Origin of the sequence: Mangrovibacillus cuniculi (genome assembly GCF_015482585.1) — a bacterium.
Lineage (GTDB): Bacteria > Bacillota > Bacilli > Bacillales > R1DC41 > Mangrovibacillus > Mangrovibacillus cuniculi.
The window spans coordinates 242,148-299,818 of sequence record NZ_CP049742.1 but is presented as its reverse complement, the minus strand read 5'-3'; the positions used below and the strand labels follow the sequence as shown (position 1 = coordinate 299,818).

General features: G+C 38.3%; 54 protein-coding genes and 1 riboswitch (2 of these 55 cut by a window edge). Of the genes, 13 read left to right on the top strand and 41 right to left on the bottom strand.

Annotated elements, in window-relative coordinates; genetic code table 11:
- The 6 genes from G8O30_RS01430 to G8O30_RS01405 all read right to left on the bottom strand — a co-directional run.
- Nucleotides 1-344: the 5' end (the start) of a manganese-dependent inorganic pyrophosphatase gene (locus G8O30_RS01430; protein ID WP_239673240.1), read on the bottom strand. It extends 583 nt beyond the left edge of the window; 344 of the gene's 927 nt are visible here — the first part of the coding sequence; the start codon lies at nucleotides 342-344; its stop codon lies off the left edge, out of view.
- A gap of 517 nt (nucleotides 345-861) precedes the next feature.
- Complete coding sequence (locus tag G8O30_RS01425; protein WP_239673239.1) at nucleotides 862-2,640, bottom strand: ABC transporter ATP-binding protein; 1,779 nt, start codon at nucleotides 2,638-2,640, stop codon at nucleotides 862-864.
- A complete protein-coding gene (locus G8O30_RS01420; RefSeq protein WP_239673238.1) occupies nucleotides 2,595-4,361 on the bottom strand; it encodes an ABC transporter ATP-binding protein in 1,767 nt (588 codons plus the stop codon). Before G8O30_RS01420 ends, G8O30_RS01425 begins: the two co-directional genes overlap by 46 nt.
- Nucleotides 4,362-4,634: 273 nt before the next feature.
- Entirely contained in the window at nucleotides 4,635-5,072 is a 438-nt protein-coding gene (locus G8O30_RS01415) for a threonine/serine exporter family protein (RefSeq protein ID WP_275576507.1), read from the bottom strand.
- A gap of 15 nt (nucleotides 5,073-5,087) precedes the next feature.
- Nucleotides 5,088-5,861 (bottom strand): threonine/serine exporter family protein, encoded by a 774-nt coding sequence (locus tag G8O30_RS01410; protein WP_239673237.1) that lies wholly within the window; start codon nucleotides 5,859-5,861, stop codon nucleotides 5,088-5,090.
- 78 nt (nucleotides 5,862-5,939) lie between these two features.
- The gene (locus tag G8O30_RS01405) at nucleotides 5,940-6,434 is read right to left on the bottom strand and encodes a DinB family protein (protein WP_239673236.1); all 495 of its coding nucleotides are present in this window, start codon (nucleotides 6,432-6,434) and stop codon (nucleotides 5,940-5,942) included.
- Nucleotides 6,435-6,587: 153 nt separating this feature from the next.
- Here G8O30_RS01405 and G8O30_RS01400 point away from each other — a divergent pair, with 153 nt between their 5' ends.
- From G8O30_RS01400 to ade, 4 genes are all read left to right on the top strand, one after another.
- Nucleotides 6,588-7,022 (top strand): MarR family winged helix-turn-helix transcriptional regulator, encoded by a 435-nt coding sequence (locus G8O30_RS01400; protein ID WP_239673235.1) that lies wholly within the window; start codon nucleotides 6,588-6,590, stop codon nucleotides 7,020-7,022.
- Nucleotides 7,023-7,025: 3 nt separating this feature from the next.
- Entirely contained in the window at nucleotides 7,026-8,003 is a 978-nt protein-coding gene (locus tag G8O30_RS01395) for a ring-cleaving dioxygenase (RefSeq protein WP_239673234.1), read from the top strand.
- A gap of 17 nt (nucleotides 8,004-8,020) precedes the next feature.
- The gene (locus G8O30_RS01390) at nucleotides 8,021-8,644 is read left to right on the top strand and encodes an alpha/beta hydrolase (protein WP_239673233.1); all 624 of its coding nucleotides are present in this window, start codon (nucleotides 8,021-8,023) and stop codon (nucleotides 8,642-8,644) included.
- A gap of 493 nt (nucleotides 8,645-9,137) precedes the next feature.
- Nucleotides 9,138-9,239, top strand: a riboswitch (purine riboswitch).
- Nucleotides 9,240-9,392: 153 nt separating this feature from the next.
- On the top strand, nucleotides 9,393-11,135 hold the full coding sequence (gene ade, locus G8O30_RS01385; RefSeq protein ID WP_239673232.1) for an adenine deaminase: 1,743 nt from the start codon (nucleotides 9,393-9,395) through the stop codon (nucleotides 11,133-11,135).
- Nucleotides 11,136-11,195: 60 nt separating this feature from the next.
- Here the strand turns inward: ade and G8O30_RS01380 are convergent, their stop codons facing one another.
- The 4 genes from G8O30_RS01380 to G8O30_RS01365 all read right to left on the bottom strand — a co-directional run bounded on the left by G8O30_RS01380 (nucleotide 11,196) and on the right by G8O30_RS01365 (nucleotide 15,103).
- Entirely contained in the window at nucleotides 11,196-12,959 is a 1,764-nt protein-coding gene (locus G8O30_RS01380; protein ID WP_239673231.1) for a sensor histidine kinase, read from the bottom strand.
- 21 nt (nucleotides 12,960-12,980) lie between these two features.
- Nucleotides 12,981-13,967: a BMP family ABC transporter substrate-binding protein gene (locus G8O30_RS01375; RefSeq protein ID WP_239673230.1), complete on the bottom strand. Its 987-nt coding sequence runs from the start codon at nucleotides 13,965-13,967 to the stop codon at nucleotides 12,981-12,983.
- Between the two features lie 256 nt (nucleotides 13,968-14,223).
- A complete protein-coding gene (locus tag G8O30_RS01370; protein WP_239673229.1) occupies nucleotides 14,224-14,454 on the bottom strand; it encodes an excisionase family DNA-binding protein in 231 nt (76 codons plus the stop codon).
- Nucleotide 14,455: 1 nt separating this feature from the next.
- Complete coding sequence (locus tag G8O30_RS01365; protein ID WP_239673228.1) at nucleotides 14,456-15,103, bottom strand: DsbA family oxidoreductase; 648 nt, start codon at nucleotides 15,101-15,103, stop codon at nucleotides 14,456-14,458.
- Between the two features lie 118 nt (nucleotides 15,104-15,221).
- Here G8O30_RS01365 and G8O30_RS01360 point away from each other — a divergent pair, with 118 nt between their 5' ends.
- Entirely contained in the window at nucleotides 15,222-15,701 is a 480-nt protein-coding gene (locus tag G8O30_RS01360; protein ID WP_239673227.1) for a YusW family protein, read from the top strand.
- A gap of 89 nt (nucleotides 15,702-15,790) precedes the next feature.
- Here the strand turns inward: G8O30_RS01360 and G8O30_RS01355 are convergent, their stop codons facing one another.
- From G8O30_RS01355 to G8O30_RS01345, 3 genes are all read right to left on the bottom strand, one after another.
- Nucleotides 15,791-16,111 (bottom strand): CHY zinc finger protein, encoded by a 321-nt coding sequence (locus G8O30_RS01355; RefSeq protein ID WP_239673226.1) that lies wholly within the window; start codon nucleotides 16,109-16,111, stop codon nucleotides 15,791-15,793.
- 90 nt (nucleotides 16,112-16,201) lie between these two features.
- Complete coding sequence (locus tag G8O30_RS01350) at nucleotides 16,202-17,182, bottom strand: zinc-binding dehydrogenase (RefSeq protein WP_239674459.1); 981 nt, start codon at nucleotides 17,180-17,182, stop codon at nucleotides 16,202-16,204.
- A 2-nt stretch (nucleotides 17,183-17,184) separates the two neighbouring features.
- Entirely contained in the window at nucleotides 17,185-17,682 is a 498-nt protein-coding gene (locus G8O30_RS01345) for a lactoylglutathione lyase family protein (RefSeq protein WP_239673225.1), read from the bottom strand.
- A gap of 148 nt (nucleotides 17,683-17,830) precedes the next feature.
- On the opposite strand from G8O30_RS01345, the gene G8O30_RS01340 reads away from it, so the two are divergent.
- Nucleotides 17,831-18,160 carry a winged helix-turn-helix transcriptional regulator gene (locus G8O30_RS01340; RefSeq protein WP_239673224.1) on the top strand — a complete coding sequence of 110 codons (330 nt, stop codon included), beginning with the start codon at nucleotides 17,831-17,833 and terminating at the stop codon, nucleotides 18,158-18,160.
- Between the two features lie 12 nt (nucleotides 18,161-18,172).
- Here G8O30_RS01340 and G8O30_RS01335 read toward each other — a convergent pair whose 3' ends face one another.
- The gene (locus G8O30_RS01335; RefSeq protein ID WP_239673223.1) at nucleotides 18,173-19,291 is read right to left on the bottom strand and encodes an NAD(P)/FAD-dependent oxidoreductase; all 1,119 of its coding nucleotides are present in this window, start codon (nucleotides 19,289-19,291) and stop codon (nucleotides 18,173-18,175) included.
- A 145-nt stretch (nucleotides 19,292-19,436) separates the two neighbouring features.
- Here G8O30_RS01335 and G8O30_RS01330 point away from each other — a divergent pair, with 145 nt between their 5' ends.
- Both G8O30_RS01330 and G8O30_RS01325 read left to right on the top strand, forming a co-directional pair.
- Entirely contained in the window at nucleotides 19,437-19,937 is a 501-nt protein-coding gene (locus tag G8O30_RS01330) for a GNAT family N-acetyltransferase (protein WP_239673222.1), read from the top strand.
- A gap of 73 nt (nucleotides 19,938-20,010) precedes the next feature.
- Nucleotides 20,011-20,529 (top strand): hypothetical protein, encoded by a 519-nt coding sequence (locus tag G8O30_RS01325; protein ID WP_239673221.1) that lies wholly within the window; start codon nucleotides 20,011-20,013, stop codon nucleotides 20,527-20,529.
- Between the two features lie 370 nt (nucleotides 20,530-20,899).
- Here the strand turns inward: G8O30_RS01325 and G8O30_RS01320 are convergent, their stop codons facing one another.
- The 20 genes from G8O30_RS01320 to G8O30_RS01225 form a co-directional block, all read right to left on the bottom strand.
- Nucleotides 20,900-21,367, bottom strand: coding sequence for a GNAT family N-acetyltransferase (locus tag G8O30_RS01320; RefSeq protein WP_239673220.1), 468 nt, complete (start codon nucleotides 21,365-21,367; stop codon nucleotides 20,900-20,902).
- Nucleotides 21,368-21,385: 18 nt separating this feature from the next.
- Entirely contained in the window at nucleotides 21,386-21,991 is a 606-nt protein-coding gene (locus G8O30_RS01315) for a class I SAM-dependent methyltransferase (protein WP_239673219.1), read from the bottom strand.
- A 132-nt stretch (nucleotides 21,992-22,123) separates the two neighbouring features.
- Nucleotides 22,124-23,602, bottom strand: coding sequence for a methyl-accepting chemotaxis protein (locus tag G8O30_RS01310; RefSeq protein ID WP_239673218.1), 1,479 nt, complete (start codon nucleotides 23,600-23,602; stop codon nucleotides 22,124-22,126).
- Nucleotides 23,603-23,631: 29 nt separating this feature from the next.
- Nucleotides 23,632-24,399, bottom strand: a complete 768-nt coding sequence (locus G8O30_RS01305) for an SDR family NAD(P)-dependent oxidoreductase (RefSeq protein WP_239673217.1) — start codon at nucleotides 24,397-24,399, stop codon at nucleotides 23,632-23,634.
- 271 nt (nucleotides 24,400-24,670) lie between these two features.
- A complete protein-coding gene (locus G8O30_RS01300) occupies nucleotides 24,671-25,621 on the bottom strand; it encodes an alpha/beta hydrolase (RefSeq protein ID WP_239673216.1) in 951 nt (316 codons plus the stop codon).
- 84 nt (nucleotides 25,622-25,705) lie between these two features.
- On the bottom strand, nucleotides 25,706-26,482 hold the full coding sequence (locus tag G8O30_RS01295) for a sulfite exporter TauE/SafE family protein (RefSeq protein WP_239673215.1): 777 nt from the start codon (nucleotides 26,480-26,482) through the stop codon (nucleotides 25,706-25,708).
- A 170-nt stretch (nucleotides 26,483-26,652) separates the two neighbouring features.
- Nucleotides 26,653-26,877 carry a sulfurtransferase TusA family protein gene (locus tag G8O30_RS01290; protein WP_239673214.1) on the bottom strand — a complete coding sequence of 75 codons (225 nt, stop codon included), beginning with the start codon at nucleotides 26,875-26,877 and terminating at the stop codon, nucleotides 26,653-26,655.
- Between the two features lie 23 nt (nucleotides 26,878-26,900).
- On the bottom strand, nucleotides 26,901-28,028 hold the full coding sequence (locus G8O30_RS01285) for an MBL fold metallo-hydrolase (protein ID WP_239673213.1): 1,128 nt from the start codon (nucleotides 28,026-28,028) through the stop codon (nucleotides 26,901-26,903).
- A gap of 38 nt (nucleotides 28,029-28,066) precedes the next feature.
- On the bottom strand, nucleotides 28,067-28,639 hold the full coding sequence (locus G8O30_RS01280; protein WP_239673212.1) for a sulfurtransferase TusA family protein: 573 nt from the start codon (nucleotides 28,637-28,639) through the stop codon (nucleotides 28,067-28,069).
- Nucleotides 28,640-28,679: 40 nt separating this feature from the next.
- On the bottom strand, nucleotides 28,680-29,159 hold the full coding sequence (locus G8O30_RS01275; protein WP_239673211.1) for a DsrE/DsrF/DrsH-like family protein: 480 nt from the start codon (nucleotides 29,157-29,159) through the stop codon (nucleotides 28,680-28,682).
- 120 nt (nucleotides 29,160-29,279) lie between these two features.
- Nucleotides 29,280-29,540, bottom strand: a complete 261-nt coding sequence (locus G8O30_RS01270) for a metal-sensitive transcriptional regulator (protein ID WP_239673210.1) — start codon at nucleotides 29,538-29,540, stop codon at nucleotides 29,280-29,282.
- A 567-nt stretch (nucleotides 29,541-30,107) separates the two neighbouring features.
- Entirely contained in the window at nucleotides 30,108-30,290 is a 183-nt protein-coding gene (locus tag G8O30_RS01265) for a hypothetical protein (protein ID WP_239673209.1), read from the bottom strand.
- Nucleotides 30,291-30,341: 51 nt separating this feature from the next.
- Entirely contained in the window at nucleotides 30,342-32,438 is a 2,097-nt protein-coding gene (locus tag G8O30_RS01260) for a YhgE/Pip domain-containing protein (protein ID WP_239673208.1), read from the bottom strand.
- A gap of 72 nt (nucleotides 32,439-32,510) precedes the next feature.
- Nucleotides 32,511-33,125 carry a TetR/AcrR family transcriptional regulator gene (locus G8O30_RS01255; protein WP_239673207.1) on the bottom strand — a complete coding sequence of 205 codons (615 nt, stop codon included), beginning with the start codon at nucleotides 33,123-33,125 and terminating at the stop codon, nucleotides 32,511-32,513.
- A gap of 42 nt (nucleotides 33,126-33,167) precedes the next feature.
- Nucleotides 33,168-34,334, bottom strand: a complete 1,167-nt coding sequence (locus G8O30_RS01250; RefSeq protein WP_239673206.1) for an NAD(P)-binding domain-containing protein — start codon at nucleotides 34,332-34,334, stop codon at nucleotides 33,168-33,170.
- Nucleotides 34,335-35,725: 1,391 nt separating this feature from the next.
- Nucleotides 35,726-36,994, bottom strand: a complete 1,269-nt coding sequence (locus tag G8O30_RS01245) for a dicarboxylate/amino acid:cation symporter (RefSeq protein WP_239673205.1) — start codon at nucleotides 36,992-36,994, stop codon at nucleotides 35,726-35,728.
- 94 nt (nucleotides 36,995-37,088) lie between these two features.
- Nucleotides 37,089-38,312: an MDR family MFS transporter gene (locus G8O30_RS01240; RefSeq protein WP_239673204.1), complete on the bottom strand. Its 1,224-nt coding sequence runs from the start codon at nucleotides 38,310-38,312 to the stop codon at nucleotides 37,089-37,091.
- A gap of 141 nt (nucleotides 38,313-38,453) precedes the next feature.
- Nucleotides 38,454-38,900, bottom strand: coding sequence for a DUF6194 family protein (locus G8O30_RS01235; protein WP_239673203.1), 447 nt, complete (start codon nucleotides 38,898-38,900; stop codon nucleotides 38,454-38,456).
- A 209-nt stretch (nucleotides 38,901-39,109) separates the two neighbouring features.
- Complete coding sequence (locus G8O30_RS01230) at nucleotides 39,110-40,276, bottom strand: ABC transporter permease (RefSeq protein ID WP_239673202.1); 1,167 nt, start codon at nucleotides 40,274-40,276, stop codon at nucleotides 39,110-39,112.
- A complete protein-coding gene (locus G8O30_RS01225; RefSeq protein ID WP_239673201.1) occupies nucleotides 40,266-41,018 on the bottom strand; it encodes an ABC transporter ATP-binding protein in 753 nt (250 codons plus the stop codon). Before G8O30_RS01225 ends, G8O30_RS01230 begins: the two co-directional genes overlap by 11 nt.
- Nucleotides 41,019-41,175: 157 nt before the next feature.
- On the opposite strand from G8O30_RS01225, the gene G8O30_RS01220 reads away from it, so the two are divergent.
- From G8O30_RS01220 to G8O30_RS01205, 4 genes are all read left to right on the top strand, one after another.
- Nucleotides 41,176-41,874: a LytR/AlgR family response regulator transcription factor gene (locus G8O30_RS01220; RefSeq protein WP_239673200.1), complete on the top strand. Its 699-nt coding sequence runs from the start codon at nucleotides 41,176-41,178 to the stop codon at nucleotides 41,872-41,874.
- A 21-nt stretch (nucleotides 41,875-41,895) separates the two neighbouring features.
- Nucleotides 41,896-42,642 carry a sensor histidine kinase gene (locus G8O30_RS01215; RefSeq protein WP_239673199.1) on the top strand — a complete coding sequence of 249 codons (747 nt, stop codon included), beginning with the start codon at nucleotides 41,896-41,898 and terminating at the stop codon, nucleotides 42,640-42,642.
- Between the two features lie 748 nt (nucleotides 42,643-43,390).
- The gene (locus G8O30_RS01210; RefSeq protein ID WP_239673198.1) at nucleotides 43,391-45,928 is read left to right on the top strand and encodes a glycoside hydrolase family 31 protein; all 2,538 of its coding nucleotides are present in this window, start codon (nucleotides 43,391-43,393) and stop codon (nucleotides 45,926-45,928) included.
- A gap of 49 nt (nucleotides 45,929-45,977) precedes the next feature.
- Nucleotides 45,978-47,717, top strand: coding sequence for a glycoside hydrolase family 66 protein (locus G8O30_RS01205; RefSeq protein ID WP_239673197.1), 1,740 nt, complete (start codon nucleotides 45,978-45,980; stop codon nucleotides 47,715-47,717).
- A gap of 222 nt (nucleotides 47,718-47,939) precedes the next feature.
- Here G8O30_RS01205 and G8O30_RS01200 read toward each other — a convergent pair whose 3' ends face one another.
- A complete protein-coding gene (locus tag G8O30_RS01200; protein ID WP_239673196.1) occupies nucleotides 47,940-49,484 on the bottom strand; it encodes a histidine kinase N-terminal 7TM domain-containing diguanylate cyclase in 1,545 nt (514 codons plus the stop codon).
- A 110-nt stretch (nucleotides 49,485-49,594) separates the two neighbouring features.
- Nucleotides 49,595-50,248, bottom strand: coding sequence for an HAD family hydrolase (locus tag G8O30_RS01195; protein ID WP_239673195.1), 654 nt, complete (start codon nucleotides 50,246-50,248; stop codon nucleotides 49,595-49,597).
- Between the two features lie 89 nt (nucleotides 50,249-50,337).
- Here G8O30_RS01195 and G8O30_RS01190 point away from each other — a divergent pair, with 89 nt between their 5' ends.
- Nucleotides 50,338-51,177 (top strand): GNAT family N-acetyltransferase, encoded by an 840-nt coding sequence (locus tag G8O30_RS01190; protein ID WP_239673194.1) that lies wholly within the window; start codon nucleotides 50,338-50,340, stop codon nucleotides 51,175-51,177.
- Between the two features lie 212 nt (nucleotides 51,178-51,389).
- Here G8O30_RS01190 and amyS read toward each other — a convergent pair whose 3' ends face one another.
- The 5 genes from amyS to G8O30_RS01165 all read right to left on the bottom strand — a co-directional run.
- Nucleotides 51,390-52,925 carry an alpha-amylase gene (gene amyS, locus G8O30_RS01185; protein WP_239673193.1) on the bottom strand — a complete coding sequence of 512 codons (1,536 nt, stop codon included), beginning with the start codon at nucleotides 52,923-52,925 and terminating at the stop codon, nucleotides 51,390-51,392.
- 982 nt (nucleotides 52,926-53,907) lie between these two features.
- Nucleotides 53,908-54,927 carry a LacI family DNA-binding transcriptional regulator gene (locus tag G8O30_RS01180; RefSeq protein ID WP_239673192.1) on the bottom strand — a complete coding sequence of 340 codons (1,020 nt, stop codon included), beginning with the start codon at nucleotides 54,925-54,927 and terminating at the stop codon, nucleotides 53,908-53,910.
- Nucleotides 54,928-54,955: 28 nt separating this feature from the next.
- The gene (locus tag G8O30_RS01175; protein WP_420844608.1) at nucleotides 54,956-55,753 is read right to left on the bottom strand and encodes a carbohydrate ABC transporter permease; all 798 of its coding nucleotides are present in this window, start codon (nucleotides 55,751-55,753) and stop codon (nucleotides 54,956-54,958) included.
- A 47-nt stretch (nucleotides 55,754-55,800) separates the two neighbouring features.
- Nucleotides 55,801-56,751 (bottom strand): carbohydrate ABC transporter permease, encoded by a 951-nt coding sequence (locus G8O30_RS01170; protein ID WP_239673190.1) that lies wholly within the window; start codon nucleotides 56,749-56,751, stop codon nucleotides 55,801-55,803.
- A 61-nt stretch (nucleotides 56,752-56,812) separates the two neighbouring features.
- Nucleotides 56,813-57,671, bottom strand: the 3' portion of a protein-coding gene (locus G8O30_RS01165; RefSeq protein ID WP_239673189.1) for an ABC transporter substrate-binding protein. 416 nt of this gene lie beyond the right edge of the window; 859 of the gene's 1,275 nt are visible here — the last part of the coding sequence; its start codon lies beyond the right edge, outside the window; the stop codon is at nucleotides 56,813-56,815.

Genomic DNA, 57,671 nt, shown 5'->3' with positions numbered 1-57,671 from the left:
GGTTCAGCACGATAGTAAACTGGGTCAGCAGTTTCAAAGTTTGCTATTCGGTGATGGTCGATTACTTCTGTCACACGTACGTCAGCAATGTCTTCTGCACTTTGTTGACGCTCGTTGTGGTCTACTAAAATAACTGTCTCTACTTCGTTCGCAACTGTTTTCACTTCACGAGGCGCTTCTACTCCGAAAGTATCCAAAGCAAATTGTGTCTCAGGTCCAACTGCACCTAGACGAACAGCTTCTACATCTTCTCCGATTTTTTGCTTTAATGTTGCATATGCAATTGCTGAACAGATCGTATCTGTATCAGGATTTTTATGTCCAAAAACTAATGATTTCGCCATTATAATCTCTCCTTTTTGTATGTATACCAATACTCCATCAAACATTATACAAGTTCCTATTCCTGAAGGCCAGTTTTGGATAATAATAACTCGATATTTGCAACGGTACTTACTATGCATACTAAATAAGTTTGACTCTAGAATACATACATGTTATGATAGTATTCTTGCTTAAGAAAAGCTTATGATTGGTCATACTGGCGTCCTAACGCTGAACAATCATCTATTAAAGATCGAAACGATTCATAAAATGAAAATTAACTGGATCAGCCTAGGAGCTGTCAAGATGTGAGAGAGGTAGGGCTCATATCATTCACAGCGTAGAGGATGAACCGCGGCATAAAAGTGAAATTTATCTACGATTATATAGGTCAATCATGACTGTTAAAAGCAAGCATATATATCCGGTCTCTGTCTAATGACGTTGACTGCCGATCAGAAGCTTTCCATGTTCGGTACAGGAAAGCACAAAATTCGAACCCCGAGATGATGATCATCTCGGGGTTCGTCCAATTTACTAACTAATAGCGGTTTGTTTCTCCACTAAATCTGCGTAAAAACCTCTTCTTCTTACTAATTCAGTGTGCGTTCCGGACTCAATCATTTCACCATCTTTTAACACAATGATCTGATCGGCTTGTCTAATGGTGTTTAAGCGGTGAGCAATAACAAACGATGTTCTTCCCACCATCAGGCGCTTTAACGCTTCTTGAATATAAATTTCCGTAATTGTATCAATACTACTTGTTGCCTCATCTAAAATTAAAATTGTCGGCTTAGCAATAAAAGCTCTAGCTATAGATAATAATTGTCTTTGACCTTGACTTATTCCAGAGTCATCTTGCGATAGAACGGTGTCATATCCTCTTGGTAGTTTCTTAATAAATCGATGTGCATTAGCTAACTTTGCAGCTTCTATCACTTCTTCATCCGAAGCTTGCAAACGACCATATCGAATATTCTCCCTGATAGTTCCCTCAAATAAAAACGGATCTTGTAAAACAAATGCCATGGCCTGTCTAGTAGAATGAAGCGTCATTTTATCCAAAGGAATATCATCAATGAATATTTGTCCTTCTTGTGGTTCATAAAATCGGCCCAATAAATTTGTCACAGTCGTCTTACCAGCCCCCGTTGGTCCAACAAATGCAACAGTATCCCCAGGGTTTGCCGTAAAAGAAATATCCTTAATTGTACGTTCTCCTTCTTCATATCCAAAAGAAATATCCTTAAACTCCACTTTACCTCGTGTTAAGTCAACATCCTTTGCACCGTCTTTAGAAGCTTCTTTCGGCTCATCCATAATGGCAAAAACACGCTCCGCTCCCGCAATGGCAGATAACAACGTATTAAATTGGTTTGCCAAATCATTTAAAGGTCGTGTAAATTGTCTTGCATACTCGACAAATATTACAATAACTCCAACCGTTACTTGAGTCCCTGTCAAAGCGAGATATCCCCCAACACCAGCAATTAAAGCAAAACTACCATTGTTCAATAAGTTCATCACTTTAGGAATAGCACCAGAGAATAGTTGCGCACGGTAAGCTGCTTTTTTTAGTCTCGAGCTTTTTTCTTCAAATTCAGCTAACACTCTTTCTTCTTGAGAAAACGCCTTTACGAGCTTTTGCCCACTTACCGTTTCTTCAATATAGCCGTTTAAATCCCCTACTGCTTTTTGTGTTTCTTTAAAAGATGGACCAGTTCGCTTCGTAATCCATTTTATTGATAGAAACATTAATGGAATAATCATCAACGTAATGACAGTCAACGTAGGACTTAACCAAATCATAAGTGCCGTAATCGTCCCTAATGTTAAGACACTTGATACGATTTGGATAACAGCAGAGTTTAAGGTGTTACTGATTTGATCGACGTCATTCGTCACACGGCTCATGAGCTCTCCATGTCGTCTTTTATCATAAAACGGAATTGGTAGCTGCTGCAGAGCATGAAACAGCTCCGTTCGTAAACGAAAAATGGCATTTTGTGCTACATCAATCATCAAAAACTGCTGAATCCATAAAGTCACACTCTGACCAATAAACAAAGATACTAATCCAACTAACAATGGCCAAATAGTACCTGTTTGTTGATTGACAATCCAGTCATCGATCGCAAACCCGATTAATAAAGGACCTCCAACCGATCCAATGGTACTCCCCAAAATCAACAGCCCGATCCCAATCATCTTCTTTCGTTCATGTAAGAGGTATCGAGAAAGACGTTTAATCGTCCCCCATTGATCCGTTAATTCAGCTCGATCGGTTGCTCTGCCGTGGTTAACAATGGCCATGTTTCTCCCTCCTCTAGTTGAGATTGAACAATCGCTTGATAAATAGTAGAAGTCGCTAACAATTCTTGATGTGTACCATGTGCTACGACTTCACCATGATCTAGTAGAAGAATAGAATCACATTTAGAAGCAGTTTTCACCTTTTGTGTAATTAATAACATTGTACTGTCCATTTGTTCTAAAGACTCCCACACTTTTGATTCCGTAGCAGCATCTAATGCACTAGTTGTATCATCTAATAATAATATTTTTGGATTCATCACTAACGCTCGAGCTAGTGACAGACGCTGCCTTTGTCCTCCAGACAGTGACATCCCTTTTTGTCCAATGACTGTATCGTATCCGTTAGGAAGCTTTTCAATCGTTTCATGAATCTGTGCAGCTTTAGCCGCTTCTAGCATTGTTTGATTGTCTACTTCTCTAGCTCCCCACAGCAAATTTTCACGGATAGTACCGGAGAACAAGAATGATTCTTGTGGGACGTACCCAATCATTTTTCTAAGTTCTGAGATAGAGAGGTCCGCAATAGATGTTTCATTGATTTGGATTTCCCCATTTGTCGGTACCAGTAACCCTGGAATAAGCTGAAGTAGTGTACTCTTTCCCGCACCAGTTCCCCCCATGATGGCAAGCTTATCTCCTTGTCTCACCTGTAAAGAAACTTGTGTTAGTGCATACTCGGATGATTCAGGATAATCGTAAGATACTTTATCAAATTGGATAGAAGGCGGAGCAGTAAGACGTAAATTTACTCTTCCTTCTTTTAATTCTGGTAACTTCTCGTCTGCATCTAGCACTTCTGCCACACGCCCTGCTGATGCTCTAGCACGTGAGAATGCCATAATGAGAAACGAGAATATAGAGAAGACCGAAGACACACGAAGAGCGTAGTTCATTAACGCAACCATATCTCCGACGTTCGTCTGTCCCGCTAATACTTTTTCACGTCCAATGATTAATAGAAGTAGAATCGCAGTGTTCATGACTAACAGAAGAATTGGCATCATTGTTTCCATCAGTTTTAACACGCGAATAGTATCATCTTTTAGTTCGCTGTTTACGTGTCCAAATCGACTTTCTTCTTTTGGCGCACGGATAAATGCACGAACAATTCGGACGCCCATTAAGTTTTCACGGATGACGCGGTTTACTTCATCTAATCGTTGTTGAACTTGTTTGAATTGTTTGCTTCCTATTCTTAGTACAAAAATTAAAAAAGTGATAATGATTGGAACAGTTGCCAGTAAGATAATTGTTAAACCTGGATCAATAATAAAACTCATGATGACGCTACCGATGATGAGAAGCGGCGCACGAAGCATTACACGCAAACTCATAAATAATGTGTTTCCGATTTGTGTGACATCGTTGGTCATACGGGTAATGTAACTGGAGGTGGAAAACATATGTAAATCACTGTAAGAGAATTTCTGTACCTTCTCCATTAGTGCTTTTCTCAAGTCATACGATACTCCTTGACTGACTCTTCCGGAGAAAAAGGTGTTCGTCACACCTGAAAAGAAGGCTAAGATTGACAACACAACCATCCATACTCCCCAGTAAACTACCGCATCCATATTACTTACTTGAATTCCATCGTCTACGATTTTCTTTAATATAAATGGCAGCGCAAGCTCCACTGCAAGTTCTACTAACATCAGGAACACGGCGACAAATATTGATAATCGATAACCCCAAACCGTGTCTCGAAGTTTATTCATTCACAACATCCTTTCCGTCCATTCAATCGCTCTGTTTATTTCGACTCTCTAAATATATGTTAGTATCATATCGTATTTTCTATATTTTTTGAATACTTCGATGGGTGTAGATATAATGTGACTGCAAAGGGGTTCCGCTCCAACAATATTAGGTGGAGTGGAAATTGAGGGAAGTACATCTTTGAATTCTTGGTAGCAAAAAGGTGAATTCAAATTCGAATTCACCTTTTTGCGTTATATTAATATGTCCATTTTAATTAATAGATAAATTTTTCAACCTCTTCTAACACGGGGTATTTTCTTTAAGATTTGATTAAATACTTCCGAGAATACTAGTCCGATAGCGATGGAGCCAGAAATCATAAATGCTTTTGTCGCTAACTGCAATGCTTGGTTGTAATCTGTTTCTACTAGATTTCTCATCGCATCGTATGCCATTCCACCTGGAACAAGAGGGATAATCCCCGCTACAGAGAAGATAATCATTGGCGTTCTGTATCTCTTCGCAAACCACTGACTTAAGATCGACACTACAAAAGCTGCAGCTAATGTTGCAGGAACAGAGTCAAACGACATTTCCACCATAGCGAAGTAAATCATCCATCCTAACATTCCGACTAAACCACACTTCACTAGTGATTCTCTTGGGATGTTAAAAATTACGCCAAAAGCCATGGCTGCGATAAAACTGGTTACTAATTGTGCAAACACATTGGCGTCTCCTTTCTAGACGAAAAATGATAACACTACGGCGATACCTGCTCCAATGGCAAATGCGGTCAGAAATGCCTCTGCTCCTTTTGATATTCCAGAAACCAAATGCCCAGCCATCAAATCTCGAACAGCGTTTGTTAAGAGTAAACCAGGTACGAGTGGCATGACTGATCCAATAATAATTTTATCAATTTGATCTCCTAAACCAATAGATACGAGACCAAAAGAAGCTAATCCAATCACAAAGGAACCTAAAAACTCAGAGAAAAATTTCACTTCTAAAATTCGCTGAAAATAAATGTAGGCAATGAATCCTAATCCACCAACAAACACAGCAGGAATGAAATCAATCCAACTTCCTCGGAACATAATCATAAAGCATCCACTTGAAATAGCTGCAGCAACCACTTGAGCACCAAGTGAGTACGTTTCATTTTGCCCTTGTAACGTTTTAAAGGCACGATAAGCTTGTTCTAACGATAACTCACCAGCAGTAATCTGACGCGAAATACTATTGGCTCGCGTTACTTTCCGGAGATCAATAGTTCTTTCAGAAATCCTTATTAACTTAGTCTTCGTTGGCTCAGAGCTTTCAATAGAAAAGATAATGCCGGTTGGCGTGACATAGCAGTGCGATTCTCGTGCTCCGTAAGCATAAGCAATTCGAGTCATAGTGTCTTCCACTCGATACGTTTCCGCTCCGCTTTGAATCATAATTCTCCCTGCCAATAAGCAAACTTCCATTATGTCATATGTTTCTTGTTGGATTGCTTCTTGCTCATTCATTCCTATTCACCACCTATCCGCTCAAATCATACTAACAAACAGTGTAATAGATGACGTGTCTGTTCGCAATGAAGGATTTCATTCTACGCCTAATTCATCTAAAACTTCATCTAATTGATTCAAATGACGTTCTTCATGATAACTAATAAATTCAACCCATTGTCGTAAAGACATTAAACCAAACACAGGATGAGGGAATCCTCTCTTACTTAATAAGTTTTGGTCAACTGTTTCTAAAAATTGTTGAAGTGCTCCTCTTGATGCAAAGAAGTGAGAAGCAATGTCATCATACGATTCCCATTCTCCTTTTGGAGCCATTTGATCAGGTGCTTCTATTTTATAAGATCTATCTACAGTACGCCCAATTTGTGCATTCGTATCTTCTATCTCTTCTCCACTTTGCATCACATGCATCATGATACCGACAATATTAATTTCCATTAAGTACATATGCTCTGTGATTTCTATGATGGACCAACCGCCATGTTTCGGCTTGTAATGCAGTTGTTCTTTCGTTAATCCTTTTACTGCGTCCAACACACTTTCTCTAATTAGTTCATGATGACCTAACATACTCTCCACTCCCTTTTATGTATTTCTTCTATAGTAGCATGAATTTGTGGAGATAGAGAAAAATGAGCAAGAGCATTGACAAAACATCAGTTTAATACTAAACTGAAAATGTAATCAGTTTAGTATTAAACTTATAAGCAAGGGAGGACACTTATGGTGCGTAAATCATCAGAAGATCGATTAGGTATATTACTGTGGTATCGCCTTTCCCGTTTTTATCAACAAAGTGTCAAGCATTCCAATCACTATTTAAAGGAATATGGTTTATCAATATCTCAATTTGACGTGTTAGTACAAGTAGGAACTTTTGACCGACTATCCCAACAAGAGTTAGCTGATAAATTACTTGTCACGAAAGGAAATATGACTCATCTCCTATCAAAAATGGAGCAGTTAGGACTTATCCAACGTACACAAGAATGGAAAACAAAGTTCATCTCCTTAACAGAAAAAGGTAGAGAGCTTTTTGAAAAAGTAGTACCAAAGCAAGAAGAGTTTCAGATAGGACAGTTCGATGCTTTAACGAAAGAAGAACGGAAGCAGCTTCACACCTTATTAAAAAAATTACAAATGGATATGGAGGAATAAAATATGGCAACAATGAAAGGAATTCATCACTTATCTGCTTTAACAGCTGATGCACAAAAGAATTTATCCTTTTACACAGACGTGATGGGACTTCGTTTAGTAAAGAAAACCGTGAACCAAGATGACGTAGGCGTTTACCATCTATACTATGGAGATGAGCGTGGAAATCCTGGTACCGGCTTAACTTTTTTTGAAATACCAATGGCAGGACGCAACCATGAAGGGAACAACAGTATTTCTGCTACTTCTTTACGAGTTCCATCTGATGCTGCATTGGCATATTGGAAAAAACGTTTTGAAAAGCTAGAAGTACTACATGAAGAAATTGATCATCGTACTGGAAGAGCAAGCTTACGTTTCCGTGATCCAGAAGGACAACGTTTAATCTTAGTCTCTGATGAAAAAGATACTGGAGTAGCAGGCGGGACTCCATGGGAAAAGAGCCCTGTACCGCAAGAGTTTGGAATCGTTGGTTTAGGCCCCATTCATTTAACTGTACCAGTTGCAGATAATACGCTTCTTTTAATGAAAGAGGTGATGGGATTCCGTGAAAACCGTCGCTACCCTAGTGATGTTGCCGGTCAACCAGATGTCATAGTTTTAGAAACTGGTGAAGGTGGATCTGGCGCAGAAATTCACATTGAAGAGCGTAATGATCTCCCTGCAGAGCGTCTAGGACGAGGTGGGGTACATCATGTTGCTTTCCGTGTAGAAAATAAGGAAGAGTTGGAAAAGTGGATTGAAATAATTAAAGAAGTACGTATTCCAAACTCAGGCTTCGTAGATCGATTCTATTTCCGTTCCCTTTATTATCGTGAACCAAATGGAATTCTGTTCGAATTAGCAACAGACGATCCAGGATTCGATACAGACGAAGAGTTCGAACATTTAGGTGAAACACTTGCCCTACCTCCATTTTTAGAGGGGCGTCGAAAAGAAATCGAAGCACGTTTAAAGCCTTTAAATACAAAACCTGAATAAGTAGGAGGACTTAACTTATGAAACATATTTTTCAACAAGGTAAAGATGCTAGCGCACCCGTTTTATTACTTCTTCACGGAACAGGCGGTAACGAGCATGACCTACTTCCGATTGCTGAAATGATTTCACCTGATTCTTCGGTGTTGAGTGTTAGAGGAAATGTGTCGGAAAACGGAATGCCTCGCTTCTTTCGCCGCTTGGCAGAAGGGGTCTTTGACGAAGAGGATTTAATCTTCCGCACAAAAGAGCTGTATGATTTTCTTGATGAAGCAGCCGAGAAATATGGTTTTAACAGGGAGAACATGGTAGCAGTTGGGTATTCTAATGGAGCAAATATCGCAGGGAGCTTGTTGTTCCACTATGAGCGAGCGTTAGCTGGAGCGATTCTGTTCCATCCAATGGTTCCACGAAGAGGCGTTGAGCTGCCGAACTTGGAGAGCACTCCGGTGTTTATTGGAGCAGGAAAGCATGATCCAATTTGTGCTCCTGCTGAAACGGAGGAACTAAATGAATTATTAAAGTCTGCTGGCGCTGACGTAACATTGAAGTGGCAACCTGGCGGACATCAGTTAACACGTGAGGAAGTGGATCAAGCGAAAGAGTGGCTTGATTGGGATTCTGAGCGTTGTAGTTTATTGTAAGTTTGATTCGTACACACAAGCTAGGCTTGTGTGTACTTTTTTTGATTTGTTAGAGCTTCTTGCGGTATACCTGAATTCCTATATACCTCTTCTGCTATACCGCTGGCGCTTCCTCCGGTATACCTAAAACCGTTTTCCCCTCCTCTGCTATACCGCTGGCGCTTCCTCCAGTATACCTAAACCCGGTTTCCTCTCTTCTGCTATACCGCGGCAGCTTTCTCCGGTATACCTAAACCCGGTTTCCTCTCTTCTGCTATACCGCGGCAGCTTCCTCCGGTATACCTAAACCCGTTTTCCCCTCCTCTGCTATACCGCTGGCGCTTCCTCCGATATACCTAAACCCGTTTTCCTCTCTTCTGCTATACCGCTGGCGCTTCCTTCTGTGTACCTAATCCCTCTCCTATACCACTCATGCTTCCAAAGAGCTAGAAACACCCTTTTCATCAGCATAAAAAATCATTGACATACCAAACAGAAGCACGTAATATGTATCATTAAATAGCAAATATCGACTCGTATAATATTGGAGATATGGTCCAAAAGTTTCTACCAAACTACCGTAAATGGTTTGACTACGAGAATTGTTGCTCCACTCTTTTATGAGAGAGTTTGTTTTGTTCACTACAACTCAAGACAAACTAGCAACTTTTTCGCTGTCAAACTCTAGTTTCTTGTAAACTAGGGTTTTTTTGTATCCTTTTTATCACCAATAGAGTCATTTCATTGAAAATACAAGGAGTGACTTTACATGACAACTATGAAAAATCTACAAAAAAGAATTGCAGTTGCTACAAAAAGAGAATTAGCAGATCTAGTGATTACAAACGCCAAAGTCGTCAATGTTTGGAACGGAAAAATACAAAAAGGTTCCGTTGCAATAGTGGATGGATTCATTGCTGGAATTGGAGACTTCCAAGGGAAAAACACCTATGACGCCAAAGGACAATACCTTGTACCTGGATTTATTGATGGACATGTCCACATAGAATCGAGCTTTGTGACACCCTCTTCTTTTTCCAAAGCAGTATTACCACACGGCGTTACGACTGTTATAACAGATCCCCACGAAATAGCAAATGTAGCTGGGAAAGCTGGAATTGATTTTATGATGGAAGATGCAAAAAATGCTAAGCTAGACATTCGTTTTGGCCTACCCTCTTCGGTTCCAGCAACACCTTTTGAAGACAATGGTGCAAAACTAACTGCTACTGATTTATACAATTATTACGAGAATTCGTCTGTACAAGGTTTGGCAGAAGTCATGGATTATCCTGCTGTTCATCATGCAGAAGAAGACATGATTCAAAAGATTGTCGACGCTCACAACGCGCAAAGAACAATAGATGGCCATGGTGCGGGTCTCTCTTCAACTGCGTTAAGTGTCTATCGAGCAGTCGGAATCAATACAGACCATGAAGCTACAACTATGCAAGAAGCAATGGCACGAATTGAACTAGGTTTTCATGTCATGATTAGAGAAGGAACCGGTGCCAAAGATTTGGCATCTCTACTTCCAGCCATTACACCGGAAACATCTCATCAGTTTTTATTTTGCACAGATGACAAGCACATAGATGAATTAGTGAAAGAAGGAAGTATTGATTTTCATATTCGAAAATCCATTGAGCTAGGCATTGACCCTATTACTGCCATTCAAATGGCTACGCGCAATGCTGCTACTTGTTTTGGATTAAAAGATAGAGGAGCTATTACACCCGGGTATCGTGCGGATCTAGTACTTGTAGATGGACTTCACTCCTGGATGTCTGTGAAAGCAGTCTGGAAAGATGGGCAACTAGTTGCTGAAGATGGAGAATATATGTTGTTGGAAGAAAGTCCAGTAAACCATTTATCTACCCCTCTCCCTTCTATTAATATAGGAAACTTTAGGAAAGAAATGCTCACCCTCCCTATGAAAGGGTGTAAGAACGCAAATGTTATTGGAATGAAACATCATTCTCTCCTTACGGAAAAGCTTCATTTACCAGTCAACGTTGGAGATGATGTCTTTATTCCTACCAAAGACGATGGTCTTGCAAAAATCGCTGTAGTGGAAAGACATCATGGAACGAATCAAGTTGGCGTTGGGATTGTAAAAGGCTTTGAATTAAAGTCTGGAGCTTTGGCAACATCTGTATCCCATGATTCTCATAACATTGTTTCTGTCGGTATGAATGATGACGATATGAAGATTGCGATTGAACAAGTTGTTCAACAGAATGGTGGATTGGTTTTAGTGGATAATGGAAAAGTAATAGCATCTGTCGTACTTGATATTGCTGGTTTGATGAGCAGTAAACCAATTGAAACCGTAATAGGAGAGTTAAACAGGCTTCATGAAGCGCTTCTACATTTCCCAATAACACAAGCGATAAATCCGTTTCATCAATTATCGTTCCTTTGTCTTCCTGTTATCCCAAGGATAAAACTGACTAATAGAGGGTTATTTGACGCAGAACTGATGCAACATATCGACGTACCAACCAATTAAGCAGTTAATTTTTCCTGATATAAATAAAAGTGCCGATGACGAAATGGTCATCGGCACTTTTTAAACCGGAAAGACTAACACAAAAGTAGTACCTTGATGGTTAGACTCTTGTAATTCAATTCTTCCATCATGGTTCTCCATAATTCTCTGAATAATTGTAAGACCTAACCCAGTACCACTTTCCTTCGAACTATAAAATGGTTCAAACATTTTTTGGATGGTTTCTTCTGACATTCCCGGACCATTGTCTTTTATTAATACTTTATAAGTACCATCTAAATGTTCTGACCAAATACTTATTGTCCCTTTGGTATTCATAGCTTCTAATGAATTTCGGAAAAGGTTGTGAAAAACTTGTTTCATTTGCTTTGGATCGATGTACAATTCCATATCACATATATCTATTTGAAATTGTACATTTTGTTCCATATCGTATAACGGAATCAGTTCATTCAGGACATCAATAATTTTACTTTTCCTCATTATTGGAGCCCCTGGTTTAGCCAGTAACAACATCTCTTCAATAATTAAATTAATTCGTTTAATCTCTTTTTGAATTAAAGGTAAATAATATTCGTTTCGCATTTCAGCTGAAAAAGATTGCTCCATTATGGTTAAAAAGCCATGAATAACCGCTAACGGATTTCTGATTTCATGAGCAGCACCTGCAGCCATCTCTCCAACAGATGCCAGTTTCTCTGACTGCCTCATTCTTTCTTCTAGCTTAGTAGACTCTGTCACATCAATAAAGTACAGCAGTCTACCAATTTTTTTGTCATTTTGATCTAATAAATGAACTTGTGAAACTAGCCAAACTTCATGACCAATTGGTAAATCCATAACTAGTTTCTTCATCTGAAAAGCACTTTTTGAAAAAAACAGCAACCAAAAGTCATAGTTCTCATCAGGTAGATCTTCTGGATGGATAGTGTGTATATCTCTATCTAAGAAAGATAATTTTTCTTGCGCTTCTTTGTTTAAAGAAATAGTAGATTCATTATCTAGAATAGTGACAATTCCAATAGGTAACGAATTAACCATTTGTTCTCTATAATTCCTCGATTCTACCACTTTTGTAAAAGAGGATTTTAGCTCACTTGACATGTGATTGATGGATTGCGCTAGTTGATTCAACTCAATCTGCTCTAGTGACTTTATCGTGTAACCGTACTTCCCAGATGCTATGGTATCCACTTGCGTAACAAGTGATTCTACCGGTTTTGTTAAGTGACGACTAATGCGATAAGCGAATAGAATTGATCCAGCTATTGTTACTGCCGTTAATACAAATAGCAACCAAAGTGAGTGATAAATGCTATCTTCCATAGAATTAGACTGATCGGAGAGTAGACTTAGTGCCGCTAATTGTCTTCTATCTACTTCAGCAATAATATCGTTTAAAAGGGGAATATATTCAGTTAATAAGAATTCTCTTGCCGCTTCATTATTATTATAAAGAATTAACCCTTTTACGTTGTTAATCATTAAAAAATCTAATCTTTCAATATCCGTTTTCACTCCAGCTAGACTTGATGGAATATATAAAGGCATACCTTGCGAATGAATAAGACTCTCATAATTTGAGATAACAGTATGTTGATTCGTTCCTTGGATATAATTTCGCACTATTGCCTTCCTTGCACGTAGTGTTTCTGTCCATTTGGAGTATAAAGATAATTCAGGTAAGCGTTCGTCGTGGATAGATTGGGAAACTTGATGAACATCTCCTATTGTGTAGACTAAAAATAAGGAGGATCCACTAAATATACAAATGATGAAAAGTTGAGTGAACAAAATACGGTTTCTAAAAGACCAATTTTTCATTTTGCTCGCCACCTTCTATTTTCATTGAGAGAATGTTTCTTTTTCTTTTGCAATAAATTGCTTATCTTTTTCCGTCAACATTGGACCTAATTCAGCTAAGCGGTACACACCATCATCCTCTGTTAATATCTTTTTCCCAGCTTTGATGCCAGTATCACTAAAATAGTCCTTCATGATAGCTAAATAAGCTGAAGGGACATCATTCATTACGCTAGTTATAACATTTGACTTTCCCATATAAGATTGGTCATCTAAATAACCAATCACAAACGTGTCTGTTTCTATCGCTCTTTTTATCACTTCACGATTAAAACCGTTGCCTTTTGAATAAAAAACATCATATCCCTCTTCTAAGAGCTCATTCATTAACGTTAACGCTTTTTCTCCATCATCTCTACTGTCTACTACCACATAGGAAAACTCCGCTTCTGGTGCATATTCTTTAATCGCCCGCTCAAATTGAGGATTTTTTTCTCTAGCTTCATACGCATCTATTAAGGCAATTTTATTACTCTTCGTCACCAAAGTAGCTGCAATACCTGCAAAATATTCCATTTCTCCTTGATCATATGTATATACAGCTTGGTTTTCATGCTTACTATCTCCGTGAATGGTAACGAAAAAAGTATCTTTGTAATTGCTTGCAACCTGATTGAAAATAGTAGAAAACTCTCTTCCGTGTCCAATGATAATGTCTGAACCATTTTCAGCAGCATCAATTGCTGCGTTTTCTATAGATTGCTCATCAGAAAGTTCACTTTTAATTTCTGTATCCACTTCGAAGTTCTGTTGAATATTTATCATTCCGTTATATGCTAGACTTCCCCAGCTTTGATCTGCTATGACATCAGTAGTTAATATAGTAACAGTCGTTGTTCTATTGCTAGTTTTTTCATGGTTAACGGAATTCATTGTCTTTATTACGTAAATTGCTGTGAGAAGTAAACACGTTACAGCAATTCCACTTCCTATAAGTAATAACCATGTGCCAATCTTTTGTTGTTTCAACGACCTGCCTCCTAAACTCTTCTTTCACTTTACTAAATAAGCCCTTAATCCTCCTTATTATACACGTTATTTATTAGAAAAGGCTACATTATAAGTCAAATTACTACATAATTCGACATAACAGTGCACGTGACATGTTGGACTAAATAAAATGCTGGCTATAATAGAAACTCAGCTAAGAGCGAGCTACATCACGTGGCTAACGATAAGTTGTTATTGGTCACGGAACAAAAAAAGACTAAAAGGCTTATACCCTCTAGTCTTCATCTTTTATATCAATGTCTTCTGATATTGGTTCTGATAGATACTCTTCTATTTGTTTCTTGATTAATTCTACTTGTTCTAAGTGCGTATCAAATTGATCTTTATAAATAATATACTGCTCTCCGTCAAACAATGCTCTGATTTTCTTTTCCTGAATTAAGTACTTTATTACTTCAGGTGCCAATGACAGATACTCTGCTGTTTCCTCAACAGTTAAGTACATTTTAGCAGAAGTCCTTTCCAGGTTCACAAGCTAATCCTTGCAAATCTTGTGTACTACTATTCGCTTCTTGTTTAATAATTTCTTTCAATTGTGTAGCTGAATGTAATCCTTGTACACGACGATTACCAATAAAGAACGTAGGTACTGCTTTTATATTAGCTTCTCCATAGGCATATTGAAGCGCTTGTTCGTGACTTTGTTTAAACGTACGATTAGTCAAGGCGTCTGTAAATTCTTGTTTTGATAAACCAATACCCTCTGCGATAGTCGCTAAAATGTCTATTTTTCCAATATCCAAACCATTCTCCCAAAAAGCTTTCAAAACAGCTTCCACATATTCCGTTTCTTTATCTTGTGTTTTCGCAAATTGATATCCTTCATGAGCGTAATGGGTATGGGGTAACGGGTCCATATCTGGTAAAAGCATTTTAACACCTAATTGTTCAGCTAATGGTTTAACAGAACCATTCCAAGCTTGTTGTATATACGGATCTTTAGAAGACAATGTAGGGTGCGGTAAAGGTCTTAATTCAAATGGCATCCATTCTACTTCTACCGACTCCCCTTTTATCGCTTCTTTCAAAGGTGCTTCAGCTAAATAACAAAATGGACAAGCAAAATCTGAAAATACTTTAATCTTAACGGGCATGTAATCGCTCCTCTCCATATCTATCAGTGTACCAAATTATTGTGAGCCACTCCATTATCAGTATTTGTAATAACTTTGTTTACAAAAGGAAATACTTAGGGGAAAAGGAGTGAGTAGTTTGAAGAAATTTTTACTGGTCTGTTTACTGTGTAGTTATACATTGTTAAGCGCATGTGGTAACGATAGTGACAAAGTTACGGAACCTAATTCAGAGGCACCTTTAGAGGAAGATGAAAGAGTGGCATTAGGTGAAGATAAAATTCCCGAATCAGAAAGTCCTTATGATTTTACTAGTTTTGATCTAGATGTTGAATATGGTAATGACAGCTATGAAGCAGAATATGTTAATGAAGCAAGAGGAATGGAAGCAGTGATTGAAGACGATTTAAAGCAAGAAATGCTGGAGAGTGATGAAGCATACGGGAAATTAGAAACGTATTTTACCCAGTTAACGTTTGATCAATCTACAAAAACAGAGGACGTCATTGCAGAGGTTTTAAACATTTTTAATCTGCCAGAAGACTATACGAACTTTGACTTAGAGATCGTTTATTCAGATGGATCAACGAAAGAATATCAGGATGTAACGAAAAAGTAGAAATACTAGTACGAGTTGTGTGATTCGATACCAAGGGACAAAAATAGTTCTTCCTTTTTGCATCCCTTGGTGTGCTTCACCATTAGCACTTATAAGTCATCTTCCCAATATAGATCATTATGTAACTTACACCCTGGATTAAAAGATTTACTACACTTTGGACACTGGTTATTTGCATGTAAGTACTCATTTATGGTTAATTCCGTATAACAAGCTCCACACAAAACTCCCAACTCATTCCCCTGACTCAACTTCATTCTAATTGGTTTATGATCCACTAACTCTTCATGACACTTATAACACGGATAATAGGTTTCACAACAAGCAAACTTTATTGCAATACGATCTACTTCTGAATGGTAATGTTTACACCGTGTTTCTTTATCCATTTCAACACCAATCAATTTCATCAAACCCCTCCCATTCACTATAATAGCAAGTTCTATCTAATTAGTAACCAACAACTGAAAACCGCCCAAACAAGTTAGGCGGTTCTCTACTTAATCTATTGTAGCAATAATCTTTCCTTTAACATGACGCTCAGATAATTGTTTTAACGCAGCAGGTACTTCTTCAAGTGTAACTTCTTTTTCCACTAGTGTTTTCAACGTTCCCTTTTGCACCATCTCAAGCATGATATCTCCCATTGTTTGCAATGTTTGTTGTTGACGGAAGTTACCTGAACCGTGAACAGAACCTAGAGCTACTTGGTGGAATGAAAGCGGATGGTCAAAACGAATATTGGCATTCGCATCTGGCGGACCAGCAATGAAGGCAATTTGTCCGTTAAAAGCTAATGCTTTGACAGACTTATCTGCGTTCTCTCGGTTAACAGCGTCTAATACATGATCAACGCCAAGTCCTTCTGTCATTGTCATCACTTCTTGTACAAAGTCTTGTTCACGATAGTCAATGGCATAATCCGCTCCAAGAGATTTTACATAATCGTGATTCTCCGATGAAGCTGTTGTGATAACAGTCAAACCAGCCTGTTTTGCAAGTTGAATGGCAAATCCACCAACTCCACCAGCACCAGCATGAATTAGGATACTGTCTCCCATTTGGATGTGTAACTTATAAAATAATGCTTGATAAGCCGTATATCCTGCACAAGGAAGTGCCACTGCATCAACGAAAGAAATTTCATCTGGGATACGAGAAATTGTATGGGCACTTGTCACATTATACTCTGCGTAATTCCCTCTCTTTGTCATGTCACTGTGGAAAACAACACGATCTCCTACTTTCCAAGTATCTACACCTTCTCCTAGTTCCTCAATTACTCCTGCTCCATCCACACCTAAGATATGTGGATAATTCCAAGCTGGAATGCCACCAGTTGCCGTTTTGTAATCAACAGGGTTTAAACCAGCAGCCTTCATTCTCACTAGCACTTCTCCTACCTTTGGAATAGGCTTGTCCGTTTCTCCTACTTTCATTTGTTCCCATTTACCTTTATCTTCTAACAGTAACGCTTTCATCATTAGTACGCTCCTTCCGAATACGTTAATTCGTAGCTATGCGTATAAATCTCTATTAAATTCCCAAATGGATCTTCGCAGTAAACCATTTTAAAAGGCTTTTCTCCAGGATAGTACTCTCTAATTGGCATTCTTTGTTTGCCACCAGCATCCACTATTTTCTTTGCTAGTCCTTCGATATCAGGATCTTGAACACAGAAATGGAAAATGCCTGTTTTCCAATATTCAAAGTTATTCTCAGGCTTTTCATTTGTAGCAAACTCGAATAATTCAATTCCAACTTTGTCACTTGTGGACATGTGAGCAATTTTAAAGGAGCCCCAACCTGGTCCAAAAACATCTGTACACATTTGGCCAATAGCTGAATCGTCTTCTACGATGGTGGAAGGTTCCATAATGACATACCATCCTAGTACATCTCGATAAAACGCAACTGCTTCCTCTACATTTGGTACTGATAATCCGATATGGGAAAATGCTCGTGGATAAACGTTTGTCATAATTCTTCCTCCTTTTGTTCTTTCCGTTTCTTCAGTATACTTAGGGACATACATGGTGACTAGTAGGCACTTTTTTCTCACCTGGTTACATCTTCGTAACCATTGTCACCAATTCACAGCAAAATCAGTCATAGGAAGGAACAAGAACATGACCACAACTTACCATAATCCAGTAGAAGCTACCCTTTCCGTCATCGGAGGTAAATGGAAAGTAGTAATTCTTTGTTTGTTAAAAGAAACGGATACGATGAGATTTAGCGATTTACAAAGAGCAATACCAGACATTACGAAAAAAATGCTCTCGCAACAATTACGAGAGCTAGAAGCAGATCATATTATTCATCGCACTGTCTATGATGAAATGCCACCAAGAGTGGAGTACTCATTAACAAGCGAAGGAGAAACTATGCGTCCAATGTTAAATGCTATGTGTGCTTGGGGAAGTAGAAAAATGGGCCAACAAGCAGAATGTGAATAACCTGTTGGTAAATTACTCTATCAGTGCATTTTCGATTTTGTACAAGTCCCAATCAAGCTCTGTTTTTTCATTAGACAGCGCTTTTGCCATCTCAGCCCCAAGGAAAGGACCGCTAGTCAAACCGGATGCGCCTAACCCATTTATTAAATGAATACCCTTCTTTCCAGGTAGCTCTCCTATAATCGGTAGAAAATTCGGTGCGACAGGACGGAATCCCACTCTCGTCTCCACATAGGTAGCCTCTTGAAGGCCAGGAGCGACCGCTAGCGCTTTGCTGGTAATTTCTTCAAGGGCACCAAGAGTAGGTCGATTGTCAAAGCCTTTCTCATCCTCATGTGTTGCACCAGTTACGATGCGATTTGGACCAAATGTAACCATATATTGATTGCCAGGTGGCATAACTACAGGCCACATGGATGTATCCTCTCCCTCTAAATTACTGTGGACAATTTGGGCTTTTTGAGGAGAGATCGCTAACTTTACACCTATTTGATTAGTTATCTGACTAGCCCACGCTCCAGCAGCAACCATAACATCTTCTGATTCGAGAACTGTATCTCCTAGAATGACTTCCCAAGTTCCTTTTAGTCCTAGTTTGAGTTTGGCGTCTCCTGACAGCACGATAGCTCCATGCTTTTTGGCAGCGTTCATTAATGCTTCTCTCATTTTTCTCCCATCGACCCGAGCGCCTCCAGAGACAAACACGGCTCCATATGTTTCTTTCACAATAGGAAATCGTTTTTTTACTTCCATTGGTGAAAATATGTGGATATCTCCTATCTCCGGTGCATCTTCTTTTCGTTTCTGTGCACGTTCTGCCATTTTTTCTAGTTTATCCATATCCTCATGTAGACAGAGAGTGCCTACATTCTGATACCCTATATCATCTATTCCCAAAGCTTCTAGTTCGTTAACGAGCTCAGGGTAATGTTTTGCTCCCCCTTTTACCATTGCGTACCAAGCCTTATTTCTGCGTTGGGAAAGCCATGGACAAATGATACCTGCTGCAGCATCTGTCGCCCTTCCTTTATCTTCTCGATCAATAATAGTAACGTTCCATCCTCTTTTCGCTAGTTCATAGGCCGTGGAAGCTCCAACTATGCCAGCACCAATAATCACAATATTTTTCATTCTCTTCACCTCGACAATCTTACGTTACACTACTAGGCACCTAAGTGCAAAACCACTAAACATCTAAATGTTTTCATCAATTATTGTTATAAAGTAGGAAACTTATTCTTAACTGTCGAAATAAGTAGAAAAGAGGTGAATACACGTGATAATAAGAAAGGCAGAATTACGAGATGTGTCAGGGATTGTTTGGGTGTGTACAGAGGGGAATCGCCAAACGTATAAAGACTTATATGATACGTATTATTTGGAAAAAGTTATTAAGGATTTTTATAGTATAGAACGTATTACAAAAGAAGTACTTTCCCCAGAAGGATGGGATGGATGGATTGTTGCTGTGGAAGATGGAAAAGTAATTGGCGCAGGTGGTGGTGGGATGATAGATGCCACCTCAAGTGAAATATATGTCTTGTATTTAGATCCTTCTAGAAGAAATGAAGGAATTGGAACCAAGTTATTAGAGTACATGACAGATTTACAGCTATCTCAAGGAGCAAGAGAGCAGTGGGTCTCTGTAGCAAAAGATAATCAAAAAGGAATTCCTTTTTATGAAGCAAGAGGTTTTCTTTATCAATTTGAAAAATTAGACCACGGGACTAAAAAGGAAGACCATTATGTGTCTCTTCGTTATGTGAGATATTTATAAAATTTTTATTGGACAGTAACTTCCATAATCTTTCCCTCGTCTGATGATTAGCTATATAAAAGGAGACGATGAAATGTTAAAAAAGATTGTAGGAATAACTTGTATTAGTCTCATGTTAATAAGTTGTGGATCGAAAGAAGCTACAATAGAACCGGAAACAGATACACTAAAAGCATCAACACCAGAAGAAATTCCATTTTCATTAAAAGAAGCATTAACAGTCCTTGATCAAGGCAGTGTATTACTACGAACTTATTATTCCTATGAAAATCTTCCCACTACTACTGAAGAAACAATCACGTTTTTAGAAGAAATCTTTACAGAAAATTATATTAACAATATTATCCTTGGTGGTGGCAACTTAAAAGAAGTGAACGGAGAGTGGAGCCTAGCCTACGAGGGAAGTGAATTCTTAGAGGCAACTTTCTATTTTGATACCATGACAAATCCTATTTTCGAAAAAGTAAACGAAACAACTGCTACAGTAAGCGACGAAAAAGGTGACGGACTGTATGCTCCTCACAAAGAGGTAATAACTCTTATACTAGAAGATGGTTCGTGGAAAATAGACGATTTAGTTTGGGAGTATTAACTAATATTTGTATTAAAAATGGGTAAGTAAAAAATAACTTGCATTATCTACCTCAAGTCACATTAGAAGTTGATTATTTTTTGCACTAATTTGTTGCCCGTAGTGGAAGGCACGAAGACTTCTGGGGGGGTCAGCGGCTTGACTGTGTGTCTAGCTGCAGGTGCGCAACCGCTCGGCAAAGTCAGAAAGCCCTGTGGTGGCTGAAGAACCGCCTGCTCGGTCTTTCCAACTTTGCTGCTGCGGTTTAACGCGCACATTCCGCTTTTCGATTGCCCCATTGAAAAGCGAAGTGCCTGGAACGAAAGGTAACGGTTTTAGCCTAAACACCAAGAAGTAGGAAACTTTTGCGTAACCCACTTCTTGTTTTCTTTTACAGTAACTGCTTCTCCAAACAATAAACCTCGTTACCATGATTACTGACCGTTGTGTCATAGTATGTAAAGCCAAGTCTCTCCCAAAACCTTCTTCCACTTTCATTTTTCACCAAAACAGCCAAGCGGATTGCAGCTACTCCCATTTCTCGCACTTGCTCTTCTAAATGCAGATAGGCCTGCGTTCCAAACGAATACCCTTGATAATCTCCATGAATCAAAAGAAATCCTAGCCAGAAGTAACCGTCTTTCGGATTTTTACGCATATATTCCAACATTCCTATATATGTATCATCTAATTTAATCAAATAGCTTTCTGTCTTATCTGTTAAGAATTCTTCTCTTATTTCCTCTTTACTCCGGACAGCTTTCTGATGTTCCATCTCATTATAACGAGGATTAGAATTGATGATCTCTTCTGCTATATAAATGGTCTCTTCTACTAATAACTCCAAAGTAATTGTCAATGTAAATCTACCCCTTCTTTATTCGAATGACTGGTATTTATAAACTAAAAATAATTCTCTCGGATCATCCGTCTGCCACTTCACACATTCCACTTCTTCAAAGTACGTCTCCATTGCTAAAAAGTGAACATAATCAGAAGATGGATAATAGAGAATTAATGTAAGTTCACGGGGATTCTCTGACACTGATTCAATAAGACGATACGTAAACGCACGAAAAATTTCAATAGAAAATGGGTTAAAGAAATAGAAGACCGAATCATTTGCAGAAATCGGATAGTGATCAGCAAGTCCATGGTAAAATGATACACCTTCTTGTTCTTCGGGATAACTTTCTCCAAAACTCTCTTTATTTAATAGACATTCCCGATAAAAATGGTCGTCCATTTCAATGCCAATCCCTTTGCAACCGAATCGTTCTACTACAAAGAATAGCGTTCTTCCTTTTCCACAACCAACGTCTACAAACGTCTCATTCGGACGAATAGAGATAGTTGAGAATAACAAATCTAATGCTCCATATGGTGTTGCTTCATAGCGATGATGATGTCTATTTTCATAAAAGCCATTGTCTTCTTCGCCAGTAAATATATTTAAACTAAAGTCGTTTTGATTATTATTCATGCTTCCTCCTAAGTCTCGTTTAACTAAATATAATAGTAACATGATTGATTTTTATCTTTACATCTATTTAAATAAATTCCAAAATAAAAAAAGTACTCGAGATTATCTCGGAGCACTTTTTTATGGTTTTAATTACTTTTTTGTATCAATAATTTCTTTTGCGCTAGCAGCCGTTTGATCCATCAGAATGGAGATTTTCTCATTATCTTTTGATAAGTTTTCCACAGTAGCGTTTATTTCCTCTATACTGGCACTTGCTTGCTCAATAATTGCCGCTAATTCTGCTGTAGATTGTTCAATCTTTGTGCTATTTACTGTTACATCCTCTGTAAAAGCATCTGTTTCTTTTACATTTTCTCTTAATCGATTAAACATCTCGGAAAGTTGCGAAAAAGCACTTACTACTTCTTCTGAGGATTCATACATCGCCAATACCTTCTGTTCACTTGTATCCATTTTAGAAAGTGTTGTAACGTTTTCGTTATTCACAGCATTTAAATTTGTTGTAATACTTTCTGCTGTTTTATTCGTCATTTCTGCTAACTTTCGAATTTCATCTGCTACAACAGAAAATCCTTTTCCTGCTTCTCCAGCACGTGCCGCTTCAATAGATGCATTTAATGCTAAAAGGTTCGTTTGTTCAGAGATCTGCTTGATGCTATCAGAAAACATGTTTGTTTCCTTGATCTTTTCACTTAAATCTGTGAACATGTCATGTAATTCTTTTATAAAAACAGATATTTCTTTTACATCTGTCGAGAATGCTAATACTTTTTTCTCGCCATCTTCCGAAACTTTCTTCGTTATATTAGTGTCTTGAAGAAGAGTCGTCATGGAACTCTTTAGCTGTTCCATAGAACGGTGTGAGAACCTTGCATTATCAGTAATCTCCGAGATTTGTTCACTTTGTTGCTGACTCCCTTGTGCAATCTCCTGTAGAACAATTTGAATATCAGATTGTGCTACAAAGTTATTTTGCAAGCGATCATTTACAGTAGAAACATCTTCTAAAATATGTCCAACCTTATACTCTAATTGTTCTCGTTGGCTTTGTTGTGTAGCAGCAATTTCATTAGAAAATTGAAGTAATTCCTGTACATTCTTAGCTAGTTTTTCATTTAATTGAATTAAAACAAACAGCATTACTCCAGTAAGAACATATATTAATAAAACAGTAGCTGCATTAGATTGAATGGATTCCGCTTCTTTTGTGCTATTCGTAATTGCCAACAAAATTGTAAGAAGACCGAGAGAATATCCTAAGGCAAACAAGTACTTCTTGAAAGGTACAGCTGCAAAAATAGCTAACAAAAACGTAACAATGATAACTGTCCATCCACCACCTGCAACAAAGATACCTGCAATGGTAAACACGTTAACGGAAATAATACCTAATAAAGGGAAGATCGTTGGGCGCTTAATAACCTTTTCTCCTAATAGGTAAACAACTGTAAAAAGTATTAATTCTGTACTAAATAAAATAATGGTTGCTGATTCTTTTGTAACAAGAGATTTTATTAATGCAGCCAAGATAGAAAAGGCAAAAACACTATACATTAATAGATTCTTTGTACTACTATCTTTTTTCATCATTTCTGTAATATTATTCACGGAATCCACTCCTTTTTATATCGTTGGTATTAAGGACGAATGTCCGATTTAAAACTTGCAAACCCATCATCGGCCATTACAACAGATCCATTTAACACACGCGCTTCATCAGTAGCTAAGAAAGCAACTACTTCTGCTACTTCTTCTGGTTCTATTAAATCTCTTGTTAACTGTTGAGACTTCATGTAGTCCAATAAACCGGCTTCACGATATCCTTGTACGATTTTAGTGTTAACCGCAGCTGGTCCGACACCTACCACTCGAATGCCGTGTGGAGCTAATTCAAGTGCACCATGTTTCGTTAACATCACTACTGCACCTTTAGCAGCCTGATATCCAGTAATTCCAAGAGATGCTACGTACCCAAAAACAGATGCATTATTTATGATGACTCCTCTTGTTCCTAGTTCTTTCATCTTTCTTGCTGCAGCTAGCATTCCATAATACACGCCATGTTGATTCACACCTACAACTTTATGGTAGTCTTCAGGAGAGTGATCTAAAAATGGTTTGTTAATCCCAATTCCTGCATTGTTAAACATCACGTCGATTTTGCCATATGTATCTACTGTAAAATGAACTAATTGTTCTACCTGTTGAAAGTCCGTTACATCTGTTTGAAAGAAAGTCGCTTCTCCACCTTGCGTTTTAATTTCCTCCACTAGCTGATTTCCTGCATCCACAGATACATCAGCAATCACTACTTTTGCACCATCTTGTACAAATTTAAGTGCAGTTGCTCTACCAATACCTTCAGATCCACCTGTAATAACACATACTTTATCTTGTAATTTCATTTTATTACCTCCAATTAAGTTACTATTATACTTATATAATTATCGGTTTTTCCAAATAAATGTTTAGATGTAATTGAGTAGTAATTTTGGGAATTTTGTCGTAAACGCTCACATTTTTGTTGATCAAACGTTTGATCAATGGTTTAACTTGTATGAGGATACACAGTTAAGAACGGGGCAAATCACGTGGCTAACACTGAGTTGTTACATCACGTAACAAAAAAAGAAGATAAAACAAAGAATCACTTTGTCTTACCTTCTTAATTTCACCTTAATTTAGTTTATCTAAAAACTCTGTCAACCTTTGCTCATATTCTACCTGATTTACTGTAAATGCCTCCGTATGCTGAGCTCCTTGTGCAATCCAGATATATTTTTCCACATTGGCTGCCTCATAAAGTGCCTCTGCCATACGAGTTGGTACTAATTCGTCATCCGCACCATGGATAATAAACAATGGCACTTTGTTTTTCTTCACTTGTTCTAAAGCAGACGCTTCTGTGAAATTGTACCCGACACGTGCATCTGTAATGAGGCTTGTTACTTGCATAATTGGGAAACTTGGTAGATTGTATAAATACTTTAACTGGTGAGATAATTCATCCATTACACTTGTATAACCACTGTCTGCTACCACAGCCTTTACTTCTTGGGGTAGATCTTCCCCACTAGTCATTAAAACGGTAGCAGCACCCATAGAGAAACCGTGAAGGACGATCTCCTCTGCACCCGTTTCTTCTTTCAGGAATTCTATCCACTGAACTAAGTCTAGTCTTTCATGCCAACCATACCCAATATAGTCTCCTTCACTCTCACCGTGACCACGTAAATCTGGCCTTAAGACATTGTACCCACAATCATGATAGTATTTAGATATTCCAGGCATTTGCGTCCTATTCCCTTTATACCCATGAACAAGGATAGCTGCTTTTTTACTCTGTATCGGTTGTGAAACCAAATCAGCTTTCAACAGCAAACCATCATCTGAAGCCATCTCTACTACCTTACCAGAATTCGCTTCATCCCAAAGCTTGATAACTTCTTCTGCTATCGATTGTTCTTCGGACATAAAAACTTCTATGGATTCATCTTTTCCACCATGTAACGCTAAAGGTTCGTCACTGCGGTCAATTGCGACATCATAAAAATAGAAGCCAGCAGCCAACAGAACTACTACCATAAAAGCCACTATGGATATACCCCATATAAGATATTTTTTCATTGCGCACCCCGATCACTCTTTTGTTACTACTATACTAAACTATCACGGGATGCATACTCAACTAATCCATTCTTTTTACCTAGATCATAAGATATCTAACCACAACTTTATGGCAGTTGTTGCAATTAACACAGCCAAGATGATTTGCAATACTTTTGTATTCATTTTTTTCCCCACCATAGCACCCAATGGAGAAGCTAACAAACTTGCAATAATCATAATCACTGCAGGAGTATACTCGATTTGCCCTGTTGTAATCTTCCCTGCCGTCGCACCAATGGAAGAGATAAATGTGATTGCTAAAGAAGAAGCAATCGTCATACGTGTAGGAATTTTTAACACAACTAACATAATCGGTACTAAAAGAAACGCTCCAGCTGCGCCAACAATTCCTGAAGCAATACCTACGACCAGTGCTAGGACTGCTGCTAAACTTTTTGAAAACGTTACTTGATCAAAAGGTATATCATCTAACCCTTTTTTAGGGACAAACATCATGACAGCCGCTATGATTGCTAACGTTGCATAGGTTATATTAATTCCACTCTCCGGTAACAGTTTGGATCCAAATCCACCAATAAAACTTCCAATTAAAATACTAGTACCCATGTAGATAATTAAATCTTTATTTAAATAACCACCTTTGCGATAAGCCCAGACTCCACCAATGGTCGCAAAGAATACCTGAATCGCGCTAATGCCGGATACTTCATGAGCGGTAAATGCTGTCAACCCTACCATAGGGGGTATATAAAGTAGCATAGGATATTTAATAATCGAGCCACCTATTCCTAGCATCCCGGAAATAAAAGAACCAATGAAACCTATGAGAAAAATAACGAATAACCATGTAATATCCAACCTAGACACTCCTTTCGTATCGCTAAAATGATCTGAAGGAAACTCATCTAAGTTCAAGCCACATCACTGGCTAACGATGAGTTGATACCGATCACGTAACAAAAAGTTACCTAAACGCTCTTTTCACAGCACTTTTTAGGTAACTTTTCAAAGTACGGTACTTTATATCATTATCCTTTTTTAATCCAAATTTTAATTACTTCGCCTTCTTCTACCTGAAGAATTTCATGCCCTCCAGATTTAGCCCAAGCAGACATATCCGCTTTTGCTCCTTTATCGGTTGCGTGAACTTCTAAAACATCTCCAGTTGCAAGTTCGTTCATCGCTTTTTTTGTTCTTACGATTGGCATTGGACAAGCTAAACCTTTTGCATCTAATACTTTTGTTGAATTCATCTTTGTTTCCTCCTAAAATTTTCTTATCTTACTGCACAGCGGTTAGGGCCGATTTCCATTTCACGTTGTTTTTCTTCATCTGGAGTGATTTTCCCCATGTTTGTTTCACGAATTTCTTGGTAAGCATTTGGTTGTGGTGGTAAGTTTTCTGTTACCAACGCACGGAATTCTGCTTCATCCTCTATTTGTAATCCATGGTTCTCTGCAAATAGCTTTCCTAGTGTGGCTTTCACACTTCCATCTTCATTTAATTCATCAATAATCATGAAATGCGCTGGCATAACGATCAAGTCATCCGCAAGTTCTTTATAACGTTTATATAGACTGTTGCGTAAATCACCAACCCAATCCTCTGCTTTACCAGCTAAATCTGGACGACCGATGGAATCAATAAATAAAATATCTCCTGTTAATAAAAACTGATTATCAATAATAAAAGAAGTGGAACCGATTGTGTGTCCAGGAGTGTATAACGCTTGAATACGAATTGCCGTATTTCCTACCGTTACTTCTGTATCGTCTTCTATAGGAGAGTAAGTGAACGTTACTTCCTCTGCATCTTTTGGTGGTAACCAGTAAGTTGCACCAGTTACTTTAGCTATTTCACGACCACCTGAAATGTGATCTGCATGAAGATGCGTATCAAAGACGTGTGTAATTTTTGCTTGTTTGTCTTTTGCAAATTCCACATATACGTTTGCCATTCTCGTTGAATCAATAACTGCTGCTTCCCCATTAGAGATTACCATGTAAGATAGACACCCTTTACCTAAGCGAACAAATTGATAAACTTCACCACCATCCGCTAAATCTCCTACTTTCACTGGCTCTAGGTACTCACTCCAAGCTTTCATTCCACCTGAGAGATAAAACACTTCTCGACCAGATTCGGAAAGCATTTCCGCTACCATTATAGAAGATCCCTCTTTTGCACAAACCACTATCACTTCTTTGTTTTCAGGAATGTCTTTTAAGATTTCTTCTACCCCGTCCAATAAATCAAAGTATGGGATATTCATATACATAAAGTTTTTACCGTCCACTTTCCAGTCTTGAAAAGCGTCTTCATTACGTACATCAAGGATAAATAGTTCTTCTTGGTTAATAACTTTTTTGGCTAATTCCGCTGCTTCCATTTTGTGAACTGTCATCTTTTTACCCCCTAAGGTATATTAATAGTTAAAAATTTTTATAGCTCAGACTTCGTTGAACCTGACCAGTTACTCATACCTGGTACAACATTTGTTACGTTAGTGAACCCACTTGCTACTAGCTTTTGAGCTGCCATATCACTTCTGTTTCCCGTTCTACAAACAACATATATAGGTTGCTCTTTAGAAAGTTCGTTTATACGAGATTCTAATTCTCCAAATGGAATAGAAATTGCACCAGGAATATGGGCAAAGGCATACTCAGCGTGTTCTCTTACATCTAGGACAACATTAGAATCATCTTGATCTAAAACATCTAGTAACTTCTCATTTGAAATGACTGTTTCAAACGTTTTTTCTACTTTTTCTTCTCCTGTTGATTTTCTTATAAAATGATGAAGCACATCATTTTTTTCAACGGTACCAATATATTGATGGCCTGTCTTTTCGGACCATGCCTTAAGATCAGCAAGAGATCCTTTATCCGTAGCCATTACCTCTAAAACCTCACCAGGTTGCAAGTCGTTCATTGTTTTTTTCGTCTTAACGATAGGCATCGGGCAAGCTAGCCCTTTAGCATCAAGTACTAAGTTTGCTTTTAAATTATTCATTTCTATTACCCCCGTAGGTATATTAGTTTTTAAAAAAATTTTAGATAAATAAGTTTACGTTTCCTTCTTCTGCATCAGCTAAATATGCTGCAACACCAGCATAATCCAATCCATCTAATAACTCTTCTTGTTGTAAACCTAGTAAATCCATTGTCATGGTACATGCTACTAACTTTACACCTTGCTCTTGGGCCATTTCAATTAAGTCTGGTAAAGGCATCGCATTATGTTTTTTCATTACACCTTTTATCATCTTCGGTCCCATTCCAGCAAAGTTCATTTTGGATAGTCCCATCTTATCAGCACCACGTGGCATCATTTTACCGAACATCTTTTCCATGAATCCTTTTTTCGTTTGAATTGGTTCATCCTTGCGAAGTGCATTTAATCCCCAAAATGTATGGAAGATAGTCACTTCATGATCATAAGCAGCTGCACCATTTGCAATAATATATGCTGCCATAGCTTTATCATAATCTCCACTGAACAATACAATAGTAGTTTTCTTTGTCTCTGCCATTAATAGTTCCTCCTTATATTTATATACCCATACAGGTATATTACTGTTTAAAAATTTTTAATACCTCTAGGGGTATATTATAACATATAAAAATTCTTGTCAACGTGTTAATAAAATTTTTTATCGGCTTTTTACTAGAAGGTTAACCGCCTCTTTGATAAGCGCGTCCGTGTCTTCTCCATTTTCTTTAGCTTCTACTACACACTCCACTAAATTTTCACTTACTATTACACCCATAGTACGATCAACCGCGGATCTTATAGCAGATAGCTGCGTCACTACATCTTTACAGTCTTTATTTTCTTCCATCATACGAAGAACTCCACGAAGCTGGCCTTCAATTCGTTTTACTCTATTTTTTACTAAATCATTGTATTCCAATGTCATTCATCTCCTTGTTTACTTGTGATGCTATATTATACCCCGTAGAGTATATTGTCAACCGTCATACTTCTTGAAATTTTATTTTCCTACAAAAATGATGCTTGGACATAAACCAAAAGTGACTGCACAGGGATTTCCGCTGCAGGGGGACGCTTTCCACTTCGAAAAGCGGAAGGCGCGCGTTCAGCCGCGGCAGAAAAGTTTGGAAGACCGAGGGCTTGTACGTGAGGTACTGTCTTCTGCGTTGGTGACGTGATGTCACCGGTATTTAGCAGAAGGTCCCAGAATTCAGCCACCGGAGGGCTTTTGGACTTTTCCGAGCGGTTGCGCACCTGCAGCTGGACACGGCCTCACTTTGCGTACGCTCCTGTGGGGTCTCAGTAACCCACCTTTCCCGTAGGAGTCGCCCCCTTCCGCTCCAATCCCAAAGACTAATACTGTAAAATCAATAATACTGCATATTAATAACTCAAAAATAATGTGAAAAAGGTACATTCGTTCTTTTTGAATGTACCTTTTCTAGTTTTGTCTCATCCTCTTTTAGTTTTTTCCAAGTCACTTTTTTTAAAGATCATCATTTTTATTGTTCTCATCTGTCTTCTTCTTGGCCATGACAAAAGCAAAAATAATTAAAGGTATTGCAATAAAAAATGGAACGTTAATATGACTCTGAGTAAATACAGCTAGTAAGAATAATACCCCTAACCCTACTATAATGTACAAACAACCTCTTCCAAATGTCTCCATTACAACTCCCCCTTTAGTAATATTTATAAGAAAGGAGAAGAAAAAGAATAATTACTCGGCAGATTTCACCTGTAATTTTTTCGTTTGAAACGTAAAGTAAACCCACGTACCAATAAATGTTATGACAGTAAACATCAATAGAATTAGACTATTGTGTAATAGACCGTCCATACTTGCTGTAGAAATGACCGATTTAAATGCACTAACTGAATATGTCATCGGTAGTAACGGGTTAAACCATTGTAATTGCTCTGGTATTAATTCTAATGGGAATGTACCGGCACTTGTTACTAATTGAAGTATTAAGATTAAGATTGCTACAAATCTTCCTGGGTCTCCTAACGTTGTTACCAACAGTTGAATTAGTCCCATGAAAGTAACACTTGTTAATAAAGTCGTTATAACAAAAAGTCCTACGTTTTGTACTTCCATACGTAAACCAAATAACAGAATCGCATCCACAATAATGGATTGAATTACTGCAACTCCAAACAGTGTCACCCATTTAGAGCTAAACCAACTCCATCCACTAGTAGGTGTAGATGCCGCTTCTTTTAGCGGGTAAACGATACTAATTAATAATGCACCTACAAATAAACCTAATGAAATAAAGTACGGTGCAAATCCTGTACCATAGTTTGGTACTTCATGATAGGAGTCCTGTTCTAATTTAATCGGATCCCCGACCATTCTATAGTTATTTTCATTAACGGAAATGGACGCTTCTTCTGCAGATGATTTTAATTTATCCGCGAATTCTTTACTTCCATCCAATAACTTATTCGTTCCATCGTTTAATTCGTTTGCCCCGCTATATAGTGCAGCAACACCTGAGGTAAGATCTTTTGTTTTTTCTGCTAATGTATTGGTACCATCTGATACTTGCTTGCTACCATCTACAAGAGCTACACTACCTTCCGAAGCTTGTTTTAATGCTTCTTGCATTTTAGCAGAGCCTGCTGCTAGTTGGTTTGTACCTTCTGCAAGCTTAGCGGATCCATCATCTAGTTTCGTAGCACCTGCATTGACTTTTTCCGCACCAGCAAGAGCTGATTGTTGACCAGTTTCTAATTTTCCTATTCCTTGGGCCAGTTCACTATTTTTCTCAGCAAGCATACTAGTTCCGTTAACTAATTGCGATAGACTTTGTTGTAATGCTGCTTTTTGTTCAGGTGGCAGTTGCTCTAGCATTGGTTGTAAGCTTTTATCCAATTGACTCATTCCACTAGCAAGGCTTTGAGCATTTGTTGAAATAGCCTCTGCTCCAGAGGCTAAAGTTTGTGTGTTTTTTGAGATTTCTTGTAAACCTTTTACTAAGAAATCTGTTCCACCTGACAGCTCATGTAAACCATTTTTCAAATCTGTAGATCCCGTTTGAATACCATTTATTCCGTTAGAAAGTTCCCCATATTTTTCATTTATCTCTTGTAAACCTTTCGATAGTTCAGATGTACCCTGGTAGAGCTTAGAAGCTCCACTTGATAAATCATTTGTTCCTGTCGCGAAACGGTTAGTACCTTCCGATAATTCCGATAGACCATTTGTTAACTTTTCTCCACCGTCGTTAACCTTTCCAGCGCCTTCTGATAATTCTACTGATGCCTCACTAGCAGTTGCTAATCCATCACCTAGTTCTTCAATACTTTCAAAAAGAACTTCTGCGTATTTTTCTGAAATATTTGCAGCTATGCTAGACTTAATTTCTTTTACCCCTGTTTGCCCAATTTGACCCGCTAAAAAGTTATACCCTTCATTTGGGACAAACTTTAGCGATAGTTGCTCCGGCTCATCGGCCGTTACAGTGGTAACATTCTCAGAAAAATTTTGTGGAAGTTCAATTACCATATAGTACTTCTCTGTCTCTAATCCTTCGTAAGCTTCTTTTTTTGATACGAAGTGATAATCAAAATCCTTGGATTCTTTCAACTTTTCCACTAAGTCTTCTCCAACTTGGACTTTTTCCCCGTTATAATCAGCACCTTCATCTAGATTTACGATGGCTACTGGCAAATCAGTTAACCCTTCATATGGATCCCAGAAAGCCCATAGAAACATTCCAGCATATAAGACAGGAATTAGTAAGACAGCAATCATTGGGATCAATATTTTTTTGGTAGTAAAGATATGTTTCCATTCTTTTAATAACATTTGTTTTCTCCTCCTATTTTACCATATGACCACTTTGTTCATTTGGTCATTTTAGTTCAAAAAAGAAAACTATCATGTTGATAGTCCTTTAAATAAATACATTTCTAACACTTGTGCGATCTCTTCTTTTGATAAAGGGTCGTTTTGCTGTTCCCAGTCGAATACTAGGGATACATATATTTTTAATAAAAGAAAGGCAGTTAGTTTAGGATTACAAGGTTCGATCTCTTTATCTTCAATTGCAACCTTTACTTTCTCTTCTACATAAGAAATAATTGCTGTCTCAATTTCTTTGACCATTTCTTTCACAGCTGGTGTTCTCATTTCAGTTTCTTCCTGAGAAAGTTTAATTAAGAGTTGATGATGCGTTCGATAGTGCAGAAGTTCGTATAGTACTTTATGAACACGTTCTTGGAAGGTTTCATTATTGGTCAATGTACCTTCTGCCTTTATTTTCATCTCTTGAATAACAGATTGCACAATTTCCTGAAACAGTTCCTCTTTATTTTTGTAAAAAGTATATATCGTCCCTTTACCAACGTTTGCAATCTTTGCAACTTGATCCATTGTTGTTGCTTTATAACCGAACAAGGTAAAAGATTTCGTTGCAGCTTCCAATATTAAGCGTTTCCTGTCCACATAATCCCCCCAACTTATAGTGTTTGACCAAATGAACAATATGGTCATTTCATGTTAGTAACTTATCATAAGTAATTCTCAAAAGCAACTCTAGGTTGAAACAGATTTTACGATTCTTTCTGCTGCTGTTCTTGCACCAGAGATATTTCTCGCAGTAGGTCCAATCTCCAACTCCGCTAAAGCACCTGTTACATATAATCCTTTTGTCCATTGAAGGTCCCTTGTTACAATTGGAAAACCACAATGCGCGCAAGTTAGTTGTTCACTTTTAATTATACGTTGTAACCAGTTAATTTCTTGAATATTAGAAGTAAAACCTGTAGCTAATATTACTTGATTAAACTGAAAACTATTGCTTTCAGACTGTAGCTGAACTTGTTGCTGTTTTATTATTGCGCTTTGAATCGTATCTTCTACAATAGTAACTTTTCCTTGCTGGACATATTTCATTAATTTTTGATAGATGTTTGGCGGGAGCGAACCTTTATGTCTTGCTTGTTTGATTAAAGTTCTTCTTTGTTTATAATCATCTATTTTCCGGTATTTCGTCATATTTTTTGGTCCTAACCATCCTGGGTCACTATCAAACTCATGAATTTTTAAAGGATTCTTAATAAGCAACGTAACTTGTTTCCCTAAGTTACTCCATTTTATTGCAGCATGAGCTCCTGTAATTCCTCCACCAATTACAGCAACATTACCTCCTATTTCGGCATGATCCCACTCTTCTTTTTCAAATATGTGCCAAACTAAATGTGGATAGTTTTGCTTTAATTCCCCAGCCCATTCCGGTACCAATAACTGCTCTGTAAAGCCAGCGGTAATCGCTACATTTTTTGCTTTGATTTTATCACCTGACTCAAGTGAAACTATCCATTGATCATTATGTCTCTCTATGTCTTCTACTCTTCCTTGTTTCCAAGCTAAGTGTAATTGTAATTGTTCGATAATGTCTTCACTATGATGATTGAAAAATTCTAAGTTAGGTTTTTTATAGTAGCCGTAAAAAGCATTATTCCACTGATTCTTCTTAGCAAATTGCGTTATATGATAAGGGTTCGGAGCTAAGTGATGAACAGCTGGTGAACGTAAATTAGACATTGCTATACGCTTTGTGTATGTTTTCCACTGTGCTAACGGTTCTCTATAGGGATCTATAATCTGCATGTCTTCCACTTTTGTACATCCGTGCTCCAGTAGATACGTTGCCAAAGTACATCCTTGTATGCCGCCACCAATAATAATCCACTCTTTCATGACCTATCTCCTTTACATCATTTATACTTTAAAACGTAATTATTACGTTTTGTATTTTAGATGATAGATAGATGTTAGTCAATATCTATACTGTTCATTTAAGAGCTGGATTATATTTTGACCTTGTGGAGTACCTACAATGTTTGTCCTCTCTTCTTGTGGTCTGCGAGACGTTCTTGCGGGGCACCTGCACTCCTTTTCCTCTCTTCTCGTGGTCCGCGAGACACTCTTGTGGAACACCTGAACACCGGATTCCCTCTTCTCGTGGTCCGCGAGACGCTCTTGTGGAACACCTGAACACCGGATTCCCTCTTCTTGTGGTCCGCGAGAAGCTCTTGCGGGACACCTGAACATTCGGTTCCCTTTTCTCGTGGTCCGCGAGACGCTCTTGTGGAACACCTGAACACCGGATTCCCTCTTCTCGTGGTCCGCGAGACGCTCTTGTGGAACACCTGAACACCGGATTCCCTCTTCTCGTGGTCCGCGAGACGCTCTTATAGGACACCTGAACACTGGGTTCCCTCTTCTCGTGGTCCGCGAGACGCTCTTGTGGAACACCTGAACACCGGATTCCCTCTTCTTGTGGTCCGCGAGAAGCTCTTGTGGGACACCTGAACACAGGATTCCCTCTTCTCGTGGTCTGCGAGACGCTCTTGTGGAACACCTGAACACCGGATTCCCTCTTCTCGTGGTCCGCGAGACGCTCTTGTGGAACACCTGAACACCGGATTCCCTCTTCTCGTGGTCCGCGAGAAGCTCTTGTGGGACACCTGAACACCGGATTCCCTCTTCTCGTAGTCTGCGAGACGCTCTTGCGGTATACCTAAATCACTTTTCTTCCTCTCTCCTATACCACGGCAGGATCCTCCGGTATACCTAAACCACTTTTCCTCCGCTCTGCTATACCGCAGCAGCTTCCTCTGGTATACCTAAACCACTTTTCCTCCGCTCTGCTATACCGCAGCAGCTTCCTCCGGTATACCTAAACCACTTTTCCTCCGCTCTGCTATACCGTAGCAGCTTCCTCTGGTATACCTAAACCACTTTTCCTCCGCTCTGCTATACCGCGGCAGCTTCCCCTGGTATACCTAAACCACTTTTCCTCCGCTCTGCTATACCGTAGCAGCTTCCTCTGGTATACCTAAACCACTTTTCCTCCGCTCTGCTATACCGCGGCAGCTTCCCCTGGTATACCTAAACCACTTTTCCTCCGCTCTGCTATACCGTAGCAGCTTCCTCTGGTATACCTAAACCACTTTTCCTCCGCTCTGCTATACCGCGGCAGCTTCCCCTGGTATACCTAAACCACTTTTCCTCCGCTCAGCTATACCACGGCAAACACTTTACCCACAAAAAAAACCCCAGCCAGCAGCACTGACCAGGGGTTACAATTAAGCAACTTGCTTTTCATCCGATTTCAATTGACGTACTAACCAATCCTTACCTTCAACCAGTCTAGCAACCATCATGGCACAAACTGTATTACCAGTAGAATTCAGTAAAGTAGCTGGCGCATCTATGATGGTACTAATTACTGCGATTAGAGGCAGTACTTCCGGCGGGAATCCAAAAATACTTAAAATAAGCATCTCTCCAATCATTCCGCCTCCAGGGATTGCTCCCATAACAGCACCTACTAAGAATGCTACTGTTAAAATACTAATAACCGCTGAGAAACTTGTCATGTCTTTTCCAAATAAAACGAATAAGAAAACAATTTTCAGCACGCCACCGAATACAGATCCATCCTTATGCGTGTTAGCACCAAGCGGAATAACCGTTTCCGCAATATCTTTTGGAACACCCATACGATGAGCTGCAGCTAAATTCACAGGGATTGAAGCAGCACTTGAACAAGTAGCTAAAGCCGTTACGGACGGGCTAACTGCATTCTTCCAAAAGGTTACGACACCCAGTTTTCCACCAGCTAAAAAAGCATATAGAGTAAAGAATCCGAAATAGTAAATCACTGTTAATGCAACGTATAATAGGAATACTCGAACATATCCTTCTAACAATTGAGGTCCTAATTCTCCAATAACAGTTGCAAAGTATGCCCCTAAGCCAATAGGAGCGTAATACATAATAATGGATACCATTTTCATCATTACAGCTGTACCCGAGCTTAGAAATGTTGCGACTGGACGACCTTTTTCTCCAGCAAGAGAAGTAGCAAGTCCAAATAATAAAGAAAAGACAATTAGTTGCAACATATTACTTTTGGATAATAATAAAGAAAAGTCCGAAACCGTAACTGTTTGCACTAATTGATCTGCAACAGATAATTCTTCCGCTGCTTCTACCTCCGTATTTTCGAGCATTGCATTAACAATAGCTGCATCGCTATCATTTAAGGGATTCCAAACAATCGTACCAACTAGAGCTAGCACAGCTGAAATAGTAGCTGTCACAAAGAATACGACCGCTGTGTTTCCCATAATCTTCCCTAATCTTTTTACTCCGTCCATATTTGCAATGGCGGAAGCAATGCTAAAGAACACAAGCGGAACAATAATCATAAACATTAAATTAATAAAAATATCACCTAACGGCTTTACCACAGCAGCTTTTGGCCCAAAAATAATACCAGCTGAGCCACCAATGACAAGCGCTACTACTAGCATAATAGCCATTCGGTAGTTTTTCCAAATTACTTGCATCTATCTTACCTCCTAGTTAACATAAAGAAACAATTATCGCTCGGAAATCACTTTTTGACAATAGGATTCAGACAAAATTATATTATTCCAGTAGTCACATCTGAGGACTTGCTTCAGTATTCACTTCCTGTACTTTCTTCCTTTGATAATCACCTAGCTTGTAAAAATAAATGCTTGCTAAAACAATCATCCCCATCAAAAGATACAGTAATGTCCCAGACCATTCGCTAAAGATCCAACCGCCCATCGCAGGTCCTATAAAGAAACCTGCAGATCGGAATTGGCCTGCACCGAAATAGGTTCCTCTCATTTCTTCAGGGGCAATCTGGTCAATAAAGACACTAGTTGAAGGGAAAACAAATATTTCGCCGATAGTTAAAACAATCATAGAAAAAATAAACAAAATCCAATTACTCGATAAGGCAAACCCAATAAAACCAAGCGCGAAAAATCCACTACCAATCATCATCGTGTGCATCACTCGAAAGCGCTCGGCAAATCTACTTAACGGTATTTGCAAGATAATAACAGCAATAGCGTTTAACGATAACAATACACTATAAAGCAAAACGCCGTCTTTTAGAGTCAAACTTAAATGCTGAGGTAAGGTTGATTCGATTTGCGAATAACCGATGTTAACTAAAATTCCACCTACTATAAAGAATCGTAAAGCAGCATCTTTGCGTACTATTCCAAACGCGTCAACCATCGTCGTTTTCTTGCTGCTCGGTGTATTGGATGACACTTCGTATTTACTGATCATCACTAATAAAACAATGGTGTATAGGAAATAGAAGAAGCCTGTAAACATAAACGTCCAGTTCGCATTCATAATTCCTACGTACGCACCTAGTAAAGGACCCAATGCTGCTCCCATATTGATTGCTGTATATCTCATTGAGAAAACTCGTAATCTACGTTCTTTTTCCGTCACATCTGCCATCAACGCTTGGCTAGTAGGTTCAAAGAAGGAACGACAAATCCCATTAATCGCATTTAATAAGAAGAAAACGGCAACACTAGAAGCGATGGAGAAACCAATGTAGACTAGTCCCCACACAAACATGGCGGTGATCATGACTATTTTTCTTCCATATTTATCAGATAAGTGACCACCGATAAATCCACCTATCGTTCCGCTTAGTGGACCGATACCAATTATTAATCCTATTAAAATCGGATGTACTTCTTTTGTTTGAGATAGATACAAAGCTAAAAACGGTAATGCCATAAAGCTTGCTCCACGCGCAAAAACTGTTCCAAATAACAGTGTCCACACAATTGGATGATAAGCTCTCATTTTTTCTTTGATTTTCATAATGCTTCCTGCTCTCTTTGGATGTTGATCCATATTTTGTTACTATTACTATAGCAAAATATGGATGGAATGCACTCCTTCATTTGGCGGAGGTTTTATCATACCAGTGCAGGAAAATAAATCTTACCGGTCCAAAAGATTTCATATTTTCTTTTTTTGATACTTTTCTTTGGCTAAGTTATACGCCTCATCAATATATGGCTTCATTTTTTCGAATGTATGTAAAGAAGGATTTATTACAGAAATCCATGACATCCAACCGTAAACAGGATGAGGTAGTATTTCATCTACCATTGAAAAATCATACTCCATATCTATTACGTTTCCAGCAGATGGCCTTTTAGGTATTTCTCCAAATAATTTTATAAAAGAAGTTTTACTAATCCCAAGATTTATGCGATACAATCCCTCTCTATTAAGTTGAGATGCTCGGTCATTCGCTCCATCTTTTTCTTTAATCGTTAGGATGTATATGCCTTTTGGTAGCTTTCTATCGGGATTATAAAATACTCCTTGCTCTCCCCAATTATTGGTTACAACTGTACCTGGATACGTATTAATTACATATTCAATCATTTCGTTACTCATCAATCTGATTCTCCCCTTATATTACACCTTGTTCTTTTTTAAATTTATCATAAAGCACTTTCCTTTTAACCATATCTAATAATAACAAAGTTAAATTCCAAGAGTTAAAAAATACATCCATCGTAAATCAATGGATGTATCTCATTTCTATCATTTACATATTCTGTAACAAAGATAGTTGATGAATGAGACTTCTAATTTGCACAAGATTAGTTAGAAGAAACAACCCACTTATCTTTGCTAAACAAAATACGACTTATAATAAATAGAATTGCTATTAAAATTAAGTTACTTCCAATCATTAACAATATATGAGGCACATGAATAATTCCTAAACAGAGTTCTTTTAATATGCTAAATAGATTCATAAAAGGGATTAAGAAATGTATTGTTTGTAATTCATTTACTCCTGTATTAATCAAGAGTGCAAATGGAAACATACTAATCATCATAACCGGAGAACCATAACTCCCCGCTTCTTTTACTGTTTTTCCTAGTATGCTTGTTAACATTAAGATACTTGCAGTAAACATAGAGTAGATAGCAGAAATAACAACTGCAATGAACACTAGTGGAACTGCTCCCACCTCGTAAGAAACAGCTTGTTTAAGATGCTCTGTCATAAACATAATTTCTAGACCCACAACGAGTAATGTGATTACTCCAATAACAGTTCCAATTGTTGAAATAGTTAACCACTTTGCTGTTAATAATGTTAAACGATTTACAGGTGTCATTAGTAATGCTTCCATCGTTTTTCGTTCCTTTTCTCCAGCAAATAAATCTGCTGCAGCAGGTGCCGCACCAACACCAATCGCGATTGAAAGAATTAATGGTATGAGAATGGCAATCATGTTTACACCAGGATTCTCTTTCGTTAATTCTCTCTGGTTAACAGTAATTGGTTGAATGAATCCTGTATCTAACGACTGGTCTTTCAATCGATCTGCAACTACTTGCTCTTCATATGCCGCTAAGGTTTCAGATACAATCCCCATTAGCATCGCAGAATTTTGACTAAAGGAATCCCCTACAATCTCTACTGTTCCCGACTGACCGTTTTGAATTTGTTCCAGGAAATCAACGCTAAACATGACACCAGCTTGCGCATCTCCGTTCACTACTGCATTTTCTACATTCTTTGAAGGTACAAGCTCAATAGCGTTATTAGAAGAAAAAAGTATTGTTTCTTTCTCTGTCCAAGTAGAAGGTACAGCTAATTCATATGTCTTCTCTTCATCATGGCCAGCCATTAAGCTTTCATAAAAGAAAACTAATCCTGTCATCATGACTATTGGTAAAAACACTGTTAATAGCAATGTTCTTCTGTCTGAAAAGGAATCTTTCAATTCTTTTTTAAAGATATTAAGAAGCATATTCTGTTCCTCCTCTAACTAATTTGCTCATGAAAATATAGTTAAGATCTCTTGTTCCTTCTTCTTTAAACATCTCTTCCATTTTTCCTTGATATACCATTTCTCCTTTATGAATCATTGCTACTCTGTCACAGAGATGAGAAACTTCTTCCATGATGTGACTAGAAAATATGATGGTTTTCCCTTCTTGCTTTAACTGTCGAACTAACTGCCTGAATGTATTAGAAGAAGTAATATCTAAACCCGTTGTTGGCTCATCAAATAAAATAATTTCTGGATTGTGAATAATAGCTCTACTTATCGCTACTTTTTGTCTCATCCCTTTGGAGAAACCACTTACTTTTCTGTCCATGTACTCTCTCATACCAAACATTCTAGCAAGCTCTTCAATTCTCACTTTCGTTTCGTGCTTGCTTAATCCATATAAACTAGCAAAGTACTCCAAATTTTCTCGAGCCGTCAAACGATCGTATAAACCTGTTTCTCCACCAAACAAAACACCAATCCTTCTTTTTATGTGATTTGATTGTGTTACCGTATCAAACCCAGAAACAGTCACATTTCCACTTGTTGGTGTTAAAAGTGTACAAATCATTCGTAGCAAAGTTGTTTTCCCTGCACCGTTTTCTCCTAAAAGTCCAACCGTTTCTCCTTTATTTATTCTTAATGAAACTTGCTTCAGTGCAGTAACAGATGTCTTTTTATCTTTAAAAATTTTATTTACATTTGTAATCTCAATCATGATTTCATCTCCTTTTGTTCTTATAACTGTAGATTACAAGAAAACAATAAACAATTCTCCCATTATGTCGTAAAAGTTCCACTTATTGTCGTGAAAATACCTATTTATTGATTCGTCATGGTAAAATAAGGGTAGATTACAAACGAGGAGAATACAGATGCGAATAGGACTTGTGGATGATCGAATGATTGATTTGGATAAGCTTATGGGAATTGTCCAGCAACTAACGCAACTTGAAATTATATTTGCTACGACATCAGCTGAGGAAGCCTATACTTATATAAAGAACGAAGAAATTGATTTACTCATTGCAGACATAGAGATGCCACATTTATCAGGGTATGAACTAGCAGACCTCATTCACTCACATGCATTAAAAATTGATGTTATATTCGTCACTGGGAATAGCGGATACGCCGTACATGCATTTGAATTAAACGTGCATGACTACATACTGAAGCCCTACTCAAAAGATCGCTTAATAAAAAGTCTAGAAAAATATATAGATAAGACAAAATCAGTTGATATCGCTGGAAGACTCTATATAAAACAAAAACAAGAGATTCATATTGTTCTAAAAAAAGATATCATTTTCATTGAACGATCTGGCCGTTCCACCACAATCTATACTGTAAAAGAACAAATAAAAACATACCAGACACTTCAAGAATTAGAAGGTGAATTAAGAGAGCGAGATTTTATAAGAGCTCACCGTTCTTTTATTATCAACATTCATTTTGTAAAAAGTTTTTCGATCTATGCAAAAAACTCCTACAGTGTAACCTTCGAGGGTACAAAAGAAAAAGCAATTATCACGAAAGAGCGAGTGGAGTATTTGGAGAAATATTATTTTTAATAGAAGTAAGGGTGATCTACCTTGGAGAATATCTTAATAAATCTAATTGCTATTCTTTCGTTGTCTACCACGTTCACAACGATCCTCCTAATCCAAAATAGAAAAAGAAATAAAGCTTTGGATAAACAAATTTCTTACGCTGAAGAGAGTATGGTTCAGCTGAACGACGCCTTTACGAAGGTAAAAAAAGAGCGTCATGACTTTTTAAAACACGTTGCTGCCATCCAATACATGGTAGAAAAGAAACAAACAGAAGAACTTTATCAATATACTAAAAACCTAACGCAAAACTATGAAAAAACTAACTTAAGTATTAAAGGGGAAAATGGTGCAGTTGTCGGCTTACTAAATAAATATTCCCAACGAGCGAGTCAAACTGGAATACAACTAGCTTTCTACCTTGATGTACCAATCTCTTCTTTACCACTCCCAAACCATGAGATTATAACACTAATTGGAAATGTCCTTGAAAACAGCTTAGATGCAAGCGAAAAATGGCAGAGAAACCATAAAGAGAAGGCAACGATCCAACTATGTTTAACAAAAAAAGCAGGTCTATATATCTTAACTTGTGAAAACGATACACTACCTTTGCCAACGAAAGTTGTCGATAACCTATTTGAGAAGTCTGGTTTTTCTACAAAAAACACCGATGGACTAGGAACTCTCATAATTAAAGACACCGTTTATGCTCATAACGGATATTTAGACTTTATTCACAAGAATGAAAAGTTCTTTCTAAAAATCAAGCTCCCTGCCGTTCTCTAGCATTTCACCTAAAACTATTCATATTCTAATGGGTAGTTTTTTATTTTGAGTTTTAGGATAGTGGTGAAGGGTTGCTCGGGGCGGCTTAAGCGCTTTTGTGCAGACTTCCCCCTCTCTCCTCATGCGGCTTAAGCGTTTTTGTGCAGGCATTCCACTCTCTTCTCATGCGGCTTAAGCGCTTTTGTGCAGGCATTCCCCTCTCTTCCCATGCGGCTTAAGCGCTTTTGTGCAGACTTTTCCCTCTCTCCTCATGCGGCTTAAGCGCTTTTGTACCGGCTTTTCTCTCTCTCTTCATGCGGCTTAAGCGCTTAAGCCGCACAGAAATGCACGCAACAACCCAATCCATTCCAAACATTAACAATTCATTAAGATTATTACGTTTTCCGCATCATTTTCCTTACAAAATGATCAATCCACCCTAAACTTCCAAATAATACCCTACTTATGACTCATGTATATTTTTTTCGTCCGTCGAAATAAATTTCTTAGATTAATTTTTTTACAATAATAATATCTATAGACCTACCTTATATTACAAATTCGTATAACCTAGTGTATAGTACTCAATTTTCCTTTTTTTATTATCCGCTTACAATCTTTTCCGTTATCGCTTCCATCCTTATTACAACAACCCTACTGAGCCCAAAGACTCCTCCCATTTACAATTGTTACAACTAATTGACCAAGTTTGTGAAATAACATACATTTTGTTCGTACCAACCAAATACATGAAACCGAGGTGGCAACATTGGGAACGAAAAATCAACCTTTTAAAGTGTTGGCAACAGCTACACTTGCAACGATGATGGCTTTTTCGGCTGGAGCTCCTTCTGCTTTCGCTGTAACTCAACCAGAAGCAGACACTCCATTACAAAAAGATAACCTTCAAAAGTTATCAGCAAAAAGCATGAAAAAGTTAGATAACGGTGTCCAATTTGATTTAGGAGAGTACGATGCTTACATACGTGTTAAAGCTGACGACATTGTTAAAGTTTCTATCCTAAAAGACGGTGAAAAGGAAGAAGATTCCCCAGCAATTGACGATTCTAACTTAAAGACACCTAAGTTTAATGTGAAAGATGGGAAGAAAGAAGTTACCATCAGCACAAAAGAAATCGACGTAAAAATTAGTAAAGCTCCGTTCGGTGTAAAGTTCCTTGATAAAGAAGGAAACGTCATTAACGAAGATTACATGGAAAACGGTGCATCTTCTGGTTATGAAGATGGCAAACCATACGTATTTAAAAAGACTGAAGAAGACGAAAACTTCTACGGCTTTGGTGAGCAATCAGGATTAGATCTAAACAAGCGTGGCGATAGCATTGGGATGTGGAATACAGATGCTTACGCATACAATAAAGATACAAAATACCTTTATACTTCTATCCCTTTCTTCATGGGATTAAAAGATGAAAAAGCTTACGGAATTTTATTTGATAATTCATACCGCTCTTATTATGAAATGGCAAGTGAATCAGATGATTACTACTACTTCTATGCGAACGGTGGTCCTCTAACGTATTACTTTATGTATGGACCAGAAATTCCAGATGTATTAGATAAATATACAGACTTGACAGGTAAAATGGATCTTCCTGCGGAGTGGACACTAGGTTTACACCAAAGTAAATGGGGTTACACAGCGGATGAGATATTAAACGTCGCTAAAACTTACCGCGAAAAAGAAATTCCATTAGACACAATGCACTTTGACATTGACTATATGGATGAGTACCGTGTATTCACTTGGAATCAAGAGTACAAGGATGCACTAGCAACGTTAAAGCAAATGGAAGGATTCCACGCCATTGCTATTAATGACCCTGCTGTAAAGCAAGATGAAAATTATGATATTTACAACGAAGGTACAGAAAAAGATTTCTGGGCAAAAAATCCAGACGGTTCTAACTTTATTGGACCAGTATGGCCTGGAGATTCCGCTTTCCCTGACTTTTCTAAAGAAGAAGTACGTGAATGGTGGGCAACCAAACATAATGTACTGTTTGACGCAGGAATTGATGGTATTTGGAACGATATGAATGAACCAGCAGTATTCTTAGATGATGAAAAACATAATCATACACTTCCACTAGATACGTATTTCGGTCCTGAAGATGATAAACAACTTCACACGGAATACCACAATCTATACGGTCATGATGAAGCGGAAGCAACGTACAACGCTTGGGAAATGTACAAGCCAGGTGAACGTCCATTCGTGTTAACTCGTGATATGTTCGCAGGTTCACAGCGCTATGCTGCACTTTGGACTGGTGACAACGTAAGTAACTGGGAGCATTTAGCAATGTCTCTTCCGATGAACATGAACATCGGTTTATCTGGTGTGTCCTTCGTAGGTAACGACATTGGTGGATTTGCACAGCGTCCAGATGCAGAACTGTTTGCTCGTTGGATCCAAGTTGGAGCATTCTTACCGTTCTCTCGTGTTCACTACGATAGTGATGCAAAAGCAGAAGTAAAACAAGGTCAAGAGCCATGGGCATTTGGAGAAGAAGTAGAAGCTATTTCAAAAAAGTATATCGAAATGCGTTATCAGTTACTTCCTTATCTATACAATGCATTCCAGAATTCTGCTGAAGAAGGTGCACCAGTTCAACAACCACTTGTGTATCACTTCCAAGAAGATGAGAAGACTTACAACATTAGTGATCAATTCATGTTCGGTGATTCCCTAATGCTTGCTCCTGTTGTAAAACAAGGTCAAACTTCTCGTGAGGTTTACTTACCAGAGGGTGAAACGTGGGTAGATTATTGGACAAAAGAAGAGTTTGAAGGTGGTCAAACGATTACTGTAGATGCTCCTCTTGAGCATATGCCAATCTTCGCGATGAAAGACTCTATCATCCCTACTCGTGAAGTACAACAATACACGGATCAAAATGAACTGAAAAATCTAGTATTAGATACGTATCTAGAAGACAAAGCATCGTATGATTTCTATGAAGATGACGGTAAATCTCTAGATCATCGTTCTGGTGAATTTAACGAGACTAACTTTACATTAAAGCGCAGAGGGAACTGGGTTGTATTTACTCAAAAAGCTTTAACATCTAAATATGACTCTTCTCTAGAAACCGTTACATTAAAACTTAACGGAGAAGAAAAGCCGAAAAAGGTTCGATCTGCATTTAAGAGATATAAAGAAGTTGCCTCTATGGACGAGTTAAACAATAATACACAATCATACTTCTTTGATGAGGAAGCCAAAACATTATATGTAAACGTTCCTGCTTCTGAAAGAAAGAAAGTTCTAATTAGATACTAATTTAAAAGGGCTAATCATCTGGTTAGCCCTTTATTTATAGGGGAAATCAATGAAAAGTAGAATCCTAATTCCTTTTTTCATCTTATTATTTTGTATAATCATCCTTCTACTTTGGCCAAATGCAGAGCATTCTAACAGGTCCTTCGAAAACCTTCAGCTTACCAAAGCTGCATACAAGCCTGAGGAGGAAGTAGTTATTACATTTACTAGCAACCGTAAACATAAGAAAGCTACCTTTATCTTTTTACATGGATCCCATGTAGTGGAAGAAAGAGAAGTAATAGTAAAAGAAGGAAAAAACATAGTCAAATGGCTCCCACCAACAAAAGACTTTCAAGGCTATTTATTAGAAGTACGAGTTGCAGATTACTCGGAAACCATTGGAATAGATGTTTCATCTGATTGGTCCAAGTTTCCTAGGTATGGCTTCCTTTCTTCTTTTCAGCCAATGACAAATAATGATCAGAAAAACGTTGTGGAAAAACTTAACCGTTACCACATCAACGGAGTACAATTTTACGACTGGCACTTTAAGCATGAAGAGCCTTTGCCTGTTCAAGATAACAAACCTCTCAAAGAATGGGAAGATATTGCTAACAGGCCAACTTCCTTTCAAACCGTACAAAACTATATAGAGTTAGCTCACCAATTCGGGATGGAAGCAATGTCCTACAACCTTTTATATGGAGCGTTTAAAGTAGATAGTACGCTACCTAGGGAATGGGCACTCTTTAAAGATCCTAATCAACAATCCATAGATGAACATCCATTGCCAGAAGCGTGGAAAAGTAACGTTATGGTCATGAATCCATCTAACCCTTGGTGGCAAGATCACCTCATTGCGGAGCAGCAAAAAGTCTATGACCATCTAGATTTTGACGGGTGGCACATCGATCAACTTGGTGAACGTGGCGAAGTGTTCAATGAACTGGGCGACTCTATTGATGTGGCAGATCAGTTCTCTTCTTTTGTTGATAAGATAACTACTGCCCACTCTGAGAAAGATGTGGTGATGAATGGTGTGAATCAATTCGGTCAGGAGCAAATTGCTGCTGCACAGCCAGAGTTCTTGTACACAGAGGTATGGGACGATTTCCCGACATACACAGACATCAAGAACATCCTGGAACAGAACCAAACATTATCGAAGCAAAATAATCTTTCTTCTACAAGTTCCGTTTTAGCGGCTTATATGAACTATAATCATGCAAATCTAGAGGAGACGTTTAATGAAGCTGGTGTGCTACTGATGGACGCCGTTGTCTTTGCCAATGGTGGAGCGCATATAGAACTAGGGGAGCACATGCTATCTAAAGAGTACTTTCCAAATAAATCTCTTAAGATGTCACGTTCTCTAGAAGACAAATTAGTACATTATTATGATTTTTTAACAGCCTATCAAAATTGGCTACGGGAAGATGTTAGTCCAACCTATGTCGAAATTAACTCGGAGGATCGATTACCGTACACGACAGATGGTGCCGAAGAAGAAAAACTGTGGATTTTACCAAAGGAAAAAGAAAACAAAACTATCTTACATTTTATTAATTTACTAGACAGTACTTCTCTCGAATGGCGTGACACAGATGCAACGCAACGTACACCAAAGAAAAGAGAAAACCTTACGTTTACTATGTATGTAGAGCAACCAGTGAAAAAAGTTTGGACTACTTCTCCTGATGTAAACGGCGGAAAAGCGCAAGAATTAGAAATGAAGCAAGATGGAAACCAACTCACTTTTACCTTACCGTCCTTAGAGTATTGGGGGATGGTTGTAATTGAAAATTAAAAGGGAATGGTAAGGATACTTGGTGTTACCAATCACTTAACAAAAGCGTAAGGCGCGCGTTCAGCCGCGGCAGGAAAGTTCGGAAGACCGAGTAGGCAGCTCTTCAGCCAACGGAGGGCTTTTGGACTTTCCCGAGCGGTTGCGCACCTGGAGCTAGACATTAACAAAAGCGTAAGGCGCGCGTTCAGCAGCGTTGGCTACATATTTCGCCAACGCTGCTATTTAATGAACTAAACTCTCTGAAAACACCACTCGATTACGACCTAATTCTTTAGCTTGATATAAGTTCTTATCAGCAATTCTAATTAGTTCTTGCAGGTCAATCTCTTTCAAATCAGTAACTGAAAGATACGTTACACCAAAGCTAGAAGTAACCTTTAACTCCTTCTCATTATAAAAAATAATCAACTGCTCTAACTGTATACGTAGTTCCTCTGCTCTTTCGTACAGTAATTCTGGAGGCGCATCCCATGTGACAAAGATAAATTCTTCTCCGCCGTACCTCCCTACCATTTCGTTTTCTCTTAAACTACTTTTTATTAGCGATGCGATTTGTATTAACACTTCATCACCAGCTTGGTGTCCATGGGTGTCATTTATTCTTTTAAAAAAATCAATATCAAACATTATCATACCTACTGAGTTTATTGGATCATTGGCTAACACTTCTTCTGTTTTTTCTATAAAATAACGACGGTTAAAAACTTGGGTTAGACTATCTATGCTGGCTAGCTCAAACATTCTTCTTTCCATCTGCACTCGTTCGGATACATCCAAAATGGATATTATTGTCCCTATATGATAATGTTCTCTTTCATAAATAGGTGTAAAAATAAGTTGAACATACATCTCACGTTTCAACTCGATAGTAGTTGAAGTATCCCCTTGAAGAGCCGAAGCGAGTTCTTCAGTTTCTAAAAATAAAGTATCTATATCGGAGCCAATTTTAGTAGAAGATAATATTGGAAAAATCCTTTCGGCAGCTTGGTTGAAATCTAGCAATACCCTATACTTGTTTACTACTAAAATTCCCTCTTGCATATTATCAAATATTTTTTCTTTTGCTATTGGGACAACATCAAATAATTGGAAGATGAATAAGGATACGGTAAAAAATAATAGAGATATACTTAAAAATACTGGACCTAAATCTACTCCATCTGGACTCAATCCATTCATATACATGTGACCACCGATAATGGGAAATAGGATTCCTGTTACTAAAAATAGTAACTGCATCTTAAATCGGAAACTTGCACCCTTCCATTTTGTAAAAGCAACAATGGTACTTATCACTAGGGTTACAAAAAGGTACAGACTATGCACGTAATACCACGGTCCGTAGGTTAACTTGACTACTTCAAAGTTACTTACACGCATCATTTCCATATCTGAATAATATAATCCATGCATGGAGTTCGTATGATGAAAGAAGATGGTCATTAATGGTAAAAGCAGATACATATACTTGTATTTAGTTTTCACTTGTTCTCCAACGTAATCCAGGATCATAAAGAGTGTTAATGCAGGAATAAATGGAAGCGCAAGATATTCTAACTTTAACCAAAATGCCACTTGTTCAAGTGAGGTGCTCAATAATTCAAATGTATACATAAATGCAAAAAAGGCTACAGCAAAGTTCAATAAGCCAAAATAGAGCACTCCTGGAGTATTTTTTAATTTAAAGAAAGAATACGCACAAAGAAAAAGCCCTAATAGCCCTGCTGAAACTGTCGATACTACATATAACATTAATCCTGTGTCCATAAGTCTCTCCTTCTGGAAACAAACTGAACAGTTCAAAAAACACCTATATGAGAATACGCGTTTCCTTCTTCCTATAGTTTATTTCGTAATTTCCCCTTACAGAATCTAAATTATAGATAATTCCATACTTGAGATAAATGATTGATTGTTCCATCAGAATCAAGCGGATCTTCCCATGACGTATCTTGCTTCCAGATAGCTTTCATTCCTACAGCCTTAGCTGCTTCTACATCGTTTGTTGGATGATCCCCTACAAACAAACATTCCTCTCGAGTAACTTGGAGTAAATATGCTGCTCGTTCAAATATAGCTGGATCGGGTTTACGGAGTTGTTCTTTTTCTGAGATCAGAATGACATCTGCTAATTCGTCTAATTGTAACGCGCGGATATTGCTCTCTTGTAACCTAGTAAATCCATTAGTCACAATCCCCACCTTATACCCACTCTCTTTTAACCCTTGTAGTAACTGATGCATTCCCTCATAAGCCACGGCTCCATGATGAAAATACTCTAAATAGTCCTCTAATAATACTTCATATGTAACCCCACTTATCTCAAATTCTTCTATTAATTGTTTATACACCTTGTCTTTCCACACATAACCTTTCTTATCTAACGTAACAAATCGTTTCATGAATAGTTCTTTTGTTATTTTATTAAATAAAGACAGATGTCGGTCATATTGTTTATCAATAAAGTTCACTAATGATTGATCTCTATCTAAAAGAGTGTTGTCTAAATCAAATAATACTGCTTTTATCATAATAAATCCTCCAAAGTAAATGATTCTAGAAGGTATTTCGACTTATTTGTCGAATATCCCTTTAATTTAGGGGAAAGGGAGTCTTTCATATGCATACCACCAAGAAGTTGGGAAATTTTTTTGAAAAAGTAGTACCGAAACTACAAGAAAATGAGGCATTACATAACTTAGCGTTTGGAATTTTAAAAAGAGAAGTTACGAATGAGCATAGTACGCTTCAACATTGGTATCTAGAGAGTGACGGCGAGGTTGTTGGACTATTAATGAGGACTCCTCCTCATAAGTTTATTGCTATTTGTTTTGATCATCACCAAGTTGAACTTGTTGGAGAGTGGATTTTGGACACAGTAGCCGCTTCGGATAGTAATGGTGGATTTGTTGTGGAAGAAACGTTAGGAAATTTTCTAAAAACAGCGTGGCCGAAGAGATTTGACAGTGAACTCTTTATAAATGTGGGGCAAGGAGTATATGAATGCTTGGATGTAGCGACTCCTAAAGTGGATGGGGGTACTTTTCATCTATTAGGCCACGCTGAAAAAGATTGGCTAGTGAAAGCTTATATGGCATTTGTTGTAGAAACTTCTATTGGAGAAAGTACGCACGAAGAAGCAGTTCAAACGATCGAAAAAATGTTCACATACGCTACTTTTTGGGGACTTAGAGTGGACGGCGAACTTGTTGCGATGTGTGCGAACTCGCGATCTACGGATAATGTCGGAGTAATTAATTTTGTTTATACCCCGAAAGAATTTCGTAAGCGAGGTTACGGTTCTGCTATTACCGCTTACGGCACGCAGCAAATGATTAATAAATTTGGTGCTGCTGCGTTGTACACAGATTTAAGCAATCCAACGTCAAATAGCATTTATCAAGAGATCGGATATAAGCGAATTGGAACTTCTTTAGAGTTGAAGGTTCGAGGAGTATAGTGGTGGGCACCTGCTGATGATTTGGCAGGTGTTTTTCTATGTTACGTATTTAACGTGTGCTCTGTTCCTTGAGTGCACATTAAACTATTTATCATAAGGATACTCAACTAAGGGCAGGCCACATCACGTGGCGGGCGTTGAGTTGTTACCGGTCACGTAACAAAAAACTGCCGAAAAGTAGACGCATCTACTCTTCAGACAGTCCTTAACTCTTATTGCTGAATATAAACCGACACTGAACCACCGTTTACGTAGAAGTTCCCCCATCCATCGTTGTTAATTACAACGCGATCTCCGCGGTTTCCAGTAATATCGTACCAAGTTTCACCGGCATTTTGCCTACCAACATACATCCACTTACTTCCTCCAGGACCATCAGAAAGAATTGTTGCTAGACCTGATTTCGTTTTATCTGTAGTCCCTTCACGTGTCCATCCCACGACATCCCAGTGATCTAAGTAATCGTGTTGTGTTCCGTACGCGTAAGTCTTACGAGCTTGTAAAAGTGGATCTAACTTAGACTTCATAGAAGGAATTTCATAGGAAGTTGACCCTTTCGTTCCATAATAATCTCCATAGAATACAGATGGATATCCTTGAGAACGAGTTAAAATATATGCGTACGCAAGAGGTTTAAACCAAGGTTGAACCGTTGACTCTAACGCTTGACCTGGTTGTGAATCGTGATTCTCTACAAACGTTACAGCTTTTACCGGCTGACGAGACACTAACGTGTTATTTAATAGATTTCTCATATCGTAGCTTCCACCAGAATTAGAGGCACGGTGGAAAGCATAGTGTAGAGGCACATCAAATGCTGAGTGAGTGTTACCTGATTTCGCTAAGTAATTTTCGATAGCGCCAACATTATCTTGCCAATATTCTGCTACACTAAACAATTCCTTACCAGTATTTTGACGAACAGAACCTAACCAGTCGCCAATGTACGAGTGCTTTATATGTTTCACCGCATCTAAACGGAATCCATCTAACCCAAGTTCATTTACATACCATTTACCCCAGTTTTTCATTTCCTGCTGTACATCAGGGTGGTCAAAGTCTACATCAGCAAACATTAAGTAATCATAGTTACCAAACTCCGTTGCAACTTCCCAATCCCAGTTCTTCCCTGTTCCACGAAACTTATATATTCTGCTTAAACTTCTGGATTGATCCCAATCTGTTCCATCAAAATGATACCACTGCCATTTGAAAGAAGAATGCGTATTTCCTCGTCCCGGAAAGTTGAATCCAGTCCAGGCTTGAATTTGATACTCCCCACTTGTTTCTTGATTTCGATTATTTGGATTTACTTCTACAGCGGTTACAGATTGCGTGTAGTCAGCTCCTCCTTTATGATTCATAACCACATCTCCATAAACTTGAATACCGTTCGTTTTTAGAGAAGAGATTGCCGACTTTAATTGTGTCTTCGTACCATATTTCGTACGAGTTGTTCCTTTTTGATTAAATTCCCCTAAGTCGTAAAGATCATAAGCTCCATATCCAACATCACTGGAGGATGTTCCCTTATAAGCTGGTGGTATCCACACCGCGGTAATTCCCATATTCTTTAAATTTGCAGCATCACTTTGCATACGTCCCCAATGCGCTCCATCGTTTGGTAAGTACCATTCAAAATACTGCATCATGGTGCCATTTGTGTTCGCACTAGCTAATGATGTACCTAGTGGACTAACGAGTAAAACAAATACTAGTAAACTTGCAAAAATCCCCTTTAACCGCATTTCTCTTCTCCTCCTTGAATTGCTTTTTGGTGCAAACGTTTCCATTTAAGGATTAGTGAAAGCGTTTGCACTTTGGATTAACTATACAATAGGCGATTACTTTTGCATAGATGTCTACCCATTTTCCCAATAGTTTGTGAAGACCTGCATTTGTTGGTGGGGATCTCTAGTGGATTGAGGGGCACTGGATGACTTTCTCCCTCTTATTCTCTCCTAGCGATCGATTTTCCGCTCCTTCATGAGTTTAAGAGACTCTTATTCTCTCCTAGCGATGGATTTTACGCTCCTTCGTGAGTTTAAGTGCCTCTTATTCTCTCCTAGCGATAGATTTTACGCTCCTTCATGAGTTTAAAAGCCTCTTATTCTCTCCTAGCTGGCGATTTTACGCTCCTTCATGAGTTTTAGAGACTCTTATTCTCTCCTAGCTAGGGATTTTACGCTCCTTCGTGAGTTTAAGAGGCTCCTATTCTCTCCTAGCTGGCGATTTTACGCTCCTTCGTGAGTTTAAGAGACTCTTATTCTCTCCTAGTTGGCGATTTTCCGCTCCTTCGCGAGTTTAAGAGCCTCTTATTCTCTCCTAGCTGGCGATTTTACGCTCCTTCATGAGTTTAAGAGCCTCTTATTCTCTCCTAGCTGGCGATTTTACGCTCCTTCATGAGTTTAGGATCTTCTTATTCTCTCCTCATGAACATTTCATCACTCCAGATGAGTATAGAGCCCTTCTATACTCTCCTCGCGACACATTTCACCGCTCCAGATGAGTATAGAACCCTCCTATACTCTTCTCACATCACTTTTCATCACTCCAGATGAGTATAGAGCCCTTCTATTCTCTCCTCATGACACATTTCACCGCTCCAGATGAGTATAGAACCCTCCTATACTCTTCTCACATCACTTTTCACCGCTCCAGATGAGTATAGAGTCCTCCTTCACAAGTTTATAAGCGCACACAAAAAACCCCGCATCCGCGGGGTTCTCCTCATAACATTACATGGCTAGTAGTATGTCTAACTACTAGTTCAGGCTCTACTGTCACGCTACTAGACTCTATTCTTTGATGAATTAAATCCTCCAAGATGTGTGCAGCTAATTTTCCTAATTTTTTCTTGTCCTGCCTGATTGTCGTTAATGGCGGCTCAATAAATTGTGCAGGTAAGATGTCATCGCATCCTACTACGGATAAATCGTCTGGAATGGATAGTCCCTCTTCTTTCGCTGCTCTTATTGCACCAATTGCCATTAAGTCAGATGAAGCAAAGATCGCAGTGGGTCTCTTCGGTTGAGCGAGGATTGCCTTCATCTGTTGATACCCGCTTTCTTCAAAGAAGTCTCCTTCACGAATCCATTCTTCTCTAACAATGAGGCCGTATTGCTTCATCATCGCTTGGAAAGACTCTAAGCGAGAAGTAGATACTAAGGACCCCATAGAACCACCGATAAAACCAATCTCTCTGTGCCCTCTTAAATAAAGATGCTCTACTACTTTTGAAGCAATACTCATGCTATCGCTGGTTACATAACTGGAGCAGGGTCCTTGTAAAGCTATATCTACTCCCACACAAGGTATAGAACTAATATCTAGCTCATATACAGATTTCTCTATTCTATCTCCAGCTATTAACAAACAGCCGGAGATATTGAAGTGTTTACAGCGTTCTATATAACTTTCTTTATTGGAAAAGAATTGTTCGTTAGAGAAAAAGATTAGATCGTACCCTAATTCTCCTATAGTCTTTTTAAATTCATTTATAACTTCCACAAAAACTGGGTGCGTTAGATCAGCGTTTATCTCTCCAGCAAAAACGACACCTATCAATTTATTATCTACAGGAGGCTGCGCTTTTGTAGAGGTAGCTGGTTGATATCCCTCTACTTGCATGATGTGAAGAACTCTCTTTTTCGTTTCTTCTCCTACATCTTGATAATTATTAATAATTTTAGAAACAGTTGCCGGAGATACACCGGCTTTCTTGGCAATATCCTTAATGGTGACTTTCATGCCGTTCGCTCCCCTGCATTAACGTCGCTTAGCTCTTAACAGCACCTTGTGTAAGACTACTAATAAAGGCTTTATTGAATAGTAAGAACACAATAATTAATGGTACTGTAGCCCAAAAAGTTCCTGATAATATCATACCATAGTCACGGCTATAAGAGTCATTCAATGCACGTAATGCGACTTGTAAAGTGTGTGTAGATTGATCTTGAAGAACAACTAATGGCCACAAGAAATCGTTCCACACATTCATGAATACGATAATACCAAGTGTTGCAAAAGCTGGAAGGATTGCTGGTGTTACGATATTCCAATAAATTCGGAAAGTAGAACATCCATCTATTCTTGCTGCTTCAATTAATTCATCGGGAATTGCTTCTTTAATATATTGTCTCATCCAAAAAATTCCGAATGCGTTGATTAAACCAGGTACGATGATTGCACGCAAGTCACTTAACCAACCTAACTTTGTGATGATATAGTACGTTGGGATTAATCCTAGTTGTGGTGGAATCATCATTGTTACTAGGATTAAAACGAATAGCACATTTTTTCCTTTAAACTTCAGTTTTGCAAAAGCAAATCCTGCAAGAGAACAAAGGAATAAGCTTCCTACAGTAACGGCTGTCGATACAACAAATGAATTCCACATTGCACCGAAGAAATCGATATTTGCTAAAACATTTTGGAAGTTAGTCACTAGCTCTTTACCCGGAAGTAATGCTGGTGGAGTTTGGTTTATGACGTGATTAGGTTGCGTCGCCATTACAAACATCCAATAGAATGGGAATAAAGATACTAATGCAGCAAAAATCAATAAGCTGTACATGATAGATTTAGAGGTTAAGCCTTTTTGTGATTTACTTGTTGAAGTTGTCATGCAGAAGCACCTCTTTTCTTAGAACGACCTACACGGTTTGTAAATAATAAGTTAATTAATGAGAAGATCATGATTAAGACGAACAGAACTATCGCTGTAGCAGATGCTGTTCCAAAGAAGTTACTTTCAAATGCATCACGATATAGGTAAGCTACAACTGTAATTCCTTCTGGTCTTAAGTTACCGTTAAAGAAGATTAACGGTTCTGTGAATACTTGAAGAGAACCGATTGTTCCCATGAATACCGTGAATAAAATAAACGGTTTTAAGACAGGAATCGTAATATAACGTAATTGTTGGAATAGATTTGCTCCATCCATTTTAGCAGCTTCATATAATTCGTTGGAGATACTTTGCATTCCTGCTAGGTAGATTATTGTGTTATATCCAATCCATCTCCAAAAGATCATGGAAGCAATTGCTATCTTAGCTCCCCACTCTGACTGTGTGAAAACGATAGGATCATATCCGAATAGACCAATAATACTATTTACTAGACCGAAAGATTGATTGTTAAACACGATACTGAATAAAATAGCAACCGCAACAATGGATGTTACATATGGCATAAAGATCGCTACGCGGAAAGTATTTCTAAACTTTACGACTTGAGAGTTAAGCGCATAAGCAAGTAAAAATGCTACGATTAACTGTGGTACCGTACCTAGTAATCCAATCATGACAGTGTTATAGATTGATTTCCAAAACAATGCATCAGCAAAAATGATTCTAAAGTTGTCTAAACCTGCAAACGTCATCGGTCCAAGGCCATTCCATTTAAAGAATGCCAAGTAAAAACTAAAGATCATTGGGAACAGACCGAAAATGGAGAACAAAATAAAGAACGGGGATACAAAAATGTAACCAGTTATATTATCTTTCACGGACTGTGACATTTTCTTTTTACGAATATTAGTTGTTGGGGATGTTTCTGGCTTTGGAAGCATTCCATTTTCCTCCTTTAAAAGGAAGAGTAAGGAGAATTCCTCCCTACTCTATAACTCTACCTTATTCTCTTTCTAAACGTTGCTTAATTCTATCCATAGCGTCGTTCCATTCTTTGTCTGGATCTCCACCGCTATTTAATACGTTGTCTAATGCCATCATAATTTCGCCTTGAACTAGTAAGTAGTTTTTACCTTTGTAAACATCTACAACTTGAGCAGCTGCATCAGCGAATACTTGAGCTGTGTTGATACCACCGAAATACTCATCAGTGTAAGATTTGAATTCTTCTTTTTCATATGTTTCAGGAGTTGAAGGGAATAGTCCCATATCTTTAAATGAGTTTAACTGATTGTCTGGAGTCAGTAACCAAGAAATAAACTCATAAGCTTCTTCCGAGTACTCAGACTCTTTAGGAATAGTTAGGTATGATCCACCCCAGTTACCCGCACCTTCAGGCATTGTTGTTACTAACCAGTTTCCAGCTGCATCAGGAGCGTTACCTTTTACAACACCTTGCATCCAAGCTGGTCCTAATAACGTAGCGTAAGATCCATCAGCCATCCCTTGACCCCACTCCGGCGTCCATAGAGGCATGTTTCCTACTGTACCTTTTTGGATTAGTTCAGCTGTGTAGTCATATGCTGCTCTGATTTCTGCATTCTCTTCAACGATTAATTCGTTGTCTCTGTTAAAGTAATGCTCAGAAGCTTGGTCACGTTTTGCGTTGAAGATTAATTCAGCGTTATCTACAACTGGCTTACCAGTTTTCGCTTTCACTTCTTCTGCAAATTTAGTGTAATCAGCCCAAGTTGCTAGAGTGCTAGCAAGTTCAGCTGGATCTGTTGGGTACCCTGCTGCTTCTACTACATCTTTACGGTAGTACATTGCAGTAGGTCCAATATCAGTTGGTAAGCCATAG

Bases quoted from the DNA above. Each gene is read 5' to 3' on its own strand.
- G8O30_RS01305 (WP_239673217.1), bottom strand. From the start codon at position 24,399: ATGAAATTACAAGATAAAGTATGTGTTATTACAGGTGGATCTGAAGGT.
- G8O30_RS01265 (WP_239673209.1), bottom strand. From the start codon at position 30,290: ATGGAGACATTTGGAAGAGGTTGTTTGTACATTATAGTAGGGTTAGGG.
- G8O30_RS01275 (WP_239673211.1), bottom strand. From the start codon at position 29,159: ATGGCAGAGACAAAGAAAACTACTATTGTATTGTTCAGTGGAGATTAT.
- G8O30_RS01200 (WP_239673196.1), bottom strand. From the start codon at position 49,484: ATGGACACAGGATTAATGTTATATGTAGTATCGACAGTTTCAGCAGGG.
- G8O30_RS01340 (WP_239673224.1), top strand. From the start codon at position 17,831: ATGACCACAACTTACCATAATCCAGTAGAAGCTACCCTTTCCGTCATC.
- G8O30_RS01175 (WP_420844608.1), bottom strand. From the start codon at position 55,753: ATGTACAGCTTATTGATTTTTGCTGCATTAGTATCTTTATTCCCATTC.
- G8O30_RS01370 (WP_239673229.1), bottom strand. From the start codon at position 14,454: ATGTACTTAACTGTTGAGGAAACAGCAGAGTATCTGTCATTGGCACCT.
- G8O30_RS01250 (WP_239673206.1), bottom strand. From the start codon at position 34,334: ATGAAAGAGTGGATTATTATTGGTGGCGGCATACAAGGATGTACTTTG.
- G8O30_RS01190 (WP_239673194.1), top strand. From the start codon at position 50,338: ATGCATACCACCAAGAAGTTGGGAAATTTTTTTGAAAAAGTAGTACCG.
- G8O30_RS01410 (WP_239673237.1), bottom strand. From the start codon at position 5,861: ATGAATGAGCAAGAAGCAATCCAACAAGAAACATATGACATAATGGAA.
- G8O30_RS01345 (WP_239673225.1), bottom strand. From the start codon at position 17,682: ATGACAAACGTTTATCCACGAGCATTTTCCCATATCGGATTATCAGTA.
- G8O30_RS01300 (WP_239673216.1), bottom strand. From the start codon at position 25,621: ATGAAAAAATATCTTATATGGGGTATATCCATAGTGGCTTTTATGGTA.
- G8O30_RS01350 (WP_239674459.1), bottom strand. From the start codon at position 17,182: ATGAAAGCGTTACTGTTAGAAGATAAAGGTAAATGGGAACAAATGAAA.
- G8O30_RS01245 (WP_239673205.1), bottom strand. From the start codon at position 36,994: ATGCAAGTAATTTGGAAAAACTACCGAATGGCTATTATGCTAGTAGTA.
- G8O30_RS01230 (WP_239673202.1), bottom strand. From the start codon at position 40,276: ATGCTTCTTAATATCTTTAAAAAAGAATTGAAAGATTCCTTTTCAGAC.
- G8O30_RS01255 (WP_239673207.1), bottom strand. From the start codon at position 33,125: ATGACCATATTGTTCATTTGGTCAAACACTATAAGTTGGGGGGATTAT.
- G8O30_RS01235 (WP_239673203.1), bottom strand. From the start codon at position 38,900: ATGAGTAACGAAATGATTGAATATGTAATTAATACGTATCCAGGTACA.
- G8O30_RS01405 (WP_239673236.1), bottom strand. From the start codon at position 6,434: ATGTTAGGTCATCATGAACTAATTAGAGAAAGTGTGTTGGACGCAGTA.
- G8O30_RS01335 (WP_239673223.1), bottom strand. From the start codon at position 19,291: ATGAAAAATATTGTGATTATTGGTGCTGGCATAGTTGGAGCTTCCACG.
- G8O30_RS01425 (WP_239673239.1), bottom strand. From the start codon at position 2,640: ATGGCCATTGTTAACCACGGCAGAGCAACCGATCGAGCTGAATTAACG.
- G8O30_RS01170 (WP_239673190.1), bottom strand. From the start codon at position 56,751: ATGCTTCCAAAGCCAGAAACATCCCCAACAACTAATATTCGTAAAAAG.
- G8O30_RS01260 (WP_239673208.1), bottom strand. From the start codon at position 32,438: ATGTTATTAAAAGAATGGAAACATATCTTTACTACCAAAAAAATATTG.
- G8O30_RS01290 (WP_239673214.1), bottom strand. From the start codon at position 26,877: ATGAATTCAACAAAAGTATTAGATGCAAAAGGTTTAGCTTGTCCAATG.
- ade (WP_239673232.1), top strand. From the start codon at position 9,393: ATGACAACTATGAAAAATCTACAAAAAAGAATTGCAGTTGCTACAAAA.
- G8O30_RS01205 (WP_239673197.1), top strand. From the start codon at position 45,978: ATGAAAAGTAGAATCCTAATTCCTTTTTTCATCTTATTATTTTGTATA.
- G8O30_RS01325 (WP_239673221.1), top strand. From the start codon at position 20,011: ATGTTAAAAAAGATTGTAGGAATAACTTGTATTAGTCTCATGTTAATA.
- G8O30_RS01420 (WP_239673238.1), bottom strand. From the start codon at position 4,361: ATGAATAAACTTCGAGACACGGTTTGGGGTTATCGATTATCAATATTT.
- G8O30_RS01280 (WP_239673212.1), bottom strand. From the start codon at position 28,639: ATGAATAATTTAAAAGCAAACTTAGTACTTGATGCTAAAGGGCTAGCT.
- G8O30_RS01400 (WP_239673235.1), top strand. From the start codon at position 6,588: ATGGTGCGTAAATCATCAGAAGATCGATTAGGTATATTACTGTGGTAT.
- G8O30_RS01240 (WP_239673204.1), bottom strand. From the start codon at position 38,312: ATGAAAATCAAAGAAAAAATGAGAGCTTATCATCCAATTGTGTGGACA.
- G8O30_RS01195 (WP_239673195.1), bottom strand. From the start codon at position 50,248: ATGATAAAAGCAGTATTATTTGATTTAGACAACACTCTTTTAGATAGA.
- G8O30_RS01285 (WP_239673213.1), bottom strand. From the start codon at position 28,028: ATGACAGTTCACAAAATGGAAGCAGCGGAATTAGCCAAAAAAGTTATT.
- G8O30_RS01180 (WP_239673192.1), bottom strand. From the start codon at position 54,927: ATGAAAGTCACCATTAAGGATATTGCCAAGAAAGCCGGTGTATCTCCG.
- G8O30_RS01380 (WP_239673231.1), bottom strand. From the start codon at position 12,959: ATGAAAAATTGGTCTTTTAGAAACCGTATTTTGTTCACTCAACTTTTC.
- amyS (WP_239673193.1), bottom strand. From the start codon at position 52,925: ATGCGGTTAAAGGGGATTTTTGCAAGTTTACTAGTATTTGTTTTACTC.
- G8O30_RS01395 (WP_239673234.1), top strand. From the start codon at position 7,026: ATGGCAACAATGAAAGGAATTCATCACTTATCTGCTTTAACAGCTGAT.
- G8O30_RS01390 (WP_239673233.1), top strand. From the start codon at position 8,021: ATGAAACATATTTTTCAACAAGGTAAAGATGCTAGCGCACCCGTTTTA.
- G8O30_RS01225 (WP_239673201.1), bottom strand. From the start codon at position 41,018: ATGATTGAGATTACAAATGTAAATAAAATTTTTAAAGATAAAAAGACA.
- G8O30_RS01220 (WP_239673200.1), top strand. From the start codon at position 41,176: ATGCGAATAGGACTTGTGGATGATCGAATGATTGATTTGGATAAGCTT.
- G8O30_RS01355 (WP_239673226.1), bottom strand. From the start codon at position 16,111: ATGAAATTGATTGGTGTTGAAATGGATAAAGAAACACGGTGTAAACAT.
- G8O30_RS01315 (WP_239673219.1), bottom strand. From the start codon at position 21,991: ATGAATAATAATCAAAACGACTTTAGTTTAAATATATTTACTGGCGAA.
- G8O30_RS01365 (WP_239673228.1), bottom strand. From the start codon at position 15,103: ATGCCCGTTAAGATTAAAGTATTTTCAGATTTTGCTTGTCCATTTTGT.